General features: G+C 70.3%; 55 protein-coding genes and 1 pseudogene (1 of these 56 running past the window's edge). 28 read left to right on the top strand and 28 right to left on the bottom strand.

All coding sequences use genetic code 11. The annotated features are described in order from the left end of the window. Positions 1-540 carry the 5' portion of an alpha/beta fold hydrolase gene (locus ACFVXC_RS38610; RefSeq protein ID WP_389915696.1) on the bottom strand. It extends 288 nt beyond the left edge of the window, so the window shows 540 of its 828 coding nt (coding positions 1-540); its start codon is at positions 538-540; its stop codon lies off the left edge, out of view. Between the two features lie 78 nt (positions 541-618). Between ACFVXC_RS38610 and ACFVXC_RS38605 the strand changes: the two genes are divergently transcribed. Both ACFVXC_RS38605 and ACFVXC_RS38600 read left to right on the top strand, forming a co-directional pair. Beyond that, complete coding sequence (locus tag ACFVXC_RS38605) at positions 619-1,248, top strand: sigma-70 family RNA polymerase sigma factor (protein WP_389915655.1); 630 nt, start codon at positions 619-621, stop codon at positions 1,246-1,248. Between the two features lie 208 nt (positions 1,249-1,456). After that, entirely contained in the window at positions 1,457-1,972 is a 516-nt protein-coding gene (locus tag ACFVXC_RS38600) for a GNAT family N-acetyltransferase (protein ID WP_389915652.1), read from the top strand. 25 nt (positions 1,973-1,997) lie between these two features. On the opposite strand, the gene ACFVXC_RS38595 is transcribed toward ACFVXC_RS38600, so the two are convergent. After that, positions 1,998-2,432: an SMI1/KNR4 family protein gene (locus tag ACFVXC_RS38595; protein WP_389915649.1), complete on the bottom strand. Its 435-nt coding sequence runs from the start codon at positions 2,430-2,432 to the stop codon at positions 1,998-2,000. A gap of 143 nt (positions 2,433-2,575) precedes the next feature. Here ACFVXC_RS38595 and ACFVXC_RS38590 point away from each other — a divergent pair, with 143 nt between their 5' ends. Together ACFVXC_RS38590 and dgoD are read left to right on the top strand one after the other, a co-directional pair. Then, a complete protein-coding gene (locus ACFVXC_RS38590; protein ID WP_389915646.1) occupies positions 2,576-3,352 on the top strand; it encodes an SDR family NAD(P)-dependent oxidoreductase in 777 nt (258 codons plus the stop codon). Between the two features lie 99 nt (positions 3,353-3,451). Beyond that, entirely contained in the window at positions 3,452-4,597 is a 1,146-nt protein-coding gene (gene dgoD / locus ACFVXC_RS38585) for a galactonate dehydratase (protein WP_389915643.1), read from the top strand. A gap of 99 nt (positions 4,598-4,696) precedes the next feature. Here the strand turns inward: dgoD and ACFVXC_RS38580 are convergent, their stop codons facing one another. Beyond that, the gene (locus tag ACFVXC_RS38580; protein WP_389915640.1) at positions 4,697-5,149 is read right to left on the bottom strand and encodes an Lrp/AsnC family transcriptional regulator; all 453 of its coding nucleotides are present in this window, start codon (positions 5,147-5,149) and stop codon (positions 4,697-4,699) included. 112 nt (positions 5,150-5,261) lie between these two features. Between ACFVXC_RS38580 and ACFVXC_RS38575 the strand changes: the two genes are divergently transcribed. Next, complete coding sequence (locus ACFVXC_RS38575) at positions 5,262-5,882, top strand: LysE family translocator (RefSeq protein WP_389915637.1); 621 nt, start codon at positions 5,262-5,264, stop codon at positions 5,880-5,882. A 44-nt stretch (positions 5,883-5,926) separates the two neighbouring features. Here the strand turns inward: ACFVXC_RS38575 and ACFVXC_RS38570 are convergent, their stop codons facing one another. Then, entirely contained in the window at positions 5,927-6,484 is a 558-nt protein-coding gene (locus tag ACFVXC_RS38570; protein WP_389915634.1) for a GNAT family N-acetyltransferase, read from the bottom strand. A gap of 125 nt (positions 6,485-6,609) precedes the next feature. Between ACFVXC_RS38570 and ACFVXC_RS38565 the strand changes: the two genes are divergently transcribed. Together ACFVXC_RS38565 and ACFVXC_RS38560 are read left to right on the top strand one after the other, a co-directional pair. Next, the gene (locus tag ACFVXC_RS38565; RefSeq protein ID WP_389915631.1) at positions 6,610-7,281 is read left to right on the top strand and encodes a TetR/AcrR family transcriptional regulator; all 672 of its coding nucleotides are present in this window, start codon (positions 6,610-6,612) and stop codon (positions 7,279-7,281) included. 303 nt (positions 7,282-7,584) lie between these two features. Next, on the top strand, positions 7,585-7,956 hold the full coding sequence (locus tag ACFVXC_RS38560; RefSeq protein ID WP_389915628.1) for a hypothetical protein: 372 nt from the start codon (positions 7,585-7,587) through the stop codon (positions 7,954-7,956). Here the strand turns inward: ACFVXC_RS38560 and ACFVXC_RS38555 are convergent. Together ACFVXC_RS38555 and ACFVXC_RS38550 are read right to left on the bottom strand one after the other, a co-directional pair. Then, positions 7,927-8,715, bottom strand: a complete 789-nt coding sequence (locus tag ACFVXC_RS38555; protein WP_389915625.1) for an NAD(P)H-dependent oxidoreductase — start codon at positions 8,713-8,715, stop codon at positions 7,927-7,929. The genes ACFVXC_RS38560 and ACFVXC_RS38555 overlap by 30 nt on opposite strands. A 75-nt stretch (positions 8,716-8,790) precedes the next feature. After that, the gene (locus ACFVXC_RS38550) at positions 8,791-10,011 is read right to left on the bottom strand and encodes an erythromycin esterase family protein (protein WP_389915622.1); all 1,221 of its coding nucleotides are present in this window, start codon (positions 10,009-10,011) and stop codon (positions 8,791-8,793) included. A gap of 58 nt (positions 10,012-10,069) precedes the next feature. On the opposite strand from ACFVXC_RS38550, the gene ACFVXC_RS38545 reads away from it, so the two are divergent. Further along, positions 10,070-10,801, top strand: coding sequence for a TioE family transcriptional regulator (locus ACFVXC_RS38545; RefSeq protein WP_389915619.1), 732 nt, complete (start codon positions 10,070-10,072; stop codon positions 10,799-10,801). A 121-nt stretch (positions 10,802-10,922) separates the two neighbouring features. On the opposite strand, the pseudogene ACFVXC_RS38540 reads toward ACFVXC_RS38545, so the two are convergent. Both ACFVXC_RS38540 and ACFVXC_RS38535 read right to left on the bottom strand, forming a co-directional pair. Next, a pseudogene (locus ACFVXC_RS38540) lies at positions 10,923-11,258 on the bottom strand (cytochrome P450); the annotation flags it as partial. A 192-nt stretch (positions 11,259-11,450) separates the two neighbouring features. Then, entirely contained in the window at positions 11,451-12,467 is a 1,017-nt protein-coding gene (locus ACFVXC_RS38535; RefSeq protein WP_389915616.1) for a LacI family DNA-binding transcriptional regulator, read from the bottom strand. Positions 12,468-12,744: 277 nt separating this feature from the next. Between ACFVXC_RS38535 and ACFVXC_RS38530 the strand changes: the two genes are divergently transcribed. The 7 genes from ACFVXC_RS38530 to ACFVXC_RS38500 all read left to right on the top strand — a co-directional run bounded on the left by ACFVXC_RS38530 (position 12,745) and on the right by ACFVXC_RS38500 (position 20,135). Then, complete coding sequence (locus ACFVXC_RS38530; protein WP_389915613.1) at positions 12,745-14,112, top strand: extracellular solute-binding protein; 1,368 nt, start codon at positions 12,745-12,747, stop codon at positions 14,110-14,112. 98 nt (positions 14,113-14,210) lie between these two features. After that, positions 14,211-15,119, top strand: a complete 909-nt coding sequence (locus ACFVXC_RS38525; protein WP_389915610.1) for a carbohydrate ABC transporter permease — start codon at positions 14,211-14,213, stop codon at positions 15,117-15,119. Between the two features lie 2 nt (positions 15,120-15,121). Further along, positions 15,122-16,009 carry a carbohydrate ABC transporter permease gene (locus tag ACFVXC_RS38520; protein WP_389915607.1) on the top strand — a complete coding sequence of 296 codons (888 nt, stop codon included), beginning with the start codon at positions 15,122-15,124 and terminating at the stop codon, positions 16,007-16,009. A gap of 77 nt (positions 16,010-16,086) precedes the next feature. Then, the gene (locus tag ACFVXC_RS38515; protein ID WP_389915604.1) at positions 16,087-17,607 is read left to right on the top strand and encodes an alpha-N-arabinofuranosidase; all 1,521 of its coding nucleotides are present in this window, start codon (positions 16,087-16,089) and stop codon (positions 17,605-17,607) included. A 94-nt stretch (positions 17,608-17,701) separates the two neighbouring features. Continuing rightward, positions 17,702-18,901, top strand: coding sequence for a sialidase family protein (locus ACFVXC_RS38510; protein ID WP_389915601.1), 1,200 nt, complete (start codon positions 17,702-17,704; stop codon positions 18,899-18,901). Positions 18,902-19,064: 163 nt separating this feature from the next. Beyond that, complete coding sequence (locus ACFVXC_RS38505) at positions 19,065-19,481, top strand: hypothetical protein (RefSeq protein WP_389915598.1); 417 nt, start codon at positions 19,065-19,067, stop codon at positions 19,479-19,481. Between the two features lie 114 nt (positions 19,482-19,595). Continuing rightward, entirely contained in the window at positions 19,596-20,135 is a 540-nt protein-coding gene (locus tag ACFVXC_RS38500) for a hypothetical protein (RefSeq protein ID WP_389915596.1), read from the top strand. A 156-nt stretch (positions 20,136-20,291) separates the two neighbouring features. Here ACFVXC_RS38500 and ACFVXC_RS38495 read toward each other — a convergent pair whose 3' ends face one another. The 4 genes from ACFVXC_RS38495 to ACFVXC_RS38480 form a co-directional block, all read right to left on the bottom strand. Further along, complete coding sequence (locus tag ACFVXC_RS38495) at positions 20,292-21,041, bottom strand: dienelactone hydrolase family protein (protein WP_389915594.1); 750 nt, start codon at positions 21,039-21,041, stop codon at positions 20,292-20,294. Positions 21,042-21,388: 347 nt separating this feature from the next. Beyond that, positions 21,389-22,303, bottom strand: coding sequence for a DUF2382 domain-containing protein (locus ACFVXC_RS38490; RefSeq protein WP_389915592.1), 915 nt, complete (start codon positions 22,301-22,303; stop codon positions 21,389-21,391). Between the two features lie 221 nt (positions 22,304-22,524). Further along, positions 22,525-23,025: a hypothetical protein gene (locus ACFVXC_RS38485; protein ID WP_389915589.1), complete on the bottom strand. Its 501-nt coding sequence runs from the start codon at positions 23,023-23,025 to the stop codon at positions 22,525-22,527. A 233-nt stretch (positions 23,026-23,258) separates the two neighbouring features. Further along, entirely contained in the window at positions 23,259-24,215 is a 957-nt protein-coding gene (locus tag ACFVXC_RS38480; RefSeq protein ID WP_389915586.1) for a YihY/virulence factor BrkB family protein, read from the bottom strand. 329 nt (positions 24,216-24,544) lie between these two features. Here ACFVXC_RS38480 and ACFVXC_RS38475 point away from each other — a divergent pair, with 329 nt between their 5' ends. The 4 genes from ACFVXC_RS38475 to ACFVXC_RS38460 all read left to right on the top strand — a co-directional run bounded on the left by ACFVXC_RS38475 (position 24,545) and on the right by ACFVXC_RS38460 (position 29,201). Further along, the gene (locus ACFVXC_RS38475) at positions 24,545-25,138 is read left to right on the top strand and encodes a hypothetical protein (protein WP_389915584.1); all 594 of its coding nucleotides are present in this window, start codon (positions 24,545-24,547) and stop codon (positions 25,136-25,138) included. A 208-nt stretch (positions 25,139-25,346) separates the two neighbouring features. Continuing rightward, a complete protein-coding gene (locus tag ACFVXC_RS38470) occupies positions 25,347-26,153 on the top strand; it encodes an ABC transporter ATP-binding protein (protein ID WP_389915693.1) in 807 nt (268 codons plus the stop codon). Next, a complete protein-coding gene (locus ACFVXC_RS38465; protein ID WP_389915581.1) occupies positions 26,150-27,130 on the top strand; it encodes an ABC transporter substrate-binding protein in 981 nt (326 codons plus the stop codon). The genes ACFVXC_RS38470 and ACFVXC_RS38465 overlap by 4 nt, the downstream gene beginning before the upstream one ends. Positions 27,131-27,134: 4 nt before the next feature. Then, entirely contained in the window at positions 27,135-29,201 is a 2,067-nt protein-coding gene (locus tag ACFVXC_RS38460) for an iron ABC transporter permease (RefSeq protein ID WP_389915578.1), read from the top strand. 20 nt (positions 29,202-29,221) lie between these two features. Here ACFVXC_RS38460 and ACFVXC_RS38455 read toward each other — a convergent pair whose 3' ends face one another. From ACFVXC_RS38455 to ACFVXC_RS38435, 5 genes are all read right to left on the bottom strand, one after another. Next, entirely contained in the window at positions 29,222-29,665 is a 444-nt protein-coding gene (locus ACFVXC_RS38455; protein WP_389915575.1) for an NUDIX domain-containing protein, read from the bottom strand. Positions 29,666-29,908: 243 nt separating this feature from the next. Continuing rightward, entirely contained in the window at positions 29,909-31,456 is a 1,548-nt protein-coding gene (locus ACFVXC_RS38450; RefSeq protein WP_389915573.1) for a SulP family inorganic anion transporter, read from the bottom strand. Positions 31,457-31,510: 54 nt separating this feature from the next. Next, a complete protein-coding gene (locus ACFVXC_RS38445; protein WP_389915570.1) occupies positions 31,511-32,152 on the bottom strand; it encodes a carbonic anhydrase in 642 nt (213 codons plus the stop codon). Between the two features lie 770 nt (positions 32,153-32,922). Continuing rightward, positions 32,923-33,414, bottom strand: coding sequence for a DUF5709 domain-containing protein (locus tag ACFVXC_RS38440; RefSeq protein WP_389915691.1), 492 nt, complete (start codon positions 33,412-33,414; stop codon positions 32,923-32,925). A 133-nt stretch (positions 33,415-33,547) separates the two neighbouring features. Next, positions 33,548-34,666 carry a PP2C family protein-serine/threonine phosphatase gene (locus tag ACFVXC_RS38435; protein ID WP_389915567.1) on the bottom strand — a complete coding sequence of 373 codons (1,119 nt, stop codon included), beginning with the start codon at positions 34,664-34,666 and terminating at the stop codon, positions 33,548-33,550. A gap of 405 nt (positions 34,667-35,071) precedes the next feature. Between ACFVXC_RS38435 and ACFVXC_RS38430 the strand changes: the two genes are divergently transcribed. Both ACFVXC_RS38430 and ACFVXC_RS38425 read left to right on the top strand, forming a co-directional pair. Then, positions 35,072-35,251, top strand: coding sequence for a hypothetical protein (locus ACFVXC_RS38430; RefSeq protein WP_389915565.1), 180 nt, complete (start codon positions 35,072-35,074; stop codon positions 35,249-35,251). Between the two features lie 103 nt (positions 35,252-35,354). Next, positions 35,355-36,377: a PHP domain-containing protein gene (locus tag ACFVXC_RS38425; RefSeq protein ID WP_389915562.1), complete on the top strand. Its 1,023-nt coding sequence runs from the start codon at positions 35,355-35,357 to the stop codon at positions 36,375-36,377. A gap of 24 nt (positions 36,378-36,401) precedes the next feature. Here ACFVXC_RS38425 and ACFVXC_RS38420 read toward each other — a convergent pair whose 3' ends face one another. The 4 genes from ACFVXC_RS38420 to ACFVXC_RS38405 form a co-directional block, all read right to left on the bottom strand. Continuing rightward, positions 36,402-38,498, bottom strand: a complete 2,097-nt coding sequence (locus ACFVXC_RS38420) for a xanthine dehydrogenase family protein molybdopterin-binding subunit (protein ID WP_389915559.1) — start codon at positions 38,496-38,498, stop codon at positions 36,402-36,404. 28 nt (positions 38,499-38,526) lie between these two features. After that, a complete protein-coding gene (locus ACFVXC_RS38415; protein WP_389915555.1) occupies positions 38,527-39,522 on the bottom strand; it encodes an FAD binding domain-containing protein in 996 nt (331 codons plus the stop codon). Then, positions 39,519-40,052, bottom strand: coding sequence for a 2Fe-2S iron-sulfur cluster-binding protein (locus ACFVXC_RS38410; RefSeq protein WP_389915552.1), 534 nt, complete (start codon positions 40,050-40,052; stop codon positions 39,519-39,521). Before ACFVXC_RS38410 ends, ACFVXC_RS38415 begins: the two co-directional genes overlap by 4 nt. A 127-nt stretch (positions 40,053-40,179) precedes the next feature. Beyond that, positions 40,180-40,995 carry an SAM-dependent methyltransferase gene (locus tag ACFVXC_RS38405; RefSeq protein WP_389915550.1) on the bottom strand — a complete coding sequence of 272 codons (816 nt, stop codon included), beginning with the start codon at positions 40,993-40,995 and terminating at the stop codon, positions 40,180-40,182. A 231-nt stretch (positions 40,996-41,226) separates the two neighbouring features. Here ACFVXC_RS38405 and ACFVXC_RS38400 point away from each other — a divergent pair, with 231 nt between their 5' ends. The 3 genes from ACFVXC_RS38400 (at position 41,227) to ACFVXC_RS38390 (ending at position 43,698) form a co-directional block, all read left to right on the top strand. Continuing rightward, complete coding sequence (locus ACFVXC_RS38400) at positions 41,227-42,132, top strand: glycoside hydrolase family 16 protein (protein WP_389915547.1); 906 nt, start codon at positions 41,227-41,229, stop codon at positions 42,130-42,132. 102 nt (positions 42,133-42,234) lie between these two features. Further along, positions 42,235-43,200, top strand: coding sequence for an LLM class F420-dependent oxidoreductase (locus ACFVXC_RS38395; RefSeq protein ID WP_389915544.1), 966 nt, complete (start codon positions 42,235-42,237; stop codon positions 43,198-43,200). 75 nt (positions 43,201-43,275) lie between these two features. Beyond that, entirely contained in the window at positions 43,276-43,698 is a 423-nt protein-coding gene (locus tag ACFVXC_RS38390; RefSeq protein WP_389915542.1) for a hypothetical protein, read from the top strand. A gap of 19 nt (positions 43,699-43,717) precedes the next feature. Here the strand turns inward: ACFVXC_RS38390 and ACFVXC_RS38385 are convergent, their stop codons facing one another. The 4 genes from ACFVXC_RS38385 to ACFVXC_RS38370 all read right to left on the bottom strand — a co-directional run bounded on the left by ACFVXC_RS38385 (position 43,718) and on the right by ACFVXC_RS38370 (position 48,056). Continuing rightward, positions 43,718-45,130: an NADP-dependent succinic semialdehyde dehydrogenase gene (locus tag ACFVXC_RS38385; RefSeq protein ID WP_389915539.1), complete on the bottom strand. Its 1,413-nt coding sequence runs from the start codon at positions 45,128-45,130 to the stop codon at positions 43,718-43,720. Between the two features lie 20 nt (positions 45,131-45,150). Further along, positions 45,151-45,339: a DUF6479 family protein gene (locus ACFVXC_RS38380; protein ID WP_389915536.1), complete on the bottom strand. Its 189-nt coding sequence runs from the start codon at positions 45,337-45,339 to the stop codon at positions 45,151-45,153. A 169-nt stretch (positions 45,340-45,508) separates the two neighbouring features. Continuing rightward, positions 45,509-46,342, bottom strand: coding sequence for an aldo/keto reductase (locus tag ACFVXC_RS38375; RefSeq protein ID WP_389915533.1), 834 nt, complete (start codon positions 46,340-46,342; stop codon positions 45,509-45,511). Between the two features lie 133 nt (positions 46,343-46,475). Continuing rightward, on the bottom strand, positions 46,476-48,056 hold the full coding sequence (locus ACFVXC_RS38370) for an MFS transporter (RefSeq protein WP_389915530.1): 1,581 nt from the start codon (positions 48,054-48,056) through the stop codon (positions 46,476-46,478). A 115-nt stretch (positions 48,057-48,171) separates the two neighbouring features. Here ACFVXC_RS38370 and ACFVXC_RS38365 point away from each other — a divergent pair, with 115 nt between their 5' ends. Beyond that, complete coding sequence (locus ACFVXC_RS38365) at positions 48,172-49,086, top strand: TetR/AcrR family transcriptional regulator C-terminal domain-containing protein (protein WP_389915527.1); 915 nt, start codon at positions 48,172-48,174, stop codon at positions 49,084-49,086. A 33-nt stretch (positions 49,087-49,119) separates the two neighbouring features. Here ACFVXC_RS38365 and ACFVXC_RS38360 read toward each other — a convergent pair whose 3' ends face one another. From ACFVXC_RS38360 to ACFVXC_RS38350, 3 genes are all read right to left on the bottom strand, one after another. Continuing rightward, complete coding sequence (locus ACFVXC_RS38360) at positions 49,120-50,451, bottom strand: enolase C-terminal domain-like protein (protein ID WP_389915524.1); 1,332 nt, start codon at positions 50,449-50,451, stop codon at positions 49,120-49,122. 43 nt (positions 50,452-50,494) lie between these two features. Then, a complete protein-coding gene (locus ACFVXC_RS38355; protein WP_389915522.1) occupies positions 50,495-51,832 on the bottom strand; it encodes a gluconate:H+ symporter in 1,338 nt (445 codons plus the stop codon). Positions 51,833-51,924: 92 nt separating this feature from the next. Next, a complete protein-coding gene (locus ACFVXC_RS38350; protein WP_389915688.1) occupies positions 51,925-52,842 on the bottom strand; it encodes a 5-dehydro-4-deoxyglucarate dehydratase in 918 nt (305 codons plus the stop codon). Between the two features lie 176 nt (positions 52,843-53,018). Between ACFVXC_RS38350 and ACFVXC_RS38345 the strand changes: the two genes are divergently transcribed. The 3 genes from ACFVXC_RS38345 to ACFVXC_RS38335 all read left to right on the top strand — a co-directional run bounded on the left by ACFVXC_RS38345 (position 53,019) and on the right by ACFVXC_RS38335 (position 54,605). After that, complete coding sequence (locus ACFVXC_RS38345; RefSeq protein ID WP_389915519.1) at positions 53,019-53,828, top strand: IclR family transcriptional regulator; 810 nt, start codon at positions 53,019-53,021, stop codon at positions 53,826-53,828. Between the two features lie 92 nt (positions 53,829-53,920). After that, complete coding sequence (locus ACFVXC_RS38340) at positions 53,921-54,241, top strand: ArsR/SmtB family transcription factor (protein ID WP_389915516.1); 321 nt, start codon at positions 53,921-53,923, stop codon at positions 54,239-54,241. Beyond that, the gene (locus ACFVXC_RS38335) at positions 54,210-54,605 is read left to right on the top strand and encodes a VOC family protein (protein WP_389915513.1); all 396 of its coding nucleotides are present in this window, start codon (positions 54,210-54,212) and stop codon (positions 54,603-54,605) included. Before ACFVXC_RS38340 ends, ACFVXC_RS38335 begins: the two co-directional genes overlap by 32 nt. Positions 54,606-54,623: the final 18 nt, after the last annotated feature.

The raw sequence follows: 54,623 nt of genomic DNA, 5'->3' as shown, positions 1-54,623 counted from the left end.
GGCGGCGGTGTCCCACCGGCCGTAGAAGAAGGGGCTGATGGCCTCCCAGTCCGTGCCGGAGCCGTCGATTATCGCCTCCAGGGCGGCGAACGCCGGCGGGAACCACGGCTCGTTCCTGCGCGACAGCGCGAGCTCACGTCGCGTCTCACCGCTGACCGCCATGCCGACGGCCCGGGTCCCTGGGCCGATCAGGGCGAGCTTGCCGATGTTGCGTGGGTAGCGGGCCGCGTACTGCGTGGCGATGTTCGCACCACCGGAGTGACCGAGCAGGTCCATCCGGGGGAGTCCGAGGTGCTCGCGCAGGGCCTCGACGTCCTCGACGAGGCGGTCGCACCGGTAGGAGGAGGGGTCCTCGGGGATCGCGGACCGGCCGGTTCCGCGCGTGTCCAGGACGATCAGCCGCCGGTGCGCGGAGAGGCCGCCGAGGTCGCCGAGATAGCGGGAGTCCGCGGGGCCGCCGGGGACGCACACGACCGGGTCGCCTTCTCCGTACGGGTGGTAGGCGAGTTGGGTTCCGTCAGGTGCGGAGTAGGTGGGCATGACGCGGATCCTGACAGTCATAACCTAGTTATACAACCCGGTTATGGGGAGCGGGGTGCTGGACTGTATAACCGAGCCATGGCAGGTAAAGAGGACACTCACCGCAACTCCGGGGCGCTGACCGAGGAGCAGGCCGGGCGGATGCTTGCCGGCATGAACGAAGTCATCCGCGCCGGCGAGGAGATGCGGAAGCTGCGCGCGGAGATGATCAAGCTCTTCGCCGACTTCGGCTGGACGCAGGACAAGATCGCCGAGCTCGCGGACATGAGCCAGCCCGCCGTGTCCAAGCAGATGGCGAAGCACGTGCGGATGGCGAAGCAGCTGCAGCCGGGTGACCGGCCGCCCCCGATGAGGCTCCACCTCGATCAGCGGGACCTCCCATGGCTCGAAGGGCGTCTGTGGGGCCTTGCCGAGGAGGTATCCGAGGCCCTGGACGACAGTGCCCACTGCACCCGCTGCGTCAATGCCCTCGCGCGCGGCAAGAAGCGCTTCACCTCCCGGAACGTCGACGAGCTACGGCGTCTGCTCGAAGAGGACCTGAGGCGGCATCAGGCACAACTCCCGGGCGGCCACCGGGATGCGTACGACGAGATCAGCCGCGCTCTCGACATCTCCGCGAACGTCACCGCCACCGGCTCGGCCTCCGTGCGACGCGCCCTCGCCCATGAGATCCAGCGCGATCACCTCGGAAATCGACCCCGGGCATGAGGGGAAGGGAGGGAGGCGAGGACGCGGGTGAGCTGATCCGCCAGGCCCGACCAGGTCATCGTGGGCCGCGCGGGCGGACTCGACGTCTTCGCCTGCCCCGCCGGATCCGGCCGCCCGAACCGCTGGAGAGAGCGTCCGGTAGCCACTCCGGCTACTCAGGGCCTCGGTTGCCTGGCGGCATGCCCGGCGCCGGTGACAGACTGCGGCGATGATCGATGACCTTCCTGGTGGACTGACGGCGCGGCAGCTTGCCGAGGACGACCATCCGCGGGTGCTAGAGGTGCTGGACGCGTGGTGGGGTGGTCTGAAGGGGCAGGCGGGGGCGTTGGAACGTGCGCTGCTCCTGCCGCGGCTCTACTTCCAGCACTTCACCACCACCAGCTTTCTGATCGAACGCGACGGGGAACAGGTCGCGGCCTTCCTGGTCGGCTTCCTCTCGCAGACCGAACCCGACGCCGCCTACGTGCACTTCGTCGGTGTCGACCCGCAACTGCACGGGCAGGGCATCGGGCGCGCCCTGTACCGGGCCTTCTTCGCGCTGGCCCGATCGCACGGCCGCCGGTACGTGCACTGCGTCACCAGCCCGCAGAACACCGCGTCGCGGTCCTTCCACACCCGGCTCGGCTTCACGATCTCGTCCGTGAAGCCCAACTACGACGGTCCCGGACTGGACCGGGTGGCCTTCACCATCGACCTTGCCGCGCAGCCGGTCCATCCCACGTGATGCCCGGGAGCGCGAGCGCGAACGGCTAGTCGTACCCATCGTCTTCGCCGTCCGCGAGAGACCGGCCGAGGTAGTCCTTCAGGTCCCGCGCGACCCAGCGGCGGCTGTCGTCCTCGTGCTGCCATACGAAGATGTCGCCTCTCGGAGGCCTCCGGACGAAAGCGAACTGGTCGCCGCCTCCGTCGTCACCGAAGAAGAGCAGCGCGTCGAAAGGCATGTACAGGTCGGCGAAGGAACTGTCCGACCGGAAGAGGAGGTTGTCCTCGACGATCCGCTCCAGGGGCCAGACCGTATCCACGCCGTAGCGCCCCACCATGCCGTCGGTCTCGTAGAGCAGGCTCACGAGTTCTGACGGCAGTGGACACCCCAGTCGTCGCTCCGCAGCGGCCACGTCCGCCGCGTAGACCGGTGTGCTGAACTCGGCCTCCGGATACGCCAGGCCCGCGACCGCTCTCCACATGTGAGCAGCCTAGACAGGCCCGACGGCGCGATCTGAGGGGGCAGGGGGTGTTGGCGGCGGCGTGTCGGGTGGTGGTTAATGGTGTGCGTGGGGGATGTCTGTCTGTTTCCGTGTGTGCCGGTGCGTAGGGCGGGGAGTTGCCTGTGAGTGCTGAGTCGTCGGGGTCCGGTCAGCGGTTCGTCGGTCGTTGTGTGGTGGTGAGCGGGGGAGCCAACGGGATCGGCGCGGCGACGGCCCGGCGGCTTGCCGCGGAGGGGGCCGGGGTGGTGGTCGCCGATGTGGATGCCGAGGAGGGCGAGCGCACCGCACACTCCATCCGTCGGGACGGCGGGCGTGCGGTGTTCGCGGCGTGTGATGTGGCGGAAGAAGAGTCGTGGGCGCGGGCGGTGGCGGTCGCCCGCGCCCACTTCGGTCCGGTGACCGGGCTGCTCAGCAATGCCTACACGGTGCGTGGCGGCGCGGCCGACGTGATCGAACCGGCCGACTGGAACCGGCAGTTGTCGGTCATGCTGACCGGCGCGTTTCTCGGCGTACGAGCCTGCCTTGACGACCTGCGCGCCACACGAGGCGCGGTGGTCCTTGTCTCGTCGGTGCACGCCGTCATGGGGCTGCCCGGACGTCCCGCCTACGCGGCGGCGAAGGCGGGCCTGACCGGGCTGGCGCGCCAGCTCGCGGTGGAGTACGCACCCGGCGTACGGGTCAACGCGCTCCTGCCGGGACCCATCCTGACCCGGGCCTGGGACACCGTCGACGCGGACGATCGGGCCCGGAGCGTCGAGCAGACGCCCGCGGGTCGGCTCGGGCGCCCGGACGAGGTCGCGGCGAGTGCGGCTTTCCTGTTGAGCGATGAGGCGTCCTTCGTCACCGGGGCCAGTCTCGTCGTGGACGGCGGCTGGAGCGTGTACAAGACATCAGCCTGAGCCGACACCGACACCGATCCCGACCCCGACGCCGACGCCGACCCCGATCCCGACGTATCGAATCCCGCGTCTGCCGCGCCGCTCAAGGAGGTTCACCCGATGAAGATCACCCGTGTCGAGACATTCTCCGTACCGCCCCGCTGGCTGCTGTGCCGCGTGGAGACCGACGAGGGAGTGGTCGGCTGGGGCGAGCCGGTGGTCGAGGGGCGCGCGGCCACGGTCCGTGCTGCCGTCGGTGAGCTGGCCGAACTCCTCATCGGCAGGGACCCGTCGGGCATCGAGGACCACTGGCAGGTGATGACGAAGGGGTCCTTCTACCGGGGCGGCCCGGTCCTCTCCAGCGCGGTGGCCGGGCTCGACCAGGCGCTGTGGGACATCGCAGGCAAGCGGCTCGGCGTGCCGGTGCACGTGCTGCTCGGCGGGCCGGTCCGGGAGCGGGTACGCGCCTACAGCTGGGTGGGCGGTGATACCCCTGCCCACATCACCGACCACGTGACGGCCCAGGTCGAGGCGGGCTTCACCGCGGTCAAGATGAACGCGAGCGGCCGTATGAACCGGCTGGCCACCGTCGCCGACATCGACGAGATCGTCACCCGCGCCACCGCGGCGCGCGAAGTCCTCGGCCCCGAAAGGGACTTCGCGCTGGACTTCCACGGCCGCTTCCACGCCGCCAACGCCCGTCGGCTGCTACCTCACCTGGCCCCGCTCGCGCCCATGTTCGTAGAGGAACCGCTCCTGCCGGAGTACGGGCACCTGCTGCCCGAACTGGTCGCCTCCTCGCCCCTGCCGATCGCCACCGGCGAGCGCCTGTTCTCGCGGCAGGACGTACTGCCCGCCCTGCAGGCGGGCGTCGCGGTCCTGCAGCCCGATCTGTCCCACGCGGGCGGCATCTCCGAGGTCCGCCGCATCGCCTCGCTGGCCGAGACCTTCGACACCCTCATCGCGCCGCACTGCCCGCTGGGCCCCGTCTCGCTGGCGGCCAGCCTGCAGATCGCGGTCAGCGTGCCCAACTTCCTCATCCAGGAACAGTCGATCGGCATCCACTACAACACCGGCGCCGACGTCCTGTCCTACCTCGCCGATACCGAGGTGTTCCGCTTCCACCAGGGCCATCTGCTGCGCCCGAGCGGACCGGGCCTCGGCATCGACATCGACGAGAAGGCGGTACGAGCGGCCGACGACAGTCAGGCGGACTGGCACAACCCGGTGTGGCGGCACGAGGACGGTTCGTTCGCCGAATGGTGAGCGCTTTGGGGGCCTTCTGAGGCTCCCCGCAAGCTCCCCGCAAGCTCCCCGCGGGTCCCCGGGGACTCCCGGAAGGCTCCCCGAGCAGCCGCCGACCTTTCACAGGGGCAGGGCACGCTCGTTCACCACGTGCTTCATGACGAGCGTTGAGCTCAGCCGCTGCACGCCGGGCAGGGTGGCGAGCTTGTCGTCGTAGAGGCGCTGGAAGGCGGGCAGGTCCTTGCTGACGATGCGTACGAGATAGTCGGGATCCCCGAAGAGGCGCTCGGCCTGAAGGATCTCGGGGATCTCGGTGAGGGCGTGCTCGAAGGCGGCGACGGTGTCGCGGTCCTCCTGGCGCATGGTGACGAAGACCAGCGCCTCGAAGCTCAGCCCCACGGCGCCCGCGTCCAGGATCGCGCGGTAGCCGCGGATGGCCCCGCCGCGTTCGAGTTCGCGCAGCCGGCGATGGCAGGGCGAGAGGCTGAGCCGCACGCGGGCCGCCAGTTCCGTGACCGTCAGACGGCCGTCTTCCTGGAGCTCGGCAAGAATCTTCCGGTCCACATCATCCATGAGGAAGATCCTGCCACTGTGACTGCTCCAGCTGGCAATACTTGGAAACACCTTTGGGCATATCGCAACTAATCTCCTTCTCGGAACCTGTTTGAGAGGGAGAAAGTACGTCGTGGCTGTCAGCTCCATAACCGCCTTCTGGGCGGTCTCAGTCCTGCTCATCCTCGTGCCGGGGGCGGACTGGGCCTACGCGATCAACGCCGGGCTCCGTGACCGGTCCGTGGTGCCGGCCGTCAGCGGCCTTCTGCTCGGCTATCTGGCGCTGACCGCCGTGGTCGCCGCCGGGGTGGCGGCGGTCGTGGCGCGGACACCGTCCGTCCTCACCGCCCTGACCGTTCTCGGCGCCCTCTACCTGGTGTGGCTCGGCGCCACGACGTTGGCCCGGCCCGCGGTCGCCGGAACCGCGTCGCCGGACGCGGAGAGCGGGGCGGTGGGGGCCCGAGTTCTCAAGGGGGTGGGGATCAGCGGCCTCAACCCCAAGGCGCTCCTGCTCTTCCTTGCCCTGCTTCCGCAGTTCACCGCCCCGCACGGCAGCTGGCCCCTTGCGGCGCAGATCGGCACGCTCGGCCTGGTGCACACGCTCAGCTGCGCGGCGATCTACCTGTGCGTGGGCGTGCTGGCCCGCACCGTCCTGCGGGCGCGCCCCGCCGCCGCGCGCGCCGTCACCCGTATCTCGGGCGCCGCCATGATCGTGATCGGCGTACTGCTGCTCGCGGAACGCCTCGCGGCCTGAGGCGAGTGCATGACCAGGCGCGTACATGGCCTGAGACGAGCAGGTCACACGGCGTCCTGCTCACCCCGCCACTCGTGCGCGAGCAGGGACCAGACCTCCATGTCGTGGCGGACCCCTTTGTAAAGGGACTGCTCGCGCAGGGTGGCGTCCAGGTGCATTCCCATGCGCTGGGCGACGGCGCGGCTGCGGATGTTCCCGGCACTGTTCCACCACTCGATCCGATGCATGCCGCGCTCGCCGAAGGCGTACGCGATCAAGTGCCGGACCGATGCGCTGATCAGGCCGTGGCCCTCACCCGCGGGCTCGGCCCAGACACCGATCTCGCAGTTGCCGGTCTTGGCGTCGAACTGTACGAACATCACGCCGCCGATCAGCGTGCCGTCCCGCCAGATCCCGTAGATCCGTCCGGAGTCGGCGGCCTGCTTGTCCGCGTAGCTCTGGAGGGTGGCGCGGGCGGACTCCGGATCGGTGGAGCGGGAGGCCCACGGGATCCAGGGATCGGTCTTGGAACGGGCCCGGTCGATGTGGGCCAGGAACTCGGCGTCCTGCCAGGGCTCCAGCGTGCGGAGCTCGGCGTCGTCGGTCAGCGGTATGGCATACATGGCTGGTCCTATGCGGTTGTCCGGCTGGGCATGTGCGGTGTTCCGGCCCACGCCTCCAGGTGCGTAGCGCTCAGGTACACGCCACTCAGGTACGTAACGAACGTTGGGTATGTACTCTAACGGCTATGACGCCGCCAGCCCGTACCGACCACGACGCCCGCCGGACCGAGGTCTCCCAGGCGGTCTGGCGAGTGCTTGCCGCCCGTGGTTTCGGCGGGCTCACCCTGCGCGCGGTCGCCGCGGAGATGGACGCCACCACCGGTCTCCTCACGCATTACTTCCCCAGTAAGCGGGCTCTTCTGAGGCACGCTCTGGAGGTACTCGACCGACGCTCGGCCGACCGCCCGCGCCCGGCGGCTGAGCGGGCCGGGGACGCGTCGGGGACGGTGATGCTGCGGGCGACGCTGCTCGACATCCTCCCCCTGGACGACGAGAGCGCGGCGAGCAACCGGATCTGGGTGGCCTCCTGGGACGTGGCGCTCGCCGACCCGGATCTGGCCCAGGAGCACGCCGAGCGCTACCGCCGTGCGCGCGAGCGGATGGCCGGGCACATCGCGGACGCCAAGGAACTGGGCGAACTGCCGCTCGGCCCGCGGACCGAGGACACCGCGGCGGCCGCCCAGAGCTTCGTGCTGGGTCTTGTCGTCCAGGCGCTGTTCGCGCCCGGGGAGTTTCCTGCCGAGCGGCAGATCGCGCTGGTCGACGAGTACTTGGCGCGGCTGGGCACGGGGGGTGCCCAGGGGGAGCGAGCCGTGGGCGAAGCCGACCCGGTGGGTGGCCCCAGCACGGTCGGCTAGCGTGTCCGGATGGTCAATCGAGCCGATGGAGTGGGACGGCCTCAATGACCGCGAGCGGTACGACGACTGGACCTGGAGCAGCGGGGCCGGTCGGGGTCCCTGACCGGGCACGCCGACTGGAACGGTCTGTTCGAGGAGTTCGGGAAGCATCCGGCGCAGGCGAATCTCGCACCACCCGGGCGTCGCAGCGGCTGCGCCCCGCCGTATCTGACCCCCGAGGGCTGGTCCAAGCTCGAACGCACTCGCATGCCGCCCCCGCCCGCTTGACCGACGGCAACCGGCCGTCCGCCGCTACAACCAGTCGTGCTCACGCGCATAGCGCGCCGCGTCGTCGGGCTCTACGCCAGTACGGTGACCACGCCGGCCTCGCGCCGTCAGGCGCTCTTCCTCAAGCGGCTGCGCTCCACCCCGGCGAGCGACGCCGGCATCCTCTCCGGCCTCGTACTCCCGGTCACCGTCCTCGCGCTGGTCCAGGTGGCCGTGATCCTCGCCGTGCTTGCCGCGGTCGCGGGTGCGCCGGACAACGTGCTCCTTCTGACGGCGGCGGTCCTCTCCACGGTGATCATGATGCTCGGCCCCGGCCTTGCCACGGCGGGACCGACCAACTCTCCCGGGCACGCTCAGGTGACCACGCTGCCGTCAGTGTCATGCGGCAGACGATCGAACTGTTCGTGAAACGTGTGCCGCGACGCCTGTGAGGTCCGGCTCGATCTCCGGGCGCAGGACGAGTGCGTCGTCGTAGTCGCCGGTGTGCTCGTGGCGGTAGGGGAGTGGCGCGGTGTCCGGCAGCGCGCGGAGCCTCTCGCGCAGTTCGGCTGCGCGGGAGCGGTAGCCGTCGGCGTCGAGGCGGTCGGCGCCGTAGACGACGTACGGCGGGAGTGTGTCCATCCCCGTGTACCAGAAGGTGCCGTGCAGGAGCGGGAACAGCACTTCGTCCAGCTGTCCGTGGATCCCGCGTGCCCCGAAGCCCGACTCCCGCGCGCCGACGGTGGTGATGACCATGGCGCGTTTGCCCGCGAGGCCGCCGTCCCCGTAGCGCAGGGTTCGCCCCTGGTGGTCCTGGAGCCCGAAGGCGAAGCCCTGCACGAGCACCCGGTCGAACCATCCCTTGAGGATGGCGGGCGGCCCGAACCACCACAGCGGGAACTGGAACACCAGTGCATCGGCCCAGGCGATCTTCTCCTGCTCGACGGTGATGTCGTCCGTCAACTCGGCCGCGCTGTAAGCGTGTTCCTGTTCGGCGCCGACCAGGAGCCGGTCGGCCGTTTCGCGGCGGAAGTCGCCGGAGTCGACCACGGGCTTCCAGTCCATGGCGTAGAGATCGGACTCGCGGACCTCGTGCCCGAGGTCACGCAGTTCCTGTATCCCCTCGTCCCGCAGGGAGCCGTTGAGGGACTGCGGTTCGGGGTGTGCGAATACCCAAAGAATCTTCATGGCATCGATCCTCCGCCGCGGTCCGGCAGGGGACGAGTAGCCAGATGGCCAGGTAGTGCAAGGATCTGGCCAGCGTCAGCGTTGCGGGATGTCCTTGACGAACACGATGCCGTCGATGTCCGTCAAGTGCGCCGGGTCGAGCGGGGCGTAGCCGAACCAGGGGGATACGCGGGGCGCGGGCGGTATGCCGGGCAGGGCGGTGGCCAGCCTCGGGGCGTCGATGACATGGCGGTCCTCCGGGAGTGCGTACAGGAGTCCTTCGAGGGTGTCCGGCGGCGGCGTGTCCACCCCCTGGTGCCGGATCGTGCCGAGTGCCGTGGCCACGAAGGCGTACTCCTCGCCGAGCCGCGCGCTCACCAGCGCACCGGCGCTCCACCACTCCAGCGGCGTCCCGCCCATCCGCATCGAGCTCTTGGGCCGCTGGAGATGGGCGTTCTGGGCATGGACGAGTGCCGGGCCCCGTTCGGCGATGGCCAGGAGGTTGTGAGCCATCATCTGGTCCCGGGTGCCCGCGAGGCGGGTCATGCGGGCCGTCGAGGTGTCGGCCATCCAGTGGTGATAGCGCAGCAGGCCGGTGGCGGTACGCCCGTACAGGCGTGCCCGGTCCCAGCCGTCCCGCGAGGTCGTCGCCAGCAGGTGTGGCGTCTGCCGGTCGAGCAGCGCCACCAGATCGTCGGCGAGCAGCCGCAGTTGGCCGGCCTCGGGCGACTGCCCCGTGGACAGGGTCGGGTCCCACATCACGGCGGGATCGGTCCACCGGTCGTCGGCGCCGATCAGGCGGTCGAGGGTGTCCGCGGTGCAGGGGAGCAGATCGGCGTCGACGCGGGCCGCGAGGTAGCCGTGGAGTGCGGTGAGGGCCTGGCGGGGGCTCTCGGCGTGGGTCATCTCCAGCGGGCCGTCGAAACCGGCGAAGCGGAGCCGTTCGGACGCGGGCCTGCCCTGGTCGTCGGCGCGGACGTTGTGGGCGCGCATCCAGCGCACGAGCTCGCGGTTGGCCACGGAGGTGCCCCAGCCGTGGCTGATGCCCTGCTCCATGACCTCGTCGAGAGTGCCCGTACCCGAGGTGACGTACTCGTCGACAACCAAGCCCATCATGCAGTCGCTCTCGATCGCGATCGTCCGGTAGCCCTCCTGCTCGACGAGCTGCCGGAAGAGTTCGTTGCGCAGGTCGAGCAGAGCGTCTTCGCCGTGGGTGGGCTCGCCCAGGGCGAGCAGCCGGGGTCGCCGGTCCTGGAGCAGCCCCATGACCGTGGCGGCCTCGACGGCGTGGGCGGTGTCTTTGACGTCAGTAGCCATGCCTTAAACAGTATCGTTGAACCTCCTGTTGAAACTTTCCCTCGATACAGTGGGCTCTATGGGGAAAAACCTTCAAAGTGGTGACCGGCTGCGGCCGGTCGATCTCGCGCGTGGGCACGGTCTGTCCACGCAGGCGGTCAGGAACTACGAGGAGGCGGGCATCCTTCCGGTCGCCGCCCGAACACCCCACGGCTACCGCACCTATACCTCGCTGCACGCGGCGGCCCTGCGCACGTTTCTGGCGCTGATGCCCGGCCACGGCCACCAGACGGCGACATCGATCATGCGGGCCGTGAACGAGGGCGCGGTCGACGGGGCGTTCCGGCTCATCGACGAGAGCCACGCCCAGCTCCTCGACGACCGGCGGACCCTCCAGGCAGTGGAGAGCGCGCTCCGCGACCTGGAGCCCACCACGTGGTCGGAGTCCGGCGTCGGATCCGAACCCGGTGGCACGTTCATCGGGCCGCTGGCGGAGCAGCTCGGAATCCGGCCCGCGACGCTGCGCAAATGGGAGCGCGCGGGTCTGATGAGCCCGCGCCGAGACCCGCGGACCGGGTACCGCGTCTACGGCGAGGCCGACGTACGGGACGCCCGGCTCGCCCATCAGCTCAGGCGGGGCGGCTACCTCCTCGAACGGATTGCCCCGCTGATCGCCCAGGTGCGAGCGGCCGGCGGCCTTGAGCCGCTGGAGGCCGCACTGCGCGACTGGCACGGCCGCCTTTCCGCCCGCGGGCGGGCGATGCTGAACGGCGCCGCGGAGCTGGAGGCGTACCTCCGCAAGCGCGGATGAGACTTCGGTCGCCGGGCTGACCCGTTACGCCTATCGAGTGGCGTCTCACCCTCAAGGTGAGCGTCAGGGTGAGGGTTGGTGGGAGCGGATCGGATCGCGGGCGGCAGGAGCGGGCGCCCGTCTACCAGGTGACCGGCAACTGGTGGACCCCGTAGATGACGGCGTCGTACTTGAAGGGGATCTCCCCCAGGTCCGTGGCCACCCGCAGGGTGGGGATGTGTCGGAACAGGGTCGGGTAGATGACCTGGAGTTCCATCCGGGCCAGGGGCTGGCCGACGCAATGGTGCGTGCCCGTGCCGAAGGCCTGGTGCAGGCGGGCGTCACGGGTGATGTCGAGGCTGTCCGGGTCGGGGAAGACGGAGGGGTCCCGGTTGGCCAGCTCGCCGAGCAGGATCACGCCCTCGCCGGCGCGCATGGTCCGGCCCGCGATCTCGATGTCCTCCAGCGCGGTCGGCCTGGCGGTGCAGGCGGGCCTGCTTGGGCATGTTCCAGCCGAGTACGGCGGTGGGCCGTCCCGCCCGCGAGTAGCGGACGGCGAACCGGCGGTCCTGCTCGCTGCCTTCCACGGCGTAGACATGCGTCGATTCCCTGGCCGCCAGGTGCGGAGTGCGTGTGCCAGGGCGAGGGACGGCGTCACCATCTCCGCGGTTCAGCCGGTCGCGCGCGTGCTCTCCCGCACCGTCAGCTCGTACCCCGCGGTCAGCCGTGTGGGCGGTGCCATCGCGCCGGCGTCGATCCTGCGCAGCAGCGCGTCGACGGCCAGTTCCGCGATGCCCCGCTTGTCCGGGGCGACCGTGGTCAGGCTCGGCACGCTGTAGCGGGACTCCTCGACGTCGTCGAAGCCGACGACCGCCAAGTCGTGCGGGATGCGCAGGCCGTGCTCGTGCGCCACGCGCAGCGCGCCGGAGGCCAGCAGGTCGTTGAAGCAGAACACGGCGTCCGGCGGGTCGTCCAGCGTCAGGAGCGCGCGCATCGCGGTGGCTCCCTCGGCGCGGGTGAACGCCCGGGTGTCCGGAGCGAGTTGAGGATCGTGGGGGACACCCGCCGCGTGCAGCGCGGTCAGATAGCCGTGCATGCGCTGGACCGTCGTGGCGTGGGCGGGTGCCGAGGGCTGGCCGATGACGGCGACGCGGCGCCTGCCGAGGGACAGGAGGTGGTCGGTGGCCTCGCGTGCGGCCGCTGAGTTGTCGATCATGACGTGGTCGGCCGGGATCTCGTACGACTGCTCGCCCAGGAGCACCAGCGGTACGCGGCGTTCGCGGGCGGCGAGGACCTGCTCGTCGAGCCGGAGCGGGCTGAGCAGGACGCCGTCGATGAGCGGATCGCTGAGTCCGCAGGCGATGCGGAGTTCCTCGTCCGCGCTGCCACCGGTGCCCTCGATGAGCACGGTGCAGCCGCGCTTCTTCGCGGCCGCGATGACCTCGGCGGCCAGTTCGGCGAAGTACGGCGCCACGAGTTCGGGGACGGCGAGCGCGATGATGCCGCTGCGCCCGGTGCGCAAGTGGCGTGCCGAGGCATTGGGTTGGTAGTCGAGGTCGGCGATGGCGCGCAGGACGCGTTCGCGTGTCCGGTCGGCGACTCCGGCCTCGCCGCGGACGACGTTCGACACCGTCTTGATCGATACCCCGGCGCGCTCCGCGACGTCCTTCAGGCGGGTGCCTGCCACGGTTTTCTCCCTCCCCCGACAGCAGCAGCGTACGTCATGATTCAACGTTGTAATCGGCAGGGTCGATGTGGATCGGTCGAGTACGTGAACAGGTAATGCGTCCCTAGGTGTTGACGCCGTATTGCCAGCTGAGTACAACGTTGTAAACAAAGCGAGCGGCCAGCGGTGTCGTTGTCATCGCGGCGGCATTCCAACGTTGCATTTCGTATCAGCCTTGTCCGTCTTGTCTGTGCCGTTCCCCTTGTTCCCCTTGTTCGCCGTGGAAGGACGCATGCCCATGCGGGACCGCATACCGACCCCGTCGCCGCCCGCCCCGTCCCGCCGCCGTGTGCTGCGCACGGGGCTCGCGATCGGTGCGACCGGCGCCGCCGCGCTCACTGCCACGGGCTGCGGCAGCACCCTGGCGCAGGGGTTCACCGGCGGCGCGCCCTCACCGTCGCGGCTGAACTTCTGGAACCCGTTCACCGGCGGCGACGGCGAGCGGATGCTGGCCATGCAGGACGCCTACCGGTCGTCGCACCGCTCGACCGAGCTGAAATCCGCGACGTTCCTGTGGGGCAACCCGTACTACACGAAGCTCACCCTCTCCACCCTCGGCGACCGGCCGCCGCAGGTCGCGGTGGTCCACCTGTCGAAGCTGCCCACGCTCGCCGAGGCCGGCCTGCTCACCGAACTGCACACCGACGACCTGGCCCGGCACGGGCTTACCGAGGACAAGTTCGACGAACGGCCGTGGCGGAAGTCCCAGGTCGACGGGGTGCCGCACGCCGTGCCGCTCGACACGCATCCCTTCGTGCTCTTCTTCCGTACGGACATCGCGGAGAAGGCCGGGCTGCTCGACGGACAGGGAAAGCTGGTGGACGTGGACGGGCCCGACGCGTTCATCGACGCGCTGCGAGCGGCCAAGGAGGTGACCGGCGCCTGGGGCGGTTCCGTCGCCTCGGTGAAGGAGGCCTCGATGCAGTTCCGGCTGTTCTGGTCGTTCTACCGGCAGGTCGGCGGCGGGGACCTCGTCGCCGACCAGGGCAAGCGGGTCGTCATCGACACCGCCGCCGCGGCCGAGGCACTCGCGTACATCCGCCGCCTCAGCCAGGAGAAGGTGATCCCGGCGAACACCGACGGGAAGGGCGCCATCACGCTGCTGACCACGGGCAAGGCCGGATTCCTGATGGACGGCGTCTGGCAGGCACTCGCGGTCCAGTCGGCGAAGGTGAAGTTCGACATGCGGCCCCTGCCCCGCATCTTCAAGGACGCGCCCTACGCCTGTGCCGCCGACTCGCACGCCCTGGTACTGCCGAAGGCTCCCACCGAGAAGTCCCAACGCCTCGATCTCTCCCTGGGGTTCATCGCGTCGATGCTGCACTCCAGCAAGTTGTGGGCGGAGGGCGGCCATGTGCCGGCCTGGCTGCCGACGCAGCGTTCACGTGCGTACAAGGAGCTCGTGCCGCAGTCGCACTACGCCACCGCGGCCGACGGAGCGGTCTACGACCCGGCCGCCTGGTACGGCGGCGCGGGAAGCACCATGCAGAACGTGGTGGGTGAGGTGGTGAACACCGTGTTCACCGGTGACGCTAGCCCCACGGCGGGCGCCGCGCGCCTGCGCCGCGAGCTGCGCACCTTGGCGTCGCGCCCCGCTCCCGTGTGACCCGCTCCCCAACGGCCCGCCCGGCCCCTGGATGTTGCTCAAGACCCCCTGTTCCACCCTCCCTCGGATCCCGTACGCCTTGACCGAAAGGCCGAACCGTGGCCACGACGACCGCGAACTCCCCGATATCCAGCAGACGCGAACGCTGGGCAGGCCCGGGGATGCTGCTGCCCTTCGCCCTCTTCTACCTGGTGTTCCTGGTGGGGCCGCTGATCTACACGGTGGTCGCCGGGTTCTTCGACACCAGCCTGCTCAAAAGTGGCCTCGGTGAATTCGCGGGCCTTTCCAACTACAAGGCCGTGCTCGGCGACGCGGAGTTCTGGCGGACCCTGCGCAACACCCTGTGGTTCACGGTCCTGACGACCGTGCCGCTGGTGCTGATCAGCCTGGTCCTCGCCCTGCTCGCCGACCGGTTCGTGCGCGGCCGCTGGTTCTTCCGGTTCGCGTTCTTCGCGCCGTTCGTGCTGCCCTCCGCCGTCGTCTCGCTGCTCTTCATGTTCATCTACGCCGATCAGCTGGGCCTGGCCCAGGAGGCGGTGAAGTGGTTCGGCGTCGACACCCCGCCGTCGTGGCTCGGTGACCCGGACTGGGCGATGATCTCCATCGCGGCGGCCACGGTGTGGTGGACCGTCGGCTTCAACTTCGTGCTCTATCTGGCCGGTCTGCAGGACGTGCCGCGCGAGGTCCACGAGGCGGCCGCCATCGACGGGGCCGGGCCCTGGCAGCGCATCCGGCACGTGGTCGTGCCGATGCTGGGCCGTACGACGACCCTTGTGACGGTGTTGCAGGTCATCGCCTCGCTGAAGGTCTTCGACCAGATCTACATGATGACCAGCGGCGGCCCCGACGGCAGCACCCGTCCCTCGCTGCAGCTCATCTACGACACCGGGTTCGTCGAGGGCCGCGTGGGCTACGCGTCGACCGTGTCGCTCCTGCTGTTCGTGGTGATCCTGTTCGTCTCCCTCGTCTGGTTCGCCCTCGTACGCCGCGCCGAGAAGGAGAACTGACCATGACCGCGATCGCCACGCGACCGGAGACCGAGCGCCGCGGCACCCCCGCACCGCCCGCCCCCCGCCGCGACTCGGAGCGCCTGTTCAACCGGGTGGCCCTCGGCACGCTCATCGCCCTCGCGGTGCTGTGGCTCGTGCCGCTCGCGTGGGCCCTCGCCACGTCGGTACGGCCCGCCCAAGAGGTCGTCACCAACCCGACCGCGTGGTTCACCGCGCACCCGACCCTGGAGGCGTACGGGCAGATCTTCGACGCGGGCAAGCTGCCCTACTGGTACGCCAACAGCTTCATCACCTCGATCCTCACCACTGTCCTCACGGTGATCATGGCGTCCCTCGCCGCGTTCGCCCTGTCGCAGACCCGGTTCCGGGCGCGCCGGGCCGCGTTCGTGATGCTCCTCGCCGGGATCATGATCCCGGGGCAGGTCCTGATGATCCCGCAGTTCCTCGCGCTCCAGTCGGCGGGTCTTCTGAACACCTACTGGGGTGTCGTGCTGCCCCAAGTACCCAATGTGGTCGCCGTGTTCGTCTTCAAGCAGTTCTTCGACGGGATACCGCGGGAGCTGATCGACGCGGCGCGCGCGGACGGCGCGGGCTGGCTGCGCACCTACTGGCAGATCGTGATGCCGATCTCCCGGCCCGCCGTCTCCGCGGTCACGATCTTCGTGTTCGTGGGCGTCTGGAACAACTTCCTGTGGCCCCTGCTCGTGGTGACCGACCCGGAGATGATGACGCTGCCCGTCGGGCTCACCTCCGTCCAGGACGTGTTCGGCGTGCCCTACGCCCAGCTCATGGCCTCCGCCGTGCTCGGCGCGATCCCGCTGCTCGCCGTCTTCGCGCTGTTCCAGCGCCGCATCGTCGAGGGCATCGCCGGTACCGGTCTGAAGTAGCCCAGCTGAAGTAGCCCACCACATGCCCGATCTTCTGCCCGACCTGAAATCCGCACCATAGAGAGAGGCACCAGAACATGCCGCACACCGCACGGTTCGTCATCGACCCCGAGTTCAGCGTCGGCGACGTCGACCCGCGTCTGTACGGAACCTTCGTCGAGCACATGGGACGCTGCGTCTACACCGGCATCCACGACCCCGAGCACCCCACCGCCGACGCCGACGGATTCCGCGGAGACGTCGCGGAACTGGTACGCGAGCTGGGTACGGGCCTCGTGCGCTACCCCGGCGGCAACTTCGTCTCCGGCTACCACTGGGAAGACGGCGTCGGTCCTGTCGCCGATCGCCCGCGCAGGCTCGACCTGGCCTGGCGCTCCATCGAGACCAACCGCGTAGGAACCAACGAATTCCTCGGCTGGGCACGCCAGTTGGGCCTCGACCCGATGATGGCCGTCAACCTGGGGACGCGCGGTATCGACGCTGCCCGCGCCCTGGTCGAGTACTGCAACCACCCGGGCGGCACGGCCTGGTCGGACCTGCGCATCAAGCACGGCGTGACCGATCCGCACGGCGTGAAGCTGTGGTGCCTCGGCAACGAGATGGACGGTCCGTGGCAGACGGGCCACAAGTCGGCCACCGAGTACGGGCGGCTCGCGGCCGAGGCGGGCAAGGCGATGCGCCAGGTCGACCCCTCCATCGAGCTCGTCGCGTGCGGCAGCTCCAACTCGCGGATGCCGACGTTCGGCACTTGGGAGCGTGAGGTCCTCGAGCAGACCTACGACGAGGTCGACTACCTCTCCCTGCACGCCTATTACGAGGAGTTCGACGGCGACCGCGCCAGCTTCCTCGCCTCGGGCGCCCACATGGACCAGTACATCCGCGACGTGGTGTCGACCGCCGATCACGTACGGGCGGCGCGCGGAGCCAAGAAGCACATCAAACTCTCCTTCGACGAGTGGAACGTCTGGTACGCCGCCCGCTTCGTCGGTGAGCGCAACCTGGAGACCGCCGAGACGCCGCGCCTCATCGAGGACACGTACAGCGTGACCGACGCCGCCGTGGTCGGCTCGCTGCTCATCACGCTGTTGCGCAACGCCGACCGGGTCGCCATCGCCTGCCTCGCCCAGCTGGTCAACGTCATCGCACCCATCCGCACCGAGCCCGGCGGCGCCAGCTGGCGCCAGACCATCTTCCACCCCTTCGCCCAGGCGGCCCGGTTCGCCAACGGCCGCGTCCTGCGCACCGACGCCACCGGGCCCCGCATCGACACACCTCAGTACGGCGATGTCTCCACCCTCGACACCGTGGTGACGCACGACGAGGAGAGCGGCGCGATCACCGTTCTGGCCGTCAACCGTGACCAGGAACAGCCGTTGCGACTCGAGGCCGCGCTGCGCGGGGAGGCCGCCGGACACCGTGTCGTGGAGCACCTGGTCCTCGCCGACCAGGACCCCGACGCGGTCAACACCGAGGCCGAGCCGGACCGGGTCGTGCCGCGCCGCGCGTCCGGGACGCACATCACCGCCGAGGGCGCGCTCACGGCCGAACTGCCGCCGGTCTCCTGGAACGTGATCCGTCTCGCGCCTCAAGGGGGCTGAGTCCGCCGGAGGTTCGACCTGTTCCGTCCTGCGCACACCCACACCCACACCCACAACCACATCCACACCCACACCGCAGAGTCAGGAGAGGCCCATGTCAGCGCACCATCCCGCACGACCACGTCTCCTCCGCCCCACCGTCCTGTTCCCCGTGCTGCTCGCTTTTCTGGCGGCACTGTTCGTCTCGCAGGCAGGGTCGTCGGCCGACGCCGCGACCGGCACCCTGCTGCGTGACGGCACCGGCCTGTACCCGCGCGCCGTCAGACTCGCCCACAGCGGCGACGCCAACGGCCGGGTCCTGGCCTCCGTGGTCACGTTCTCCGGGAACAACGGGCTCGGCGCCATTCACGAGAGCACGGACGGCGGCGCGTCGTTCCGTGAAGTCGGAACGGTGCGCGACCCCGAGGCCGCGGGCGGGCAGGGACTGTGCTGCTCGACGCTGTACGAACTCCCGCAGCGTGTGGGCGACATGCCCGCGGGAACGCTGCTGTGGGCCGCCTCCGTCGGCCAGGACGAGGCGAACCGGCGTATGGCTCTGCGGGTCTTCAAGAGCAATGACGTGGGCCGCAGCTGGAGCTACCTGTCCACGATCGCCACCGCGTCGAACGACAAGGGGCTGTGGGAGCCGGAGTTCTCCGTCGACGCCTCCGGGCGCCTCGTCGCGCACTACTCCGACGAGACCGATGGCACCCACAGCCAGAAGCTGGTGGCCGCCCGCACCGCGAACGGAGTGAACTGGACGGGCCACCACGACACCGTCGCCAGCACGCTCGCCTCGGACCGGCCCGGCATGGCGGTGGTGCGCAAGATGGGTGACGGGACCTACTTCATGTCGTTCGGGATCTGCGCGGCCGCGGGACAGTTCCAGTGCGTCGTGCACTACCGCACCTCGTCCGACGGATGGAACTGGGGCGCTGTCACCTCCCTGGGTATCCGCCCGGAGACCGCCGACGGCAAGTACTTCAAGCACGCGCCGAACCTGGCGTGGGCGCCCGAGGCGGGCAACCCCAAGGGCAGGCTCTTCCTCGTCGGCCAGGTCATGTACAACCGCGACGGCAGCAAGGCGGCCGCAAGCGGGCGCACCGTCTGGGTCAACAGCGCGGGCGGCGCCGGAAAGTGGCGGGAGATCCCCGCGCCGGTCGCCGTCGAGTCGACGACCATCGACTACTGCCCCAACTACAGCTCGAGCCTCCTGCCGTCGGCGGACGGCAACAGGCTCCTCGAAATCGCCACGGACTGGTCCGGCTCGGTCTGCAAGCCGTACTTCGCCACCGGGTCGGTGCCCGCGGCCTGAGCGCGCGACGCCGGCCGGGGTGCTGCCCGATCCGGCCGGCGTCGGCGGGCCCTGCTCATGGAGACGAACGAGCGGTGCCTCCCGGGTTCCTGGTTGCAGCCACATGGGGGAGCCCGCAGCGAGCCTTCGATGCCCGGACGCCGGCAGCGGCTACCGAGGGATCATGACCTACGACCCTCTCGACGAGATGTTCCGGCGGATCGACCTGACGCAGGCCATGGAGGCGCGATTCGGCACCAGCCGAACGTGGCCGCTGCACTTGCGTGCCGCCCACGCCCAACTCGAGCAACTGCGCAGGCTGCTGGGTGACACCCACTACGAGGCGTTCACGGTGAGCGCCCTCGAAGCCGTCCGACGTCGCGCGGAGGGTCAAGACCCCAGGGACCTGCACGGCCAGTACCTCGGTCGAGAGCTGATCAAGCAAGAACGGACCTTCGGTGAGGACGAGGCGCAAGTCGCGTGGGGCATCGCCTTCGGGCTCTCCGTCCTCCTCGACGACGACCAGTACGAGCAGGCCATCACTGCCGCGGCAGCGGCCTGCGGGAACAGCGCCGCCGACCTCTCGGGAGCCGGCGCCTGAGCCGCGCGGCGCCCCTCGACGCGAGGAGAGGCCGCCACGCCCTGGGCGACCGTCAGCGCCTCCCGGCCCCCAGGGCCACTGGCGCTACGCCGGGTCGATCAACACAATGGGCGCATGACCAAGCCTGCATCCGCGCCGAACGCAGAGCAGTTTCAGGCTGTCGCCGATGCGCTCAGACGGGCGATGGCGCCTGGCATGCAGCGGTACGGCTCCGGTTCCGAGGCGGGTGCCGAGGCCGGTTCCGGTTCCGAGGCCGAGTACGAGTACGAGTCAAACCCAAGGCCGCTCATCGCCGAGCTAGGCTCCTGCCACTGCCTGTGCGGCACCCACCCCGAGTTCCCCGGAGCGTGCAGCGGCCACGCCGAACCAGGGCTCACCGTCGTCTGCGACGCGCCCACCGTCGGCCCGCAGCAGGTGCCGTTGTGCCGCAACTGCCACGACGTCCGCATGGGCCTCGCCCCCCAAAACGAATCCGACGTGGAAGCGGTCACCGACACCTGCACCTGCCACTGCCAGGCCAATCACCCCGGCCGCCCCGGCATCTGCGAAGCCGCATCCGAGGACGGGACGACGATCGGCGGCGAACCGGCCTGCCTCGAATGCGCGGGTGCCACCGGCACCGGCCGAGGTCGGCCGGACGGGGCAGGGCTCTGACCCCGCCACCGTCGGCCTGGCGTCGACTTCTCCACATGCGACGCTCCCCGATCACCCCCCCCGCACACCGTGGATGTGGGCGCCCTTACTCAGCGTCGGGCGGTGGCGCCGGGCTTCGGCCCGGTTTCCGAGCCGAAGCCTCAGTAGCTCAGTGCCTCACTTGTTGACCAGAGTCCGGTCGAGGAGGGGGAGCAGGCGGTCCCAGTGGCGTCGCAGCGCGGCGGGGTTGAACGCGTCGGTGTCGGACATGGTGAAACCGTGGATGGTGTCGGGGTAGATCTCGATGGAGTGGCCGACACCTGTGGCGTCCAGGGCCTGGTCGAGTTCGCTGATGGCTTCGGGCGTCAGGTCGCCCTCGGCGAGGCCGAGGTGGACCTGGGCGGTGAGCTTCGGGACGAGGCGGTGCGGGCTGTCGGGTGCGTCGGTGACCAGGAAGCCGGGGTGGAATCCGGCGATGGCGGCCACTTGATCCGGGTGGGCCGTCGCCGTGCGCATCGCCAGGGCGGCGCCGAGGCAGTAGCCGATCACACCGACCGGTCCCGCGCCGACCTCGGGCTGGGCGGTGAGGAACCTGAGATAGGCGTCGGCGTCACGCAGGACGCGTTCCGTGGTGTGCGCCTGGACCAGGGGCATCAGCTGGGCGAAGACCGCGGGCCTGATCTCCTCCCCGATGTGCTCGGGGAGTTCGATCACCGGTGCCGGGCCGTGCCGGTAGTAGAGGTTGGGGACGAGCACGTAGTAACCGTGCTCGGCCAGTTCGCGGGCCTTCTCCTCCAACTCGGGCCGCAGGCCGAAGGCGTCCGGGTACAGCAGCACTCCCGGAAGGCGCTCGTCACGGTCGGGGAAAGCGGCGAAAGCGTCGGCCTGACCGTCGGTGGTGGGAATCTGCAGTGACTTGGTGGGCAAGTTGTTCCTCCTTGGGCTGGTGCCAGTCCACAGCCCTACCGGGGTTGAGGTCAATTGGAGACCCATCGGCGTGATCGCCACCCCGCGGGGACTCGGCCTCATCGACGAACAGGCCATCGAGGCACAGACGCCACCGGATCCGATCGGCCCGGCACACTCCCGACACCCCCCGTCCCTTCCCGTCGGCGGACGCGATCGTGGTGGCCCCTGCCACCTTCAATCGATAGCGGGCGTGAACACCGGCGTTCCGATACCGGACATGACGAACGTGGAGGGAGGGAGCACTCCTGCCGAGTGCTCCCTCCCTCCACCGTCAGCTGCCCACGATCAGGGCGCCCTGAAGGGCGTCAGTGCCGCGGGCCCTGCTTCCGGTCGCGCATGCCTTCGCCCTTGGCGTTGCGCTCGCCCTTGGCGTCGTCGAACTCGATCTGCTCCTTGCGCACGGTGTCGGAGACCTCCTGGGTCTCGGTGACCTTCTCGGTCTCCAGGCGGACCCGCTCGACCGGCACGGACTCCTTGCTGACCACCGCCCTCTCGGCGTGCAGGGTCACTTCGGTCTGCTCCTCGCCGATGTTGGCCCGCGTGCTGCGGTCACCCTCGCGGATGGGCTCGCGTACGACGCGCACCTCCTCGTGGGAGAGGGGCACGGAGGTCTTCACGTCTTCGCTGACGACCACCTTGCGCAGCCGGGCGTGCCCGACCTCTTCCTCTTCCGTCCCGACACGCAGCCGCTCCTCGGAGCGCACCATCTCGTTCTCGTGGGCGGCCTTGCTGTCGTCGGCCGCTCCGGACCGGGTCGCGAACTCACGCGCGCCCGCGTTGCGGCCCTCGCCTGCGCCCATGCCCATACCGGCACCAGCACCGGCACCGGCCATACCCGCGGCCCCGGTGCGGTCGCGGCCACTGGCCGCCGGCTTACGGGGCTGCTGCGTGCCACCGGGACGGGTGAGGCCGTAGTGGGCGTAGAGGTCCTGCTCCTGGTCCGGCTCGAGGTGCTGGTCGGCGTCCACGCGCGGGGCCTCCTTGACGGCCTCCTTCGTGGCCGCCACGTGCAGCTCGTCCTGCTGGCGGCGGGCTCCGGAGAGCGGCACGAAGCTCTGCTTCATACCGAAGAGACCGGTCTTGACGGTCACCCACTCGGGACGCCCAGTTCGGTCGTCGAGATACACCTGCTCGACGCTGCCGATCTTCTCGCCGGTCCGGTCGTAGGCCGTAAGGCCCGCGAGCCCATCGGCGCTGGTGAAGGCCTCGCCCTGAGTCATGGGTGATCACTCCCTCGCAGCGGGCGACGGGCAGAATCGAATTTCGCCACGGACGTCGCACGCGTCCCCTCCATCGCGCGCCCCATCGGTGCGCGACGCAACCAGGGGAGTCACTGAGCGTGCGCGGATGGCTCGCAGGGAGCCGTTCGGCAGGCTATTCGCGGCGATCGGGCCGATCTGGTCCCTCATTCCCACGTTAGCCCGTTCGAGTGAGGGGGTGGTCAGGGGAGTGCCCCCACCGGGAGGGGCGCTGCCCCCAGTGGCAGGGCCGCCCGCATCAGGACCTGTTCCGTCTCGGACGGGAAGAAGCCGGTGATCCCCTGCATCAGGCACAGCGCCGTGGTCACGCGCCGGGGGAGCGGCCGCGGCAGTCCCACCGGAGCGAGGGCAGGCCCGCACGGCTGGGTTCGTGCCCGGTCCAGTTCGTTCTCGGCGTCCTGGACCTCACCGTTGTGGATGTGGACGAGAGCGCGCCGGACACTGCCTGACGCCTGTTCCGAGACGCTCAGGAGCGCGGCGATGCCAGATGCGGTGATGCCGGTGGCCGTGGTGCCCGAAGTGGAAGTGGTGGTGCCCGGTGTGGCGGGGTCGGCGGTCGGCCGGGTCGCGGCCGTCGCGGATCCGGTGAGGGCGCACTCGCCGGCAGCCAGCCGGAGATGGGTGCTTGCCTGGTCCAGGATTTTGACGATCGCACACAACCGTCCCGTGTCGAACGAGGCCATGGGATGACTCCTCTTCGATGCCGCGTGGCGATGAACACGCGCACGAGTATTTTGTCCTTCAGGCGTATCACCGGTACATGCCCGGCCCGAACCCCCGCGAGGGGAGCGCACGCGGCGCGCAGGGAAGGGTGCACGCGGGCACACGGACCCGGATTTCCGCCTGGGGGCGCACGGTTCGGGCGCCCATGGGACGAGTTAGGGGCCACGGCTTGGGGTCCGGCCCCTGCCGGTCGCTACCCCTCGACGCCGCCTGCGGGGCACCGCACCGCCGGGGCGCGAGCCATCTCCACCGTGAACTGCGCTCCCGCGAGCAGCGCCAGGTTGGACACCCAGAGCCACACGAGGAAGACGACCACTCCCGCCAGTGAGCCGTACAGCTTGCCGTAGGTGCCGAACCCCGAGGCGTACAAGGTGAACAGACCCGAGGACAGGAGCCACAGCAGCGCGGCAAGCAGTCCGCCGGGCAGGCTGCGGCGCCAACCGCGCTCCGAGGGCGGCGCGTTGAAGAAGAGTACGAGGACGAGAAGGACCACCAGGCAGACCAGGGCGGGCCATTTCATGACATTCCATACGGTCTGCCCCGCGTCGCCGACACCGGCGTACCGCCCCACGGCCTGGACGAGCGAGCCACTGAGTACGAGCACGACCGCACTGGCGGCCAGCAGCGCGAGCAGTGCGACGGCGGTCATGAGCACACGGTGTGCCTTGCGCCACGCGGGCCGCGTGTCCTTCACGCCGTGCATCGCGTGCAGCGCCCGCCGGAAGACGGCCGCGTAACTGGAGGCGGACCACAACGCGCTGACCCCGCCGGCGACCACGACCGTCACGGCGGCGGAACGCGCGCCGGCCATCTCGGTGAGCGCCTCGTTCAAGGCGCTGCCCGCCTGCGCCGGCGCCCAGTCGGTGACCTCCGCGATGAGCGTCTGCGTCGTACCGGGACTGACGAGGCTGATCAGACTGACCGTGACCAGGAGGGCGGGCAGCAGAGCGAGAATCGCGTAGTACGTCAACGCCGCGGCCCAGTCCGACACGTCGTCGTTCCACATCGACACCGGAGTGCGGCGCAGTGCGGCGCCCCGCCGCGCCCACGGGGAAGGGGCGTCGGCCCGACCGACAGGAGCGGTGAGTGCGGCGGACCCGTCCGCGACGCCGGCGGACGCGGCGCGCGCGGGTGTCGCGGAACTGTCCATGGGGTTACTCCTCGTTGTCTCTTGCGGGCAGCGCTCTGCGCCGCCTTCCCGGCTCGACCCCTTGGACACGTGTCGCGCGGGTCCGTCACGCGGAAGCGGGCGGAAAGTAATCTTCCCCTTCCCGTTGTGTGCCGGTCGCAGCGGGTTCCGGCGAACCCGTGCACGTGAACACGCTTGCGGACGTTGCCGTTCCATGACATAGCGGACGGAGCTGTGACGCGGGCGGGGGCAACGGGTGCGGGGTGTCGCGGGTCGTATGTGGCATGAGGGTCGGGCAACAGACAGGCCGGCCTTTCGACCACGGGGAGTTGACGATCATGAGCGTTGGTATGAGCCGAGGACTGTGTGCACTGGCGGCCGCGGTGGCAGTGGCGGGTGTGGTGGCCGGTACGGGTCCGGCGGCCGCCGCCGGCTCGCCCCGGTTCCTGGCCCCGTCCGAACTGCCGCCGCACGCGACATCGGCCTGGACCGCGGGACCGGTGACCGCCGGGCAGCCCGACCCGCTGCCGATGTGCGTGGGAGCGGCCCTGCCGTCGATCTCCGTGCACCGCGCCTACCGCACCGACCTCGACACCGGCGCCCTCCAGGTGACGGTCGTCGAGCGCAGCGAGCAGCGCGCCAAGGACTTCGCGGCCCTGCTGCGCAAGGACCTCGACAACTGCGCGAAGGATCTGATGGACCAGGATCCCGAGGTCACCGCGACGCAGAAGTACTACGGAAAGCTGAACGTCGAGGAGGGCGCCCACGTCTACGGCGTCCACACCGAGGCCACATCGGGAGCCTCCGACATCAACATGTTCTCGGTCGGCCGGGACGGCACCACGGTGACACTCGTCCAGTGGGGACAGATGGGCGGCTTCGCCCAGGCGCAGGTGGCCGACTTCAAGACAACGACCGTCAAGGCGGTCAACAAGCTGTACTGACGGAACAGGAGTGACCCCAGTGCCACCGGTGCCGCCCGTCGTCTCGACCGACGGGCGGCACCGGTCCGTTCCGCGCGTGCCTTTCGCCCGAGTTCGAACCCCCTACTTCCGGCCTTAATAAGGTTAGGCTAACCTTCACGCCGTGAGATCAGGTGAACGCGCAGGTAGCGCCACACGTCCGCGCGGTCACGAACTGTCCGCCGAGCACATGACCGTGTCGTACGACGGCGTCGATGTCGTCCACGACGCCGCCATCCAGCTCAGGCCCGGCGAAGTGACGGCCCTCGTCGGACCCAACGGAAGCGGCAAGTCGACGCTGCTGCGCACCGTCGCCCGCCTGCAGGGCGCCCGGCTCGGCACGTTGACCCTGGATTCCGGCACGGCCGAGGCCGCCGACGGCTTCGACCTCACGGCGCGTCAGTTCGCCCGGCGTGTCGCGCTCCTGACCCAAGGACGCCCCACGCCCGGAGGTCTGACCGTCCGTGACGTCGTGGAGTTCGGCCGCTACCCCCACCGGGGCCGCTGGGGCCGGACGGATGCCGGTGGCGTCGCCGTGGTGGACCGCGTGCTCGCCATGACCGGTGTCGACGGCCTGGCCGACCGCGCCGTCGACCAGCTCTCCGGCGGACAGCTCCAGCGGGTGTGGCTCGCGAGCTGTCTGGCCCAGGAGACCGGCGTGCTCCTCCTCGACGAGCCGACCACCTACCTCGACCTGCGCTACCAGATCGAACTCCTCGACCTCATGCGTGACCTCGCGGACGACGGCGGCATCGCCGTCGGCGTCGTCCTGCACGACCTCGACCAGGCGGCCGCCGTCGCCGACCGGATCGCCCTGCTCGACGCGGGGCGCATCGTCGCCGACGGCGCCCCCGATGACGTACTGCGACCGGAACACCTGTCCGAGACCTACGGCATCCGCATCGAGGTCGACACCGACCCTCTCACCGGCCGGCTGCGCACCCGCGCGATGGGCCGCCACCACAGCAGACGTGAAAGGCTCCACACCTCCTCATGAGACGCCCTCTCATCGCCGCGGCGGCCGCCAGCGCCGTGGCCCTCATCCTGTCCGGTTGCGGCACCTCCGAGCCCGCCGAGACCAGCTCGGACAAGAAGTCCGAACCGATCACTCTCACCGACGCGGGCGGCGCGACGGTGAAGCTCGACGGCCCGGCCAAGAAGGTCGTCGGCACCGAGTGGAACGTCGTCGAATCCATGGTCACACTCGGTGTGGACCCCGTCGGTGTCGCCGACGTCAAGGGCTACAAGGCGTGGGACTCGGCGGTACCGCTGAAGAACGAGCCCAAGGACATCGGCACCCGCGGTGAGCCGAGCATGGACACCCTCGCCGGTCTCACCCCGGACCTCATCGTCACCACGACCGACATGTCGGCGTCCGCGGTGAAGCAGATGAAGAAGGTCGGCCCGGTCCTCCAGGTCGAGGCCGCCGACGGCGCCGACCAGATCGGGCAGATGATGGACACGCTCGACGTCATCGCCAAGGCCACCGGCACGACCGGCGAGGCCAAGAAGGCCAAGGAGTCGTACGAGGCCAAGGTCGCCGAAGGCAGGAAGGCGCTGAAGGAGGCCAAGCTCGACGGCTCGGAGGTCGCCTTCGCCGACGGCTACGCCGCCTCCAACCAGGTCTCCATTCGCGGCTACACCAGCAACTCCCTGCTCGGCGCCGTGAATGAGGACCTCGGCCTCAAGAACGCCTGGAAGATCAAGGGCGACAAGGACTACGGCCTCGCGACCACCGACGTCGAAGGCCTCACCGACCTCGGTGACGACGTGCGGTTCGTCCACATCGGCAACAAGAGCGACGGTATGAGCGACGTGTTCACCGACGAACTCGCCAAGAACGGCGTCTGGAAGTCGCTGCCGTTCGTCAAGTCCGGTGATGTGCACCCGGTCGCCGACGGCATCTGGATGTTCGGCGGGCCCGGGGCGATGGAGGCGTACATCGACGCCCTCGTCGACGCTCTGACGAAGTAGCGCCGTGGCCGTCACCGCGACTCCCCCCGCCACGCCCGAGCGCGCGGCCGTGTCCCCCTCGGGCGCGGTCGCGGTGACGGCCGGGCTCGTACTTCTGGTCGCCGTCCTGGCCGTCGTCGACGTCACGCAGGGCACCAGCTCCGTCGGCCCCGGCCAGGTGTGGAAGGCACTCACCGGCCAGGCCGAGCAGGGCGACTCCTCCGTCGTCATCGCCTCACGCGTGCCGCGCATGGCCGCCGGGATACTCGTCGGCGTCGCGCTCGGCGCTGCGGGCGCCGCGCTCCAGGCGGTAAGCCGCAATGTGCTCGCCGCACCGGACACCCTCGCCGTCAACGCGGGTTCGTATCTTGCCCTGACCGCACTGGTCGCCAGCGGTACGACGGCGCCGCTGCTCGCCTCCTCGGGAGTGGCGTTCGTCGGCGGACTCGCGGCGGCCGCCATCGTGCTCGTACTCGCGGGGCGGAGCGCCGGAACGGTTCGCCTCGTCCTGGCGGGCAGCGCGCTCGCCCTGGGACTCAACGCCATCACCGAGGCGTTGCTCCTGCTGTTTCCCGAACGGACCGAGGGCCTCTACCAGTGGGGCCAGGGGAGCATCAGCCAGAACGGGTTCGACGGCGTCGTCCAGATGGCGCCCGTCATCGTGGCCGCCCTCGCGGGCCTGCTCCTCATCGCCCGCCGCATCGACGCCCTGGCCCTCGGGGACGACGCCGCGCACGGGCTCGGCATCCCGGTCCGCGGTACGCGCGTCACGGCCGTCGTCCTCGCGTCGCTGCTCGCCGCCGGGACAGTGACCCTCGCGGGGCCGATCGCCTTCGTGGGGCTGTGCGCGCCGGCCCTCGTACGGCCACTCGCGGGCCGGTTCCGCGCGCTCGTGCGCCATCGGACCCGCATCCCCGTCGCGGGTCTCGTGGGCGCGGCCCTCGTGCTGGGTTCCGACGTACTCCTGCGTGCCGTGACGTCGTCCCAGACCGCGGTCACCGTGCCCACGGGCGTCATCACGAGCGTCGTCGGCGCCGTGTTCCTCGTCGTCATGGCGATGCGCACCCGCGACAGCGGCAATGCCGGCGCGCCGGACCGGCTGCGCATCGCGAGCCGGACGGCGTACGGCATCACCGTGGTGCTTCTCGTGGGCGCGCTCGTCGGCGTCACGATCGCCGCGGTGCTCGTCGGCGACAGCACGTTCCTGCTCGGCGACGTGGTCAACTGGCTGCGGGGCCAGTCGGGCCAGGCCATCACCTTCGTCCTCGACACCCGCGTGCCACGCGTGCTCGCCGCACTCCTCGCGGGCGCCGCGCTGGCCCTGTCCGGCACGCTCGTGCAGTCCGTGACCCGCAATCCGCTCGCGGAACCGGGTGTCCTCGGTGTCTCCGGCGGAGCGGCGCTCGGCGCCATCATCCTCGTCACCTCGGCGCCGGGCTCGGGACCGTGGAGCATCGCGGGCGCGGCGTTCGCCGGCGCCGCGGTCAGCTCCGTGGTCGTCTTCGGGCTCGCGGCGAAGGGCGGCTTCCAGAACAGCAGGCTCGTCCTCGTCGGCATCGGTGTGTCCTCGGGAACGATGGCGCTCATCAGCCTGCTCATCGTGCTCACCGACCGGTTCAGCGCGACCAAGGCGCTGATCTGGCTCTCGGGCTCCACCTACGGACGGACCGGCACCGACGTCCTGCCGGTCGCGGCCGTGCTCGTGGCGGGGACGGTCGTGGCCATCGCCCGGCGCAAGGAACTCGACCTCGTGTCGCTCGACGAGGACACCCCCCGGCTCCTGGGCCTCGACCTGGCCCATGGACGCCTCGGCTTCCTCGTCGTGAGCGTTCTGCTCAGCGCCACCGCCGTGGCCGCCGCCGGCACGATCGGCTTCGTGGGCCTCGTGGCACCGCACGCGGCTCGCGCGCTCGTGGGGCGTCGGCACGTGCGGGTCGTGCCGGTCGCGATACTTCTCGGGGCGACCCTCGTCTGCCTCGCGGATCTGCTGGGCCGGACCGTGATCGCCCCGGCCCAGATGGGCGCGGGGCTCATGACGGCGGTCGTCGGGACGCCCTACTTCGTGTACGTGCTGGTGCGCAGCCGCCGGTAGCGGGTGGCGGCTGTGTGCCGCTACGACGCCATGGTTCCGCGCTGCCTGAGCAGTGGCAGCACGTGGTTCCTGACCGCTGGAGCGAGCTGAACGTCCTGCTCGTGACCGGAGACCCACCGCAGGGCGGACAACTCCGCGGCGGGCTCGGGCACTTGGCCGATGCGCGCCTCGAAGACCGTCAGCTTCATGGGTGTCCGCTCAAGGGCCGCCATGGCCTCGACATGGGCCAGGAACTGAGGTTCCAGGGGCTCCACCCCGAGTTCTTCGTCCAGCTCACGGGCCAGGGTCTCCAGCTGGGACTCACCGGCGTCAGGCTTGCCGCCCGGCAGGTAGAAGAAGTCGGGGGCCGCCTGTTTGCTGACGACGAGGAGGCGTCCCTCCTGAACGATCGCGGCTGCCACCACGGCCAGCGGGGCTTCCCCGTCGATGTCGTGGGCGGCGTGCGTTGCACTGTCCTGTGTCATGCGGGCCATCCTCCCAGGAACCTCGACAGCGCCCATGACGCCCGAACGTGGGCCGGAGCGAGACAGAAGCGGCCCCGCCGCGACGGGGGGACGCGGCGGGGCCAACTAAACGAGTGCCCGGCGAGGCGCGGCTCACTCCTGCTTTCGGCTGTTTGTTTCCAGCGGTGATCCGGTACACCGCACCACCCGCCACCGGGGCGGGAGGCGGGCGGTGCGGCGGATCATGCGGGGGGACGGGCGGCGTCAGCGCCGCATCGGTACCTCCGCGGGCTTCTCGGCGTCGGATTCGCCATCCTGGAACGTCTTCATCCGCACGGCTTCCGTGCCGCTGTCGTTGTGCCGCAGGGCCCAGTTCTCCAGCGTCGTGCGGCAGGCGTGGTCCAGATGGCGCACCGCGGTCAGATCCAGCTCGATGGGCCGGTCCTTGGGCAGGGCCTCCAGTGTCTCCAGGATGCGCGGAAGACGCAGGAACGTGGCGTTGCCGGTGAGGTTGACCACCATTCGGCCACCGGTCAATTCCCGCACGTCCAGGTTCACATGGGAGGTGTCCCAGGCGGACTTGACCACCGCGAGCACCAGGCCGAGCACCACGCCCTCGAACATGTTGGTCACCACGATGGCGATCGCGGTGGTGGCGAGGACCAGGGCCTCGCCCCGGTGGGCACGGGCGAGCGGGGCGATCGCCTTGACGGGGATCAGCTTGCAGCCCGCGTGGACCAGGACACCGGCGAGCGCCGCCAGCGGGATGACGCCGAGCGCGGCCGGAAACAGCACGGCGAAGAGGAGCAGCCACGCGCCGTGCAGGACCCGCGAGAGCGGGGTGCGGGCACCGGCCTCTACGTTGGCCGAACTGCGGACGATGACCGCCGTCATGGGCAGAGCACCCAGCACACCGCACACCGTGTTGCCGATGCCCTGGGCCACGAGCTCCTTGTCGTACTGCGTGCGCGGTCCGTCGTGCATGCGGTCCACCGCCGCCGCGCTGAACAGCGATTCGGCCGACGCGATCAGGGTGAAGGCCAGGACGGTGCCGAGCACGGCCACACTGCCGAGGGACGCCAGGTCGCCGAACCCCGGTGGCTGGATGGCATCGATCAGGCCGCGCACCGTCACGTTGGCGACGTTCAGACCGAGCACGGCGGACACGGCGGTCGCCAGAGCGACGGCGGCCAGCGGGGCGGGCACCACACGCACGGCTGCGGGCAGCTTCGGCCACAGCACGAGTACGGCGATGGTGCCCAGTCCCACGGCGGCGGCGGTCAGTGAGGTGGTGTCACTGAGCACGTCGACCAGCAGGCCGGGGAGTCCGGCTATCTTGTCGAGGCCGGAGCGCGGCTGCTCGGCCCCGGCCATGGTGTACAGCTGGCCGAGGATCAGCACGAGCCCGATGCCCGCCAGCATGCCCTGGACGACGGACACGGAGATGGCGCGGAACCACCGGCCGCAGCGCAGCAGACCGAGGATGACCTGTAGCGCGCCGGTGAGCAGCACGATGGCGCCGAGCATGCCGAGCCCGAACTCCTGTACCGCCTCGAAGACGAGCACGGTGAGGCCTGCGGCGGGTCCGCTCACCTGCAGGGCGCTGCCCGGCAGGAAGCCGACGACCAGGCCGCCGACGATGCCGGTGACCAGGCCGAGTTCGGCGGGCACACCGGAGGCGACGGCCACGCCGACACACAGCGGCAGGGCTACCAGGAACACGACGAGCGAGGCGAGGAAGTCCTTGCGCTTGACGCCCGGTTCACGCAGCGGACTGAAGGGGGAGCGGAGTGAAGCGAGGAAGTTGGACATGAAGGTGGGGGGTCCTGTCGTGGGAGCGGTCCGGTCGGTGAGGTGCGACAGCTCTCACAGCGGACCGAACGCCGGCCGGTCGTCGAACGACGGGCGCTGGCAGGTGACGGTGCCGGTGTGCACCTCGTAGTACCAGGCGTGCAGGGTGAGCGAGCCGTCGGCGACCCGCTCTCTCACGCAGGGGTACGCGCGCAGCCGCTCCAGCTGCGCGAGCACGTGTGTCTGTACGGCCTCCGCCACGTCCGAGGAGGCCGGGGCGAGGGAACGAAGGGCGGCGTCCGGGGCGACGGAATGGTCGAGCCAGTCGCGCACGGCCGGTACGGCCGACAGGTCTTCGCCCCGCAGCAGGGCGCCCACCGCGCCGCAGTGCGAGTGTCCGCAGACGACGATGTCCCGGACTCCGAGCACGCACACCGCGTACTCGATGGTGGCCGCCTCGCTCATGGGGCGGCCGTCCCGGTCGGCGGTGTCGACGGTGGGGTAGGGCGGTACGACGTTGCCCGCCGTACGGAGTTCGAAGAGTTCGCCGGGGCGTGCGCCCGTGATCAGGGTCGGGACGACGCGTGAGTCGGAGCACGTGACGAACAGGGCTTCGGGCGATTGCCCGGCCTCGAGAGCCTGGAAGGCCTCGGTGTTCTGCGGGTCCGCGACGTGTGTCGCGGCGAAGGAACGAGCGTTGTCGATGAGGGTTTTCATGATGTGGCCTGCCTCCTGCGTCTCTGTGGCGGAGCCGGGACGCGGTGTGGTCGGGTCGATGGTGACAGTGAGGCGCTGAGGGCCGCTGAATGACAGCGGGCACCACGTCGCCCCGGTGACAGCTTGTACGGCAGCCGTGTCTCTCACTTTGCCATCGCATTAACCTTTAATGACAGAGCAAAATCTTGCCAAAGATTGAGTAATAAACGCCCCTGAGCAGGGATTTGATCGAACTCTCAACCGTTGGGCAAGGATTCATGTGGAGATCATGTGGAGTACGTGCGGCCGTTCCGTTCCCGCCACCTTGCAGTCGCGACGCTCTCGCACGCTGAGCTGACCGCCGCCGCGCGCCGCCACGGTGCTGGCTGATCGGCTCTGTGTCGCCCTTCTCTTACTCCACTACTCCACACCGATGCCCCCCTCATCCCCTTCGGGGCAACTCGGGAACGGCACCCGTCACGGGGAGGCAAACCCGCTGATCACTCGGATCGACCCGGCGCATGGGCCGTGGCTCGGCTTGCCGGATCCCGGCCGGAGCTGTGCTCCTCGTCGAGGCGAGGATCACCCTGGACGCTCTGCGGGCCGCTGGGCCGCTGGGCCGCCGGGCGGCGGGCCAACGCGCGGCCGCCGCGGATCCCGAGCTGGTCCTGGCGGTGAAGGCCGACGGGGACGCCCACCGCCCGTCGTCCTCGCCATCGCCTGGCCGCGGCAGTCCCGTTCGACGGACGCGGCGGCCCTGGTCCACGCCGCCGCGTCCGTGGCCGAGGAGGTCAGCCCGCGGAGTCCGCCGCGTCGTCTGCGTCAATGACGTGCACCGCGGCCTCCTCGGCGGAGGCCGCCCCGCCGTCGATGCCCATGTCCTCGCCGATCATGTCCTGTTCGGCGTCGTCCTCCGCGTCCTGGCTGGCCCCGTCGTCCGGGGCGAACAGGCGCCCGGCGCGGGCGTCTCCCACTTGCGACTCGTCGATCGGCTCGCCGTCCGTGTCGGTCGTGTCCCCGATGCCGTCGTCGTCCTCGGTGGGCCCGGGGACTTCGAGCGCGGGATCGGGCCGCTCCTCGGAGAGGCGTTCCGTCAGACTCTCGCCGTCCTGCTGCTCCTGAGCGGTGGTGCCGGTGTGAGCCACCCCGAGTGGCCGCTCGGGAGGCGACCAGCCCTCGTCGTAGGGATCCGCCCCGCGGTCGCTGAGCGTGTCCTCCGCGTCGAGGATGCCCTCGTCCTCGCGGACCTCCTCCGCGTCGGGCTGGTAGACCTCGTCGCCCATGACCTCGTCGTCTCCCACGGTGCTCGTCCTCCTTCATGCGCGACTGATGCTGGTGTCCTGCCGTGTATCCACCCTGATCCAGAACACACGTTCCGGCATGCCGGAACGGGGCAGAGATGCGACGGGTCGCTGGTCATCGCGTTCCCGGCGGGCGCCACTCCAGGAGCAACAGCGTCGCGTCGTCGCGCAGTTGGTTGTCCTGCCGGTCGAGGATGGAGTGGATGAGCTGGCGCAGTGCCTCCGGCGCGGATTCGCCCGCGGCGGTCGCGCGGATGATGCTGTCCGTGAACCGCTCAAGGCCGAACTCGGCGCCGCCCCCGGTCCGCAGCTCGGTCACGCCATCGGTGTACATCAGCACGCGGTCACCCGGCTCAAGAGCCTCCTCGTGGACCTGCCACGCCACGTCGGCCAGCAGGGCGGGCGTGCCCATCGGCGGCTGGGCCGGTCGTTCGAGCGCGCGGTCGAGCACACGCTGGTCCCGGATCAGCAGGGGTGGCGGATGGCCGCAGTTGCACCAGCGCAGCACCCCCTCGGCCAGGTCGAGCTGGGCGAGGACCCCCGTGCAGAACTGCTCGGGCAGCCATCCGGCCAGCGCGTGCTGGACGGTGTCGACGAGTTCGGGCAGCTCGGCCTCGGCCCTGCGGGCGTTGCGGCAGCCGGCCATGGCCACGGCGGTGGTGAGGCCCGACGCGAGGTTGTGGCCCATGGCGTCCAGGATCGCCACATGCAGGGTCGAGGGGGTCAGGGAGTGATCGAAGGCGTCGCCGCCGATCTCGTACGCCGGTTCGAGGACGGCGGTCGAGATCACGTGGGAGTTGCCGATCGTCCTGGGCGGCAGGAAGGCCCGCAGCATCTCGGCGGGAAGCTGCATGGTCTCGGATCGTGTCCGGCGCGCGAAGCTGTCGCTCGACGCCCGCTTCGAGGTGATCGTCATGGCGAGGATGGAGGCCAGCATGCGGCAGCGCCGCAGCAGCGCGACGTCGATGACCGATGCCGTGGCGCCGATGACGCCGAGGCGTTCGGCGCCGTCGATCAGCGGCAGCCAGGCGACGATCCTGCCCTGGGCCAGTTCCTCGACGCGCAGCGCGTGTGCCCGGTAGGCCGAACCGGCGACAGAGGTGTCCACACCGAGGGTGGTCGGCCCCTCGGCCAGCGGCACCAGGTGCCGCTGCTGGATGTCCACGAGGTACACGTCGATCCGGTCGAGCCCGACCGCGTCGGCGAACCGCTGCGCCAGGTCGGGCAGCTCCATCGGAGACGCCGCGTGCGCCGATGCGAGCAGTTGCTCAAACAGTTGTTCCCCTGGACCGGGCTGTCGGGGGCCGCGCTTCCCGGCTCCGGGGCCGGAGCCGGGGCTCTCGGCACCGGCGCTTGCGGGTCCCGGCTGCCTGGGCTGGCTCGACATCTGTGATCACCGCCTCATCAGCAGTCTCACATCGGGTCCCGTATCTCGCCCGGGCTCGGCAGCTCGGGTCCCGCATTTCGCGTACATCCCCCTGGAATTCCGGCGCACACGAGCTCTCCCCGGTGCGTCGGGCCGGCCGTCTCAGCGGTCGACCCCGGTCCGCGGAGCCACACAAGAGCAGCGTAAGGTCGCGGACCGGCCGCATGCGGCCGAACCGACCAATACCGTCACCCGAACAAGGAGCCGCTGGTCATGCCAGCCAATGACGCCGCGCAGGCGCCGATCTACGACACCCTCGTCCAGGAGCACGGCGACGTCCTCGCGACAGCCCGCCAGGCCGCCGAGGAGACCCAGCAGAGAGCCGAGGCCGTGCTGGACTTCAGGGGGCCGATCTCGGTCGTCCCGGACGCCCCGGCCGTCGAGTCCGCGTAGGCGCCCGGGGTGCCTTCCGGTTCCCTCGCGTGCCCCGCGGCCCTCGATGGGCGACGCTGGAAGCACACGTACGCCGTCGCGGTGCCGACGGCCGGAGGTGCCGATGGATCCCGTCCAGGCGTTGGAACGGATCGCCTTTCTGCTGGAGCGCGGCCGCGCTCCGACCTACCGTGTGCGGGCCTTTCGCACCGCGGCCGCTGTGGTCGGCTCGCTCGCCGACGGCGAGGCCGCGCGGCGCGTCGCCGACGGCTCCCTGGAGTCGCTGAAAGGGATCGGCCCCAAGACCGCCGCAGTGGTCCGCGAGGCGCTGGCAGGCGAAGTCCCGGGGTATCTGGAGCGGCTTGAGGACGAGGCCGACGCCCCGCTCATCGAGGGCGGCACCGGGCTGCGGGCGCTGCTGCGCGGCGACTGCCACCTGCACTCCGACTGGTCCGACGGCGGCAGCCCGATCGAGGAGATGGGCCGGGCGGCCCGAGACCTCGGCCATGAGTGGGCCGTGCTCACCGACCACTCGCCACGGCTGACCATCGCGCATGGCCTGTCCCCCGAGCGTCTGCGCGAGCAGCTGGCGGTGGTGGCCGACCTCAACGCACGCTGGGCGCCCTTCCGGCTGCTCACGGGCATCGAGTGCGACATCCTCGACGACGGATCGCTCGACCAGGAGCCCGAGCTGCTCGATCAGCTCGACGTGGTGGTCGTCTCCGTGCACTCCAAACTGCGCATGGACGCCGCCGCGATGACGCGGCGCATGGTCGCCGCCGTCAGCGACCCTCGGGCCGACATCCTCGGGCACTGCACCGGCCGGCTCGTCACCGGGCGCGGCAGGCCGGAGTCGCGGTTCGACGCGGACGCGGTGTTCGCGGCGTGCGCGGACGCGGGCACGGCGGTGGAGATCAACAGCCGGCCCGAGCGGCTCGACCCGCCGCGTCGGCTGCTGCGCCGGGCGGTGGACGCCGGAGTGCTGTTCTCCGTGGACACCGACGCGCACGCGCCGGGGCAGCTGGACTGGCAGGTGTTCGGATGCGCGCGGGCCGAGGAGTGCGGGGTGCCCGCCGAGCGCGTGGTGACGACCTGGACGGCGGAGAAGCTCCTTGCCTGGACGCGGGAGAGCCGGGCCGCTGCCTGAGGGCGTTCGACGCGCGACTCGGGATCAGAGCGCGCGCGTCAGGACCCGGTCCGGCGTGAGCGGAAGTTCGCGCAGCCGCCGTCCGGTCGCGTGGTGCACCGCGTTGCCGATGGCCGCGGCCGTCCCCACGATGCCGATCTCTCCGATCCCCTTGCTGCCCATGGGGTTGAGGTGGGGGTCGTCCTCGTCGATCCAGTGCGCCTCGATCGCGGGTACGTCCGCGTGCGCCGGTACGTGATAGGCGGCGAGATCGGCCTCCGTGAAATCACCGAAGGCAGGGTCCATCGTGCTGCCCTCGGTCAGCGCCATGCCCAGGCCCATCGTCATCGCGCCGATGAACTGCGAGCGCGCCGTGCGGGAGTTGAGGATGCGCCCCGCCGCGTAGACGCCGAGCAGTCGGCGTACCCGGACCTCGCCGGACACCGTGTCGACGCCGACCTCGGCGAAGTGCGCGCCGAAGGAGTGGCGGGAGTAGTCGCTGTCCGCGTCGGCCTCGCCCGCCGTGTCCGCCGTGGCACCGACGCCCTCCGGAGGCAGCTGCTGCCCCTGCTGTCCTGCCAGGCGCGCGGCCAGTCGCGTACAGGCCTCGTGGACGGCCCAGCCCCATGAGGCCGTCCCTGAGGAGCCGCCTGCCAGCGGGGCGTCCGGAAGGTCGCTGTCGCCGATGTCGGTGCGCACGGAGTCCAGGGGGACGCCGAGCGCGTCGGCTGCGACCTGGGCCAGCACGGTGCGGGCGCCCTGGCCGATGTCGGTGGCATTGACGCGGACCACGAAGCTGCCGTCCGGGTAGGCGTGGGCGCCGGCCTGGCACGGCGCGATGTTCACCGGGTACGTCGCCGCCGCTACCCCGCTGCCGATCAGGACGGGCCCCTCGGAGCGCGAGCGCGGGCGTGGGTCGCGCTCGGACCAGCCGAAGCGACGGGCGCCCTCGCGCAGGCACTCGGCGAGGTGGCGGCTGCTGAAGGGCTTGGAACTGTCGGGCTCGGTGCCGGTGTCGTTGCGCAGCCGCAGCTCCACGGGGTCGATGCCGAGGGTCACGGCGAGTTCGTCCATCGCCGACTCCAGGGCGTACATGCCGGGCGCCTCACCGGGTGCCCGCATCCAGGAGGGACTCGGCACATCGAGCGGGACCACGCGGTGGGTGGTGCGGGCGTGCGGCGAGGGATACATGATGCGTGTGGAGGCGGCGGCCGTCTCGACGAACTCCTTGACGCGCGAGGTGTGCGCGGCCACCTCATGGATCACGGAGGTCAGCGTGCCGTCCTCCTTGGCCCCCAGGCGCACCCGGTGCAGCGTCGGCGAGCGATGACCCACCACAGCCACCAACTGGCGGCGCGGCAGGACGAGTTTGACGGGCCTTTCGGTCACGCGGGCGGCCATGGCGGCGAGTACGACGTGCGGCCGTGGCGTGCCCTTGGAGCCGAATCCGCCGCCGACGTGCTGCGAGACGACCGTGACCTGTTCCCTGGGCAGCTCGAAGAGGCCGGCCAGGACGTTGCGGACCGTGGTGGCGCCCTGGCTGCTGTCGTGCACGGTCAGGTGCCCGTCCTGCCAGTGGGCGGTGGCCGCGTGCGGCTCCATGGGGTGGTTGTGCAGCGGTGGCACCCGGTAGGCGACATCGACGCGGGCGGGCGCGGACGCGTACGCGCCCTCCGCGTCGCCGCGCACGTGCTCGCCCGATGTGCCGTCCTCGTCCTCAGGTACGTAGGCGTCGGGGTGATCGGCTTTCAGGGTGACGTCGTGCGCTTCCTCGGCGTAACCGACCTTGACGGCCGCGGCGCCTTCGCGTGCCGCCTCCAGAGTGTCGGCGACGACGAGCGCGACGTACCAGCCCCGGTGCGGAACACGCGCGTCCTGCAGCACGGCAAGCGTCGCGTCGTCCGGCTCGGCCAGGCGCGGCGCGTTCAGATGGGTGAGGACTTCGACGACGCCGGGCAGCTCCAGGGCCGCGGTGGCGTCGACGGCCGTGACCGTGCCACGTGCCACCGTGGCGGGGACCGGCCAGGCGTAGGCGCACCCCTCGGGAGTGTGCTCGGCGGAGTAACGGGCGGTCCCGGTCACCTTCTGGGGGCCTTCCCTGCGCTCGGCGGGAGCTCCGAGGGCACTGGCGGTGTCCGGCATGGGGTTCTCCCTGGAGGGGGGCTGAGTTTCAGGAGGCGGGGGACGAGTCGGCGAGCCGCCGCAGCACGTCACACGTGAGATTGCGGGCCAGGCGCACCTTGAACGCGTTGTCCCGCAGCGGCTCGGCCGCGCAGAGCTCGGCGTCCACGGCGCGCAGGAACGCCTCGTCACTCGGAGGTTCGCCGAGCAGAGCCCGCTCGGCTTCCCGGGCGCGCCAGGGCCGGTGGGCCAGGCCGCCGAACGCGATGCGCACCTGGCGTACGGCGGAGTCCTCGACGTCCAGGACCACGGCCACCGAGGCCAGCGCGAAGGCGTACGAGGCGCGGTCGCGGGCCTTGCGGTAGGCGGAGGGCAGCCCCGCGGTCGAGGGCGGGAGCAGCACACCGGTGATGAGCTCCCCGGGTGCGATCTCGGTGTCCAGGTCCGGGCGGTCGCCGGGCAGCCGGTGGAACTCGGCCACGGGCAGGGTGCGCCGGCCCCGCACACCGTGCAGCTCCACCTGGGCGCCGAGCGCGGCGAGCGCGACCGCCATGTCGGAGGGGTGCGTGGCGATGCAGAGCCGTGAGTGGCCCAGGATCGCGTGGTCGCGGTGGACGCCGTCGCGTGCGCCGCACCCGCTGCCGGGCTCACGCTTGTTGCACGGCTTGGCCAGATCCTGGAAGTAGGGGCAGCGGGTGCGCTGGAGCAGGTTGCCGCCGGTCGTGGCCACATTGCGCAGCTGCCCCGACGCCCCCGCGAGCAGGGCCTGGGCGAGAACGGGGTAGCGGTCGCGCACCAGCGGATGGGCGGCGAGGTCGCTGTTGCGCACCGTCGCTCCGGCCCGGACGGACCCGTCGGGCAGTTCCTCCACCGCGTCCAGCGGCAGCCTGCTGACGTCGATCAGTCTCCCGGGGCGTTCCACGCCCAGCTTCATCAGGTCGACGAGATTGGTGCCGCCGCCCAGATAGCGGGAGCTCGGGCGGCCCGCGTGGGCCGCGGTCGCCTCTTCGACGCTGTAGGCGCGCACGTACCGGAAGGGCTTCACCGGGTCACGTCCTCGACGGCCTCGACGATGTGGGGGTACGCGCCGCAGCGGCACAGGTTGCCGCTGAGCCGCTCACGGATCTCGTCCCTTGTCAGCTCCACGGGGTCGCCGGTGGCGGCGTCCGGATCCGTCACATGCGACGCGTTGCCCGCCGCGGCCTCCGCCAGGGCGCCGACGGTCGAACAGATCTGGCCCGGGGTGCAGTAGCCGCACTGGAAGGCGTCGCGCTCCAGGAAGGCGCGCTGCACGGGGTGCAGGTCCTCGCCGTCGGCGGCGTGCAGCCCTTCGACGGTGGTGATCTCGCACCCCTCGTGGGCGACGGCAAGCAGCAGACAGCTGTTCGCGCGGCGCCCGTCGACCAGGACGGTGCAGGCACCGCACTGACCGTGATCACAGCCCTTCTTGGCGCCGGTGAGACCCAGCTGTTCGCGCAGGACGTCGAGGAGTGTCGAACGGTGGTCGACGGTGGGGCGGCACGGTGTGCCGTTTACCGTCAGGGCCACTTCCGAGCGGAACACATCGGTTCCCATGGCGCTCTGCTCCCTCGTCGACGCGTGGTCTGCGGTGTCACCGCGTAACCAGCCTGAGTCAGGACACACGTTCCGGCACGCCGGGCGCGTGCGGGCGGCGCATCGGCTCACCCCCGGGGCGAGGGCCTCACGGCTTGCGGGCGAGGCCGCCGTGTTCGCCGATGGGCCCAGGGGCGGGGGAGTCGGTGTCCGGGCGCCAGAAGGGGACCGAGACGACGCCGGGCGCCAGGAGCTCAAGGCCGTCGAAGAGCGCGGTGATCTGGTCGACGGGGCGCAGGAAGTAGGGCACGGCGCCTGTTTCGTTGTAGGCGTCCTGCGCCTGTTCGTAGTCGGCGTCGGTGCCCCGTGAACCGTCGTTGATGGAGAGGTAGCTGCCGGAGGGCAGGCCTTCCATCAGTCGGGTGACGATGGCGCGTGCCCGGTCGTAGTCGGCGACGTGGCCCAGGATGTTGCTCAGGATCAGGGCGGTGGGGCGGGTGAGGTCGAGCGTCTTGGCCGCGGCCGCCAGGATGCGGTCGGGGTCGGACAGATCGGCGTCGAGGTACGCGGTCGCTCCCTGGGGGGTGGAGGTGAGCAGGACGCGGGCGTGCGCGAGGACCATCGGGTCATGATCGACGTACACGATCCTGGTCCGGGGATCGAGCCGCTGGGCGACCTCGTGGGTGTTGTCCACGGTCGGCAGGCCGGTGCCGATGTCCAGGAACTGCCCGATGCCCGCCTCGGTGACCAGGTGGGTGATGGTGCGGCGCAGGAAGGCGCGGCTGCTGCGGGCGACCGTGACGATGCCGGGGAAGACGGCGCTGTAGGCGTCGCCGGCCTGTTCGTCGACGGGGTAGTTGTCCTTCCCGCCCAGCCAGTGGTTCCAGATCCGGGCCGAGTGCGGCACCGAGGTGTCGATCTCCCGACGCGCCGCGGAACCGGGCGTCGTCATGGGGTCGCTCATGGTCGGGGCCCGTCTTTCCACCGAGGCGTGAACCGTTCAACGCACAACCTACGTCTCAACAGTGCGGACGCGTACACCAGTTAACTGTCCGGCGGGTCGGATCGCCGATGCTCGGCGGCGCCGGGGCCGACGGTATGGCGGGACGTCGCGCGCTCCGCGAGGATGCCCCCTTCGCGTGCGGTGTCCGACGGCTCCAGCGGAGCGTGCGCGGCCGGGAGAAGGGGAGACGCGATGGGAACACACGCGGCGGCGAGACGGCGCAGGCCGGTCGTGCTCGCGGCGCTCGGCACCACACTGCTCGCCGTCCTGCTGTCCATCCCGAGCGCCGGGGGAGCGCCGCAGTCGGGCGACGCCTGCGGCAGTGTGGGCACCGAGCTGCCGCGCGGCGACTGCGGGCCGTTCTGGCAGGTCGTCGCCGAGGACTTCACCGGCGACGAGGTGCCGCTGGGCGCGTTCAGCGACTGTGACCACCACACCGACACGTCCGCCGCGTACTGCGCAGGACTCAAAGGCTCCTACCGCGACAACTGGTGGGCCTACCCCACCGGTTGGCGCGACACGGCCAACGATCGCGGCCGTGACGTCGTGGGTGTCTACCACCCGGAGGACACGGTGAGCGTCGGCCCTGCGGAAAACGGCGACGGCCGGATGCGTATCCGGATGTGGCGGCCCGACGACGGCGGTCCTGTCCACGCCGCCGCGGTCGTACCGCGTGCCGTCATGCAGATGAAGTACGGCAAGTACAGCGCCCGTATCAAGGTGACCAAGCCGGCCCCCGGATACAAGTCGGCCTGGCTGCACTACGGCGGCGGCTGCGAGATGGATCACCCCGAGGGCAACTGGGCCGGATCCCTCACCGCCTTCCACCATCCGTGCGGCGGCGGCGAACAGGGCACGTTCCGCGGCGCCGACGAGTGGACCGAATGGCACACGGTGTCGACCGAATGGACACCCGGACGCGTGCGCTTCTTCGTGGACGGACGGGAGAGGGGACAGGACACCCGGGGCGTGCCGGACCAGCCGCTGTCCTGGATCCTGCAGAACGAGAGCGCCCTCGAAGGCCCGGGAGCGGCGCCCGGCAGCAGTGCGCGGCTGGAGATCACCTGGGTCGCCGCGTACGCGTACGACTGGAAGTAGGGCTGAAGGGGACCCGAGTAGTCCCGTGACGCGTGGGCAGCCGCCTCACGTAGCCGCTGCTGGTGATGTTTCAGCGGGGGCAGTTCGGCAAACCGTACAAATATGGTTCAAATCGGCTACACGATGATGACCGAGCAGACGGGCCCCCGTGCCCTTGTCGACGATCTGGTCGCGGCGGAGCGGGCCGGGTTCGACTTCTCCGTCACGTCCGACCACTACTTCCCCTGGCTGGAATCGCAGGGGCACGCGCCCTACGCGTGGAGCGTGCTCGGTGCGGCGGCGCAGGCGACGTCGCGGATCCCGCTCATGACGTACGTGACCTGCCCGACGGTGCGATACCACCCCGCCGTGGTGGCGCAGAAGGCCGCGACGATGCAGTTGCTCTCCGAGGGGCGCTTCAGGCTCGGTCTCGGCTCGGGCGAGAGCCTCAACGAGCACGTGGTCGGCGCGGGCTGGCCATCCCCGCAGGTCCGCCTGGAGATGCTCGAGGAAGCGATCGGCATCATCCGCGCGCTGTTCACCGGCGACAACGTCAACCATCAGGGCACCCACTTCGATGTGGCGAACGCCCGCCTCTGGGACCTGCCCGACGAGCTGCCCCCCATTGGAGTGGCCGTCTCGGGAGGCCGGTCCTGCGAGGTGGCCGGACGCCTTGCCGACCTGGTCATCGCGACCGAACCCAAGGCCGGCCTGATCGAATCCTTCGACCGGCACGGCGGCAGCGGCAAGCCGCGCGTCGGCCAGCTGCCCGTCTGCTACGACACCGACAAGGACGCGGCCGTCGCTCGCGCGCACGACCAGTTCCGCTGGTTCGCCGGCGGCTGGCCCGTCAACTCCGAGCTGCCCGGACCTTCCGGTTTCGCGGGCGCCACGCAGTTCGTCACCGAACAGGACGTCGCGGACCAGATCCCGTGCGGTGACGACGTCGACGCGTTCGTCGAGGCCGTACGCCCCTATGCCGAGGCGGGCTTCACGGAAGTCGCCCTCGTCCAGGTGGGCGGCGACCACCAACGTCCCTTCATCGACTGGGCCGAGAAGAAGCTGCTGCCCGCCCTGCGCGACCTCTGAGCCCGTAGATACCTGCCCGCACATCGGGTACCCGTGATCACACGTCAGCTACCCGCGACCCCACTGGAGAACAGCGTGAACGACACACCCGACCCGGCCGCCCCCATCGCGCAGTCCGACTCGCCCGACCTGGTGCAAGTGGTCCTCGGCGAGTGCTCGGCGGCCGACGCGGACGCCGTCTTCGGCGTGCTGCGGACCCACTTCGCCTCCGACCGCGGCGATGACGCGCCACACCGCACGGAGCAGCCCGGCCCCGCCGTCTGGACCGGCGGCTTCCTCGCCTCCGGCAGCCCGGGCCCCGTCCGTGGCGTGCTCCTCGCGGGGCCGGTCACCGCCGACCTGCAAGGCAGCCCGGTGGCGGTGGACCGACTGCGTGCCACGCTCGAATCGGCGTTCGTGGTCTCGGACACCGGCACCGCCTCCGGTGACCAGGAGGTGCAGGTGCAGTTGCGCCTGACGGGCGCGGAGCACGGGGAGCCGCCGCTCCCGGGGCACTGAGCGGGCGGCCCCTCCGCCGTCAGCCCTTGGTGCCCGGGTCGGAGGGGCCGTACCAGACCGTCGTGGCGTTGCAGAACTCGCGGATGCCGTGTCCCGCAAGCTCCCGCCCGTAGCCCGAGCGCTTGACGCCGCCGAAGGGCAGGCCGGGGTGGGACGCGGTCATGCCGTTGAAGAAGACACCGCCCGCCTGGAGGTCCCGTACGCAGCGTTCGATGTCCGCGTCGTCGCGCGTCCACACGTTCGAGCTGAGCCCGAACGGCGAGTCGTTGGCCAGAGTGACGGCCTCGTCCAGGTCCGCGACGCGATACAGCGTGGCCACCGGGCCGAACGCCTCCTCCTTGTGGATGCGCATCTGCGGGGTCACGTCGGCCAGGACGGTGGGGGAGTAGTACCAGCCCCGGTCCTGCTCCTTGGGGCGCTGCCCGCCGCACAGCGCGGTGGCGCCGTGGGCGAGCGCGTCGTCGACGAGTTCCTCCAGATCACTGCGGCCCTGTTCGGTGGAGAGCGGGCCGACGTCGGTGTCCTCGCTCGCCGGGTCGCCGACGGTCAGCTCCCTCATGCCCGCGACGAACCGGTCACGGAAGGCGTCATAGACGTCGGCGTGCACGATGAAGCGCTTGGCGGCGATGCAGGACTGACCGTTGTTCTGCACCCGGGCGGTCACCGCGATCGAGGCGGCACGCTCGATGTCGGCACTCGGAAGCACGAGGTAAGGGTCGCTGCCGCCCAGCTCCAGGACGGTCTTCTTGATCTCGTCGCCGGCGGTGGACGCCACCGAGCGGCCAGCGGGTTCGCTGCCGGTGAGGGTCGCCGCGACCACCCGCTCGTCGCGCAGGATGCCCTCGACGGCGCCCGAGCCGATCAGGAGCGTCTGGAAGCAGCCATCGGGGAACCCTGCGCGGCGGAAGAGGTCCTCCAGGTAGAGGGCGGTCTGGGGCACGTTGGACGCGTGCTTGAGCAGACCGACGTTGCCCGCCATGAGGGCGGGGGCGGCGAACCGTACGACTTGCCAGAGCGGGAAGTTCCACGGCATCACGGCGAGCACGACGCCCAGCGGGCGGTAACGGACGATCGCCCGGGTCGCTCCGGAGTCCTCCACGTCGGTCTGCGCCGGGTGCTCGTCCGCAAGCAGTTCCTCGGCACGCCCGGCATACCAGCGCATGGCCTTGACGCACTTGGCCGCCTCGGCCCTGGCCGCCTTGATGGGCTTGCCCATCTCCGTGGTCATTGTCCGGGCGATGGTCGCGTTGTCCTCCTCAAGGAGGTCGGCGGCCTGGTTCATGAGCCGGGCCCGCTCGGCGAAAGCGCTGGTGCGGTACTGCCCGAACGTGGTGTGGGCGACCGCCAGGCGGCGCTCCACCTCCGTGTCGTCGAGCGGCTCGAAGGTCTTGAGCGTCTCACCGGTGGCGGGATCGACCGTGGCGATGGGCATGCCGTTCCTCCTTGGAACGCCTAGCGCGACTTGGGAGGCTCCTCGTGGGGGTCTTCCCAGGAATCCGCGCGGGGCTGGGGCTCCTGTGGCGGGTCGGGGCGGCGGGCGGCCTGTCGCCGTCCGAAGTAGAAGAGGGCGAGCAGTACGGCGACGATCACCACGCCGATGATCGGCATCAGCGACGAGGTACCGCTTGCGGCGAGGAGCATGTATTGCCTCCTGTAGGGCCCGAAGCCTGTGGCTCCGGGCGTTGCGTTGCGGGCCCGGGATTCACCCTAGAGCGACATGCTCGGGGAAGCATGCGCGGCGACCTGACGAGTGCCCGGAGATACGGAGCACACACTTCCGCGACTGGTCGGATCTCCCGGACGGAGTCATTCAGAGGATCTCCAGAGGCTCCTTGCGGACCGGCGCGGGGAACGCGGCATCCAGCGCCTTGAGGTCATCGGCGGTGAGGTCGACGTCGAGGGCCGCGTGGTTCTGCTCCACGTGTGCCGCCGTGGAGGCCTTGGGAATGGCGATGACGTCGTCGTGACGCAGCACCCAGGCGAGCGCCACCTGAAGGGGGGTACAGCCGTGCGCCGACGCCACGGACTCCAGGGCCTGATGGCCGAGCAGCCGCCCCTGCTCCAGCGGGGAGTAGGCCATCAGGGGCACGGAGCGCTCGCGGCACCAGGGGAACAGGTCGTACTCGGGGCCGCGGCGGGTGAGGTTGTAGAGCACCTGATCCGTCTGCGGGCGGACGCCTTGGGGGAGTTCCGCCAGGTCGTCGACATCGAGATTGCTCACGCCCCAGGCGCCGACGCTGCCGCGGCTCACCAGACCTTCGAGCGCCTCGACGGTCTCGGCGAGCGGCACACCGCCTCGCCAGTGCAGCAGATACAGGTCGATCCGGTCGGTGCCCAGGCGGCGCAGGCTCGCATGGCAGGCGTCTACGGTGCCGCGGGCGTCGGCGTTCGACGGCAACACCTTGCTCACCAGGTACACGTCGTCGCGGCGCCCGCGGATCGCCTCGCCGACCAGCTCCTCCGATGCGCCGCTCCCGTACATCTCCGCCGTGTCGATCAGCGTCATGCCGAGGTCCAGGCCCCTGCGCAGGGCGGCGAGCTCCTCGGCGCGGCGCGAAGGATCGTCGCCCATGCGCCAGGTGCCCTGGCCCAGGGCGGGCACGCTCACTCCGGAGGGGAACGTCACTGTCTTCGCCGCTGCCATCGCGTATCCCTTCTCGTATGCCGTCAGGCTCGTATGCCCTCACGCCAAGGACATCACAAGTGATCACCACCAGTACGCGGGACAGCGCGGTGCGCCGGGCCGCGCGCCCTTGGGCTCGTCCCTCCCCAGCTCCCTAGCGCGCATGCGTCGCCCGGACCGGCTCCGCGGGTTCGGGTTCGGCGTGAGGCACGGTCGAGTGTGTGGTCGTCGTGCCCGCTCCGCGCAGCAGGACGACGGAGAAGAGGCCCGCCGCGGCCATGACGACGGCCGCGCCGATCGCGGCGAAGCCCATCCCGTGGGTGAAGGCGTCGCGCGCGGCCGTCAGCACGGTGTCCGCTGTGCCGGAGGGGAGGCGCGCGGCCACTGTCGTCGCGCCGCCCAGGGTTTCGCGTACGGCGTCGGCGTGCGGGACCCCTGCGGGGAGGGCGTCGGCCATGTCGCGGCTGTAGACCGCGGCACCGATGGAGCCGAGGACCGCCATGCCCAGGGCCCCGCCCAGTTCCTGGCCCGATTCGAGAACGGCCGCGGCCGAGCCCGCATGCTCCGGCGGGGCGGCTCCGAGGGCGAGTTCATTGGCGAGCGTCATGGCGGCGACAAGGCCACCCGCGTAGACGGAGGCCCCGGCCAGCGTGATCCAGAGGGCCGAGTCGGTGTGCACCTGGGTCAACCACACAAAGCCGCAGGCGGAGAAGAGGAACCCGCCGCCCATGACGTACGCGCGGTCGACGCGCTGGGCGAGGACCGCCGCGATCGGGGCCATGACGACCACACTCGCTCCTGGCACCAGGCTCCACAGTGCTGCCTCGAACGGGCCCATCGCCAGGACGGACTGCAGATACTGCGTGAGGAAGACGGCCATGCCCACTGTGGCGAACATCGCGAGGAGATTGGTGACCACCGGGCCGCCGAAGGCGCGCCGGCCCAGCAGGCCGAGGTCGATCATCGGGCGTGCCAGCCGCTTCTGGCGGCGCACGAAGGCGTAGCCGAGTACAAGGCCCGAGGTGATGCCGAGAGCCGGCAGCGGCTTGTAGCCGTGCTGGGCCAGTTCCTTGATGCCGTAGATGACGGGGAGCAGGGCGGTGAGCGAGAGCGCGGCGCTCAGCAGGTCGAAACGCCCCTGCTGCGGCACCTTGAACTCCGGTACCAGGAACGGGACCAGGACGAGCAGCAGCACCATCGCGGGCAGGTTGATCAGGAAGACCGACCCCCACCAGAAGTGCTCAAGGAGCAGGCCGCTGACCACCGGTCCCAGGGAGATGCCCGCGGTCATGACAGCCGTCCAAACGGTCACTGCCTTGCCGCGCTGTTTCTCGTCGCGGAAGAGATTGCGGATGAGGGCGAGCGTCGAGGGCATCAGGGCGGCGCCGCCGAGCCCGAGCAACGCCCGTACGCAGATGAGCAGTTCGGCCGAGTGCGCGTACGCTGCGGCGACCGAGGCCGCACCGAAGACCGTGGCACCCCCGAGCACCAGCGTGCGACGGCCGATCCGGTCGCCTAGGGCGCCCATGGTGATGAGGAGTCCCGCGAGGACGAAGCCGTACATGTCCAGGATCCACAGCTGCTGCGTGGCGCTCGGCTCAAGGTCCTGGCTGATGTACGGAATCGCGAAGTAGAGGACCGAGACGTCCATCGAGACCAGCAGCAGGGGCAGCATCAGGACGATGAGGGCGGACCATTCCTTGCGGCCCGCGCGGGGATTGAGTGAGTTCTCCATGGCCGCCACGGAATCGGGTCTGCGCGTACGCCGCAAACAATGACCTAGTGCACTTCGTCAACTGATGCTCCTGATCTGGGAGATCGTGCGCGAGGTGCACTAGTACAGTGCGCCCATGGCTGCCGAACCGCCCTATCTCCGCATCGCGGGGAGCATCCGTCACCGGATCGACTCCGGTGACCTCGTTCCGGGCGACCGCGTGCCCTCCACCCGGAACATCACCCAGGAGTGGGGTGTCGCGATGGCGACGGCGACGAAGGCGCTCGCCGCGCTGAACCAGGAGGGTCTGGTACGTGCTGTGCCCGGTGTCGGCACGGTGGTCGCGGAGCCGGGAGGGGAACGGCGTGCGGCTCCTGGCCGGGGTCTGACCCGTGAGCGCGTCGTCCGCACCGCGATCGCGTTCGCCGACGCGGAGGGGCTCGCGGCGCTGTCGATGCGCCGTGTCGCGGCCGAGTTCGGCACCTCCACCATGGCCCTGTACCGGCATGTGCCGAGCAAGGGTGAACTCGTACGGCTGATGTCGGAGGCGGTGTTCAGCGAGGAACCGTCGGGTCCCAGACCGCGCGGCTGGCGTGCCCAGCTCGCGCAGGAGGCGCGGTGGTTGTGGGGTCTTTACGAGCGTCACCCTTGGCTGGGGCGGGCCATGGCCGGTCTCACCCGGCCGATGGCCTCACCTCACGCGATGCGGTACACGGAGCGGACCTTGACCGCATTGCGCGGAGTGGGGCTCACGCCGTACCAGATGATCCATGTCCACCTCGCGGTCCTCGGGTATGCCCAAGGTGTCGCGCTGGCCATCGAGCTGGAGTCGCAGGCGCGGCAGGACACCGGTATGACTCCCGAGGAGTGGATGGCGTCCAACGAGCCGCGTATGGAAGCCATCCAGACCGCGGGGTCGTATCCGGTCCTTTCCACGCTCTTCGGCAACGACGACTTTGATCTGGAGCTCGGCACGCTGTTCGAGTTCGGGCTCGAGCGGTTCCTGGACGGGGTCCAGGCGCTCATCGAGAAGCCTCGGGGAGCGTCCTAGGCCCGGCACCCGACGGAATCGACGGAATCCGGCTCACCGCACCAGACAGGGCCGCTTGTTGTCGAACTGCCAGTCGGGGATGAGGAAGCGCATGCCGGTGGCGTCGTCGCGTGCGCCAAGTGCCTTCCGCTGGTAGAGGTCGTGGGCCGCGAGCAGGCGGTCCATGTCGAGCTCGATGCCCAGGCCGGGGGCGTCGGGCACGGCGATCTCGCCCTCGACGATGCGGGGCGGCGCGGTGGTGAGGCGCTCCAGGCCCTCCTGCCAGATCCAGTGGGTGTCCAGGGCGTTGTAGTCGCCCGGGGCCGCGGCTCCGCAGTGGGTGACCATGGCCAGGGAGATGTCGAAGTGGTTGTTGGAGTGGCATCCCCAGGTGAGTCCCATCGCGTTGCACAGTTGAGCCACGCGCACGGAGCCCTGCATGGTCCAGAAGTGCGGATCCGCCAGAGGGATGGAGACCGACTGAAGGGCCAGGGCGTGGGTCAGCTGCCGCCAGTCGGTGGCGACCATGTTGGTGGCGGTCGGCAGTCCCGTGGCCCGGCGGAACTCGGCAAGGATCTCGCGGCCCGAGTAGCCGCCCTCGGCACCGCAGGGGTCCTCGGCGTAGGCGAGCGTGCCGGTCAGGGGTGTGCACAGCTCGATCGCCTCACGCAGGGACCATGCGCCGTTGGGGTCGAGGGTGATCCGGGCCTGGGGGAAGCGGTCCTTCAGCGCGCGTACGGCAGCGACCTCTTCGGCGCCCTCCAGGACCCCGCCCTTGAGCTTGAAGTCCCGGAACCCGTAGCGGTCGTAGGCGGCTTCGGCCTGCCGGACGATCGCGTCGGGGGAGAGGGCCTGCTCGTGCCGGACGCGGTGCCAGTCGACTGGGGACTCGGGCTCGCGGACGTACTCCAGATCGGTGCGGTCGGGGTCGCCGACGTAGAAGAGGTAGCCGAGGACGCGGACGGAGTCGCGCTGCTGTCCGTCGCCGAGCAGCGCCGCGACGGGGACCTCCAGGTGCCGGCCCAGGAGGTCGAGCAGCGCGGACTCGACGGCGGTGACGGCGTGGACCGCGGTGCGCAGGTCGAAGGTCTGCGCGCCCCGCCCACCGGCGTCGCGGTCGGCGAATCGGTCGCCGATCTCGCGCAGGACGCGCTTGTAGTCACCGACGCGGGCGCCGACGACGAGGGACTCGGCGTCACGCAGGGTCTGGGTGATCTTCTCGCCGCCCGGCACTTCGCCCAGGCCCGTGCGGCCTTCGGAGTCCTTGAGGACCACGATGTTGCGGGTGAAGTAGGGGCCGTGTGCGCCGGAGAGGTTCAGCTCCATGCAGTCCCGTCCTGCGACCGGGTAGACGTCGAACGCGGTGACGGTCGGCTGCCTGTTCATGATCAAAGACTCCTCGGGTAGGGCGTGGTGGCCGGGCGGCGGTTCAGAGGCTGAGGACGTCCAGGGCCCACTCCACCGCGAGGACGCCGCCGAGGCCGAGGGCCGCGAGCACCGTCGTATAGGTGGTGCGGACCTTGATCGCTTCGATGACCGAGAGGTTGAAGTACTCCTTGAACAGCCAGAATCCGGGATCGTTGACGTGTGAGAAGGCGATCGAACCGCAGGAGACGGCGAGCACGAGCATCTCGGGGTGGACGCCGCTGCCCGCCAGGAGCGGCAGCACCACGCCGGAGGCGGTGACGACCGCGACCGTGGCGGAGCCGAGGGCTATCCGGAGGATCACCGCGATGAGCCACGCGAGGATGAGCGGTGAGATGGACCAGCCGTGAGTGGTGTCCTTGATGTGGTCGGAGATGCCCCCTTCGACCAGGACGTTCTTGAAGGCGCCACCCGCTCCGATCACGAGCAGGATCATGGCCATCGCCCCCGCCGCCGACGAACAGGAAGCACTGACGTCGGCCAGGCTGCGGCCGATGCGCGGCCCGAACGCCCAGATGGCAAGGAGGAGAGTGAGGAGCAGCGCGATCGGTGCCGAGCCGATGAAGGTGATGAAGTGGAGGACGGGGCTCTCGCCGGAGGCGGCCATCTCGGTCACCGAGGCACCGGCGATCAGTACGACGGGGAAGAGCGCCACGGTCAGGGCCCAGCCGAGTTCGGGCATCTCCTCGTCGGTGAACTCGCGCTCGCTGACCAGGCCCTTGGGGATGGAGGGGTTCAGCGCCCTGATGAACGGCAGCCGCGGCCACACCAGGGCGATCAGCGCACCGGCGGGTACCGCGATGAACAGGCCGTAGACCAGCGTCAGGCCGACGGACGCGTGGAACGTCGCGGCCACGGCGGTGGGGCCGGGATGCGGCGGCAGGAAGCTGTGCATCGTGGAGAGCGTGATGGACATCGGAAGCCCGATCCACAGCAGCTTCACCCCTGTGACGCGTACGAGGGTGAACGCGATGGGCACGATGATGATGAAGGCGACCTCGTAGAACATGGTCACGCCGATGAGCATGGACGTGACCACCATGGCCACTTGGACCCACCGCGGTCCGAACGCGTCGAGCATCTTGTTGGCGATGCGTTGTGCGGCACCGGAGTCGCCCATGACGCGGCCGACCATCGCGCCGAGCCCGATGACCAGCATCGTGTCGCCGATCTGGCCGCCGATGCCCTCCGAGAGGACGTCCGGGATCGTGGCCACCGGGATGCCCTGCACCAGCGCGACGCCGACCGCCACGAACAGGAGGGCGGCGAAGCCGTTCAGTTTCAACCGGGTCATGAGGAACAGCAGGATCAAGACGCTGACCCCGACTACGACGAGCGGCATTTCAGTTCCCCTTTGAACTGTGGATCAAGTCGCCTGCGGACGGTGGTGCCGGGCCCTGTGAACGTGGCGGGCAGGACGGGAGGTGAGGCTGATCAGGCCCTGTGCCGTACGGCCGAGACCAGATCAAGACCGGCGTCAAGGACCTTCTCCAGGTCGGCGAGGTCGTCCGGACTCGGGTCGGTGAGGGGCGCCCGCACCGGGCCGACGGGAAGACCGCGCAGCCGTGCGGCGGCCTTGACCAGCGAGACGGCGTACCCCGGCGCCCGGTCGCGCAGTTCGACCAGCGGGACGTAGAACTCCCGCAGCAGCCGGTCCATCGCCGTGTCGTCCCGCTCCCGCATCGCGGCGAAGAAGGCGTCGGCGATCTCGGGGGCGAAGGCGTGGACGGCTGATGAGTAGGCCGGGACGCCGACGGTGGCGTAGGCGCGGGCCTGGATCTCCGCGGTGGCGGCGCCGTTGAAGAAGAGGAAGTCGTCGGGGGCGGCGAGGGTGAGGCGCTGCAACCGATCGAGGTCACTGTGCCCGTCCTTGAGGCCGATGACGCTGGGTATCTCGGCGATCCTGCGCACGGCCGCGGCGTTGAAGGTGACCTGCCCGCGCTGGTAGGCGATGAGGGGCAGCCGGGTGCCGACGGAGATGCGGCGCAGCTGTTCCACCAGGCCGTCCTGCGACGCCTCGACCAGGTAGTGGGGCATCACCAACAGGGCGTCCGCGCCCTCCTCCTCGGCGATCCGGGCGAACCGCAGCGACTGGGCCCAGCCGTACCCGGTGCCCGCGACCACCGGTAGACGGCCGTCGGCGACCTCGACCGTGACCCGGATGACCGCGCGGTACTCCTCTTCGTCGAGCGAGAAGAACTCGCCGGTTCCGCATGCGGGGAACACGGCGCCGGGCCGGGTGGCCAGCTGGGCGGTCAGATAGGAGCGGTAGGACTCCAGGTCAAGGCTGCCATCGCTCCCCATGCTCGTGAGCGGGAAGGAGAGAACGCCGCGCGCCATGCCCTCCCGCAGTCGCTGGGCGGCGACATCCCGGGTCTTCGAACGGGGCTTCGCGCTGGGCTTGTTCGTGCTGTGCTGGTTCACGAAACTCATCTCTATATGCAGATGGCGTCCACGTATGAGAATGGAGGTTAGAGTCATGAACGATCGGGGTCAATGGCCAGGCGCCGCGGATCTACGATGGGCGGATGGCGGACAGCGGAACGGACCGCGGGCCCGGCCCGGGTGTTCGCGGGGTGAAGTCGGCGCTGCGCACCGTCGCGCTCCTTGAGCTGCTCGCCGAACGTACCGACCGGCCGGCCCGCCTGGACGAGCTCGCCGAGGAGCTGGATGTACCGCGCAGCAGCATGTACCAGCTGCTGCGGACCCTGATCGACTGCGGCTGGGTGCGCACGGACACCACCGGATCCCTCTACGGCATCGGCATCCGCACGCTGCTCACCGGCACGAGCTATCTCGACGGCGACGAGCGGGTGCGCGCCATCCGCCCGTACCTGGACGAGGCCTCGGACGCCCTGGGTGAGACGATCCACCTGGCGCGGCTCGACGGCTCGCACGTCGTGTACCTCGCGACCCGCGAGTCCCACGAGTACCTGCGCACCATCAGCAGGGTCGGCCGTCGCGTCCCTGTGCACGCCGGAGCCCTGGGGAAGGCGCTGCTCGCCGAGCGCCCGGATGGCGAACTCCAGCTCCCTGAAGACCCGTTGACCGCCTTCACGCGGAGCACGCACACCGACCGGGCCGCCCTGCTGGCCGACCTCGGGCGGGTGCGTGAGCGCGGCTACGCCATCGACCGCGAGGAGACGGTGAGCGGCATCGCCGGCTTCGGGTTCGCCCTGCGGTACGACGTGCCGGCCGTCGATGCCATCAGCTGCTCGGTACCCGTGGCCCGGCTCACCGACGTACATCAGGGGCGCGTCGTGTCCGTCATGCGGGAGATTCAGGGAAAGATCGAGAGTCTCCTGTCGCCCGTCTCGGGCGCTCCCGACTGGCGCTGACGGCGCGGTGCGCTGCCGTACGGCAGCGCGCGGCACGACACGGCGCCGCTCCCACTTGATAGGCAAGTCGTGACTTGCCTATGGTGGGGGTCATGGCGGAGGATGTTTTCAAGGCGCTCGTCGATCCCACCCGTCGGCACATCCTCGATGAGCTGGTGGAGCGGGACGGTCAGACCCTGTTCGAGATATGCGCCCGGCTGACGAACAAGCACGGCCTGGGGCTGTCCCGTCAGGCGATCAGCCAGCACCTGGCCGTACTGGAATCCGCGGGCCTGGTCCATTCGCGTCGCCACGGCCGCTACAAGTTCCACGACCTGAACACCGAACCTCTTGAGGTCATCGTGACCCGATGGCTCAAGCCCGATGCACCGGAGAACACCCATGAGGATCCATCTGACCAGCGTCTTCGTTGACGATCAGGAAAAGGCCGCGCGCTTCTACACCGATGTCCTCGGCTTCGTGAAGAAGCACGACGTCGCGGTCAGCGAAGAAGGGGACCGGTGGCTGACCGTCGTCTCGCCGGAAGACCCCGATGGGACCGAACTGCTCCTGGAGCCCTCCGGCCACCCCGCTGTGCAGCCGTACAAGACGGCGCTGGTCGAGGACGGCATCCCGGCCACCGCCTTCGCCGTGGAGGACGTCGTGGCGGAGTTCAAGCGGCTGCGTGAGCTCGGGGTGTTCTTCACCCAGGAGCCGCTGGAGATGGGCCCGGTCACCACCGCGGTCCTCGACGACACCTGCGGCAACCTGATCCAGATCGAGCAGCACGGCGAGTAAGGGCCCGGCGGGGCGGCC

The sequence above is a fragment of the Streptomyces sp. NPDC058257 genome (assembly GCF_042881845.1).
GTDB lineage: Bacteria > Actinomycetota > Actinomycetes > Streptomycetales > Streptomycetaceae > Streptomyces.
This window is presented reverse-complemented; position numbering and strand designations above follow the sequence as displayed.

Excerpts from the sequence above, each read along its gene's own strand:
- ACFVXC_RS38605 (WP_389915655.1), top strand. The coding sequence starts at position 619 with ATGGCAGGTAAAGAGGACACTCACCGCAACTCCGGGGCGCTGACCGAG.
- ACFVXC_RS38600 (WP_389915652.1), top strand. The coding sequence starts at position 1,457 with ATGATCGATGACCTTCCTGGTGGACTGACGGCGCGGCAGCTTGCCGAG.
- ACFVXC_RS38595 (WP_389915649.1), bottom strand. The coding sequence starts at position 2,432 with ATGTGGAGAGCGGTCGCGGGCCTGGCGTATCCGGAGGCCGAGTTCAGC.
- dgoD (WP_389915643.1), top strand. The coding sequence starts at position 3,452 with ATGAAGATCACCCGTGTCGAGACATTCTCCGTACCGCCCCGCTGGCTG.
- ACFVXC_RS38580 (WP_389915640.1), bottom strand. The coding sequence starts at position 5,149 with ATGGATGATGTGGACCGGAAGATTCTTGCCGAGCTCCAGGAAGACGGC.
- ACFVXC_RS38570 (WP_389915634.1), bottom strand. The coding sequence starts at position 6,484 with ATGTATGCCATACCGCTGACCGACGACGCCGAGCTCCGCACGCTGGAG.
- ACFVXC_RS38565 (WP_389915631.1), top strand. The coding sequence starts at position 6,610 with ATGACGCCGCCAGCCCGTACCGACCACGACGCCCGCCGGACCGAGGTC.
- ACFVXC_RS38555 (WP_389915625.1), bottom strand. The coding sequence starts at position 8,715 with ATGAAGATTCTTTGGGTATTCGCACACCCCGAACCGCAGTCCCTCAAC.
- ACFVXC_RS38550 (WP_389915622.1), bottom strand. The coding sequence starts at position 10,011 with ATGGCTACTGACGTCAAAGACACCGCCCACGCCGTCGAGGCCGCCACG.
- ACFVXC_RS38545 (WP_389915619.1), top strand. The coding sequence starts at position 10,070 with ATGGGGAAAAACCTTCAAAGTGGTGACCGGCTGCGGCCGGTCGATCTC.
- ACFVXC_RS38530 (WP_389915613.1), top strand. The coding sequence starts at position 12,745 with ATGCGGGACCGCATACCGACCCCGTCGCCGCCCGCCCCGTCCCGCCGC.
- ACFVXC_RS38520 (WP_389915607.1), top strand. The coding sequence starts at position 15,122 with ATGACCGCGATCGCCACGCGACCGGAGACCGAGCGCCGCGGCACCCCC.
- ACFVXC_RS38515 (WP_389915604.1), top strand. The coding sequence starts at position 16,087 with ATGCCGCACACCGCACGGTTCGTCATCGACCCCGAGTTCAGCGTCGGC.
- ACFVXC_RS38510 (WP_389915601.1), top strand. The coding sequence starts at position 17,702 with ATGTCAGCGCACCATCCCGCACGACCACGTCTCCTCCGCCCCACCGTC.
- ACFVXC_RS38505 (WP_389915598.1), top strand. The coding sequence starts at position 19,065 with ATGACCTACGACCCTCTCGACGAGATGTTCCGGCGGATCGACCTGACG.
- ACFVXC_RS38500 (WP_389915596.1), top strand. The coding sequence starts at position 19,596 with ATGACCAAGCCTGCATCCGCGCCGAACGCAGAGCAGTTTCAGGCTGTC.
- ACFVXC_RS38490 (WP_389915592.1), bottom strand. The coding sequence starts at position 22,303 with ATGACTCAGGGCGAGGCCTTCACCAGCGCCGATGGGCTCGCGGGCCTT.
- ACFVXC_RS38485 (WP_389915589.1), bottom strand. The coding sequence starts at position 23,025 with ATGGCCTCGTTCGACACGGGACGGTTGTGTGCGATCGTCAAAATCCTG.
- ACFVXC_RS38480 (WP_389915586.1), bottom strand. The coding sequence starts at position 24,215 with ATGGACAGTTCCGCGACACCCGCGCGCGCCGCGTCCGCCGGCGTCGCG.
- ACFVXC_RS38475 (WP_389915584.1), top strand. The coding sequence starts at position 24,545 with ATGAGCCGAGGACTGTGTGCACTGGCGGCCGCGGTGGCAGTGGCGGGT.
- ACFVXC_RS38470 (WP_389915693.1), top strand. The coding sequence starts at position 25,347 with ATGACCGTGTCGTACGACGGCGTCGATGTCGTCCACGACGCCGCCATC.
- ACFVXC_RS38465 (WP_389915581.1), top strand. The coding sequence starts at position 26,150 with ATGAGACGCCCTCTCATCGCCGCGGCGGCCGCCAGCGCCGTGGCCCTC.
- ACFVXC_RS38455 (WP_389915575.1), bottom strand. The coding sequence starts at position 29,665 with ATGACACAGGACAGTGCAACGCACGCCGCCCACGACATCGACGGGGAA.
- ACFVXC_RS38450 (WP_389915573.1), bottom strand. The coding sequence starts at position 31,456 with ATGTCCAACTTCCTCGCTTCACTCCGCTCCCCCTTCAGTCCGCTGCGT.
- ACFVXC_RS38445 (WP_389915570.1), bottom strand. The coding sequence starts at position 32,152 with ATGAAAACCCTCATCGACAACGCTCGTTCCTTCGCCGCGACACACGTC.
- ACFVXC_RS38440 (WP_389915691.1), bottom strand. The coding sequence starts at position 33,414 with ATGGGCGACGAGGTCTACCAGCCCGACGCGGAGGAGGTCCGCGAGGAC.
- ACFVXC_RS38435 (WP_389915567.1), bottom strand. The coding sequence starts at position 34,666 with ATGGAGCTGCCCGACCTGGCGCAGCGGTTCGCCGACGCGGTCGGGCTC.
- ACFVXC_RS38430 (WP_389915565.1), top strand. The coding sequence starts at position 35,072 with ATGCCAGCCAATGACGCCGCGCAGGCGCCGATCTACGACACCCTCGTC.
- ACFVXC_RS38425 (WP_389915562.1), top strand. The coding sequence starts at position 35,355 with ATGGATCCCGTCCAGGCGTTGGAACGGATCGCCTTTCTGCTGGAGCGC.
- ACFVXC_RS38420 (WP_389915559.1), bottom strand. The coding sequence starts at position 38,498 with ATGCCGGACACCGCCAGTGCCCTCGGAGCTCCCGCCGAGCGCAGGGAA.
- ACFVXC_RS38410 (WP_389915552.1), bottom strand. The coding sequence starts at position 40,052 with ATGGGAACCGATGTGTTCCGCTCGGAAGTGGCCCTGACGGTAAACGGC.
- ACFVXC_RS38405 (WP_389915550.1), bottom strand. The coding sequence starts at position 40,995 with ATGAGCGACCCCATGACGACGCCCGGTTCCGCGGCGCGTCGGGAGATC.
- ACFVXC_RS38400 (WP_389915547.1), top strand. The coding sequence starts at position 41,227 with ATGGGAACACACGCGGCGGCGAGACGGCGCAGGCCGGTCGTGCTCGCG.
- ACFVXC_RS38395 (WP_389915544.1), top strand. The coding sequence starts at position 42,235 with ATGGTTCAAATCGGCTACACGATGATGACCGAGCAGACGGGCCCCCGT.
- ACFVXC_RS38385 (WP_389915539.1), bottom strand. The coding sequence starts at position 45,130 with ATGCCCATCGCCACGGTCGATCCCGCCACCGGTGAGACGCTCAAGACC.
- ACFVXC_RS38380 (WP_389915536.1), bottom strand. The coding sequence starts at position 45,339 with ATGCTCCTCGCCGCAAGCGGTACCTCGTCGCTGATGCCGATCATCGGC.
- ACFVXC_RS38375 (WP_389915533.1), bottom strand. The coding sequence starts at position 46,342 with ATGGCAGCGGCGAAGACAGTGACGTTCCCCTCCGGAGTGAGCGTGCCC.
- ACFVXC_RS38370 (WP_389915530.1), bottom strand. The coding sequence starts at position 48,056 with ATGGAGAACTCACTCAATCCCCGCGCGGGCCGCAAGGAATGGTCCGCC.
- ACFVXC_RS38365 (WP_389915527.1), top strand. The coding sequence starts at position 48,172 with ATGGCTGCCGAACCGCCCTATCTCCGCATCGCGGGGAGCATCCGTCAC.
- ACFVXC_RS38360 (WP_389915524.1), bottom strand. The coding sequence starts at position 50,451 with ATGAACAGGCAGCCGACCGTCACCGCGTTCGACGTCTACCCGGTCGCA.
- ACFVXC_RS38355 (WP_389915522.1), bottom strand. The coding sequence starts at position 51,832 with ATGCCGCTCGTCGTAGTCGGGGTCAGCGTCTTGATCCTGCTGTTCCTC.
- ACFVXC_RS38345 (WP_389915519.1), top strand. The coding sequence starts at position 53,019 with ATGGCGGACAGCGGAACGGACCGCGGGCCCGGCCCGGGTGTTCGCGGG.
- ACFVXC_RS38340 (WP_389915516.1), top strand. The coding sequence starts at position 53,921 with ATGGCGGAGGATGTTTTCAAGGCGCTCGTCGATCCCACCCGTCGGCAC.
- ACFVXC_RS38335 (WP_389915513.1), top strand. The coding sequence starts at position 54,210 with ATGAGGATCCATCTGACCAGCGTCTTCGTTGACGATCAGGAAAAGGCC.